This is a genomic window from Chromobacterium haemolyticum DSM 19808, assembly GCF_000711885.1.
Lineage (GTDB): Bacteria > Pseudomonadota > Gammaproteobacteria > Burkholderiales > Chromobacteriaceae > Chromobacterium > Chromobacterium haemolyticum.
In genome coordinates this window covers 56,028-112,283 of the sequence record NZ_JONK01000013.1, presented here as the reverse complement: position 1 = coordinate 112,283, position 56,256 = coordinate 56,028, and the positions used below count along the sequence as shown (strand labels likewise).

The window sequence follows — 56,256 nt, the reverse complement described above, 5'->3', positions numbered from 1 at the left end:
GGCGGGGGTGATTCCGCCGATTTTCGCGTCCAGCATCATCCTGTTCCCGGCCACCGTTCTCGGTTGGTTTGGCCAGGGCGAGCATATGGGCTGGCTGAAGGGCATCGCAGACAAACTGCATCCCGGTCAGCCGATCTACGTGCTGCTGTATGCGGCGGCCATCGTCTTCTTCTGCTATTTCTACACGGCGTTGGTGTTCAACCCGAAGGAAACGGCTGACAACCTGAAGAAGAGCGGTGCCTTCATCCCGGGTATTCGTCCTGGTGAGCAGACTTCCCGATATATCGAGAAGATCATTCTGCGGCTGACGCTGATTGGTGCGATCTACATCACACTGGTCTGCTTGTTGCCGGAATTCCTGATCTTGAAGTGGAACGTGCCGTTCTACTTCGGCGGCACATCGCTGCTGATCATTGTGGTGGTAACCATGGACTTCATGGCGCAGGTACAGTCTTACGTGCTGTCGCATCAGTACGAGAGCTTGCTTAAGAAGGCCAACTTCAAAGGCAACGCGCTCACGCGCTGACAACTTGAGCTTGCGCTGGGTTATTGGCTAAGGAAGACACCATCCAGATGCAGTGCGAAATTCCGGAGTCCGCTTCGGAGTTTTGCTTGTGAATGGACACGTGGTAGCCGGGCACTTCAGACGGGGTGCGATTGCATAGGCATTCGCATCCAATCTGACTGCGGTTTGGGGCGAGGGGTTTCTCCTCGGTCCTGCCAGTCCCGGATAGTGTTCCGTGCGAAATAACGCACTTGCTCTTTTAGAGGATTGAAAGGAACTGACATGCGAGTACAGCCTTCGGTAAAGAAGATTTGCCGCAACTGCAAAATCATTCGTCGCAATCGCGTAGTTCGCGTGATTTGCACGGATCCGCGTCACAAGCAAAAACAAGGCTAACATTTGTTAGACCTGGATTTGCGTGTTACAATCGCAAACTTTTCAAGGTCTTAAGGCTTAAGGAAAGAGTATGGCCCGTATTGCAGGGGTAAATATCCCCAATCATGCGCATGCCGTTATCGGCCTGCAGGCAATTTTCGGCATCGGTCAGACTCGCGCCCAGCAGATTTGTGCTGCTGCCAGCGTGAACCCTTCCACGAAAGTGAAGGATCTGACTGACGCTGAAATGGAAGCTCTGCGTGACGAAGTCGCCAAGTTCACCGTTGAAGGTGATCTGCGTCGCGAAGTCACCATGAGCATCAAGCGTCTGATGGACATGGGCTGCTATCGCGGCTTCCGCCATCGTCGTGGCCTGCCGTGCCGCGGTCAGCGCACTCGCACTAACGCTCGCACCCGCAAGGGGCCGCGTAAGGCGATCGCCGGCAAGAAGTAATTAATAGGAACAACAGATAATGGCTAAAGCAAACACAGCAGTTCGTGTACGCAAGAAAGTGCGCAAGTCTGTTAGCGAAGGCATCGTGCACGTGCACGCTTCGTTCAACAACACCATCATCACGATCACCGACCGTCAAGGCAATGCATTGTCTTGGGCTACCTCTGGCGGCGCTGGTTTCAAGGGCTCGCGCAAGAGTACACCCTTTGCTGCTCAGGTAGCAGCAGAGCACGCTGGTAAAGTTGCCCAAGAATACGGTGTGAAGAACCTCGAAGTTCGTATCAAGGGCCCGGGTCCGGGTCGTGAATCCGCTGTTCGCGCACTCAACGCGCTGGGTTTCAAGATCACCAGCATCTCCGACGTGACGCCGGTACCGCACAACGGTTGCCGTCCGCCCAAAAAACGTCGTATCTAATTCGGAGAGTGTGAGAACATGGCACGTTATATCGGCCCTAAGTGTAAGCTCGCTCGTCGTGAAGGCACCGACCTTTTCCTGAAGAGCGCGCGTCGTGCACTGGATTCCAAGTGCAAACTGGATAGCCCTCCGGGCCAGCATGGCGCTCGTAAGAGCCGCCTGTCTGACTACGGTGTGCAACTGCGTGAAAAGCAGAAAATCCGTCGTATTTACGGTGTACTCGAGCGTCAGTTCCGCAATTACTTTGCGGAAGCTGTGCGTCGCAAAGGCTCCACGGGTGAAAACCTGCTGAAGCTGCTCGAGGCCCGCCTGGATAACGTTGTATATCGCATGGGCTTTGGCTCCACTCGCGCCGAAGCGCGCCAGCTGGTTAGCCACAAGGCTATCGTTGTGAACGGCCAGGTTGTGAACATTCCGTCCTACCAGGTTAAAGCCGGTGACGTAGTGTCCGTCCGTGAAAAAGCCAAGAAACAGGCCCGTATCGTAGAAGGTCTGGCTCTGGCCGAGCAGGGTGGCTTCCCGTCTTGGGTTCTGGTTGACTCCAAGAAAATGGAAGGCACTTTCAAATCCGCTCCGGAACGTTCCGAACTGTCTAGCGATATCAACGAACAACTCGTTGTGGAATTCTACTCCAAGTAATCGCTAGCTCTTAGGGAATGACTATGCAAAACAGCGCTTCGGAATTTCTGAAACCTCGTCTTATCGACGTTCAGCCGGTTTCCGCCACTCACGCTCGTGTGTCGATGGAGCCGTTCGAGCGCGGCTACGCTCATACTCTGGGTAATTCGCTGCGCCGGATTCTGCTGTCGTCGATGCCGGGCTATGCTCCGACCGAAGTGACTATCGCTGGCGTTTTGCATGAGTATTCCGCACTTGATGGCGTGCGCGAGGATGTCGTAGACATCCTCCTCAACCTCAAGGGCGTAGTGCTTAAGCTGCATGGTCGTGACAGTGTTGTGTTGTCCTTGAAAAAGGATGGCGAAGGCGCTGTCTTGGCTGGCGATATCGAACTGCCGCACGATGTGGAAGTGATCAATCCGGACCACGTGATTTGTCACATCTCTTCTGGCGGTAAGATCGACATGGAGATCAAGATCGAAAAAGGCCGCGGCTATCAGCCGGTGTCGGTTCGGTCCAATCATGAAGACAACCGTTCCATCGGTACCATTCAACTGGATGCTTCCTTCTCGCCGGTTCGCCGCGTGAGCTTCGCTGTGGAAAGCGCCCGTGTTGAGCAGCGTACCGACCTCGACCGCCTGGTTCTCGATATCGAGACCAACGGCGTGATCGAGCCGGAACAGGCAGTGCGCAACGCTGCCCGTATTCTGATGGATCAGCTGTCGATCTTTGCCGATCTCCAAGGCACAGCGGTTGAAGAAGTCGTTGAAAAGGCGCCGCCGATCGATCCGATCCTGCTGCGTCCGGTAGACGATCTTGAACTGACGGTTCGTTCGGCCAACTGCCTGAAAGCTGAGAACATTTATTACATCGGCGATCTGATCCAGCGTACTGAAACCGAGCTTCTGAAGACTCCGAACCTCGGCCGCAAGTCGCTGAACGAGATCAAGGAAGTTCTCGCTTCCAAAGGCCTGACTCTCGGGATGAAACTCGAGAACTGGCCGCCTGCTGGCCTCGAAAAGCCGTAAGGTTTGAGATAAAAGGACATTAACAATGCGTCATCGTTACAGTAATCGTAAACTGAACCGCACGACCAGCCATCGTCTGGCGATGCTGCGCAACATGGCGAATTCGCTGCTGAAGCACGAAGTTATCGTGACCACGCTGCCGAAAGCCAAGGAACTGCGTCGTGTGGCCGAGCCGTTGATTACGCTCGGCAAAAAGCCGTCTCTCGCCAACCGTCGTCTGGCGTTTGACCGCACTCGTGACCGCGATATCGTGGTTAAACTCTTCGACGTTCTCGGCCCGCGCTTCTCCGCCCGCAATGGTGGTTATGTGCGTATCCTGAAGTACGGTTTCCGCAAGGGCGACAACGCCCCGATGGCTCTGGTAGAGCTGGTGGACCGTGCGGAAGATGCCGTAGCGGTTGAAGACAACTCCGCCGAGTAATCGACGAAGTTGAGAAAGAAGCCAGGCGCAAGCCTGGCTTTTTTCATTGCCGGAAAAAAACCCGCCTTTGAGCGGGTTTTTTCTTATCCGGCGCCAGCTGGCGGGATGGCTTAAAAAATCGAGAGGCCTGTGCGTGTGGTGAAGCGATCCAACGCTTCCAGGCCCAGCACCGAATTGCCCTTGCTATCCAGTTCCGGGCTCCACACGGCGATGCTCATTTTGCCGGGTATGATGGCCAGCATGCCGCCGCCAACGCCGCTTTTCACTGGCAGGCCGACGCGGTAGGCGAATTCGCCGGCGGCATCGTAAGTGCCGCAGGTCAGCATCACCGCGTTGATTTGCTTGGCCTGGCTGCGGCTTAGCGACTGCAAGCCGTCTCGGGTGATGCCGTGGTTGGCGAGGAATAAGCCTGCATTGGCCAGCTCCACGCAGTTCATCGTGATGCTGCAGCTGTTGAAATACTGCTGCAGTACGGTTTCCACCTCGTTGTCGAGGTTGTCGTAGCTTTTCATGAAGTGCGCCAGCGCTGCGTTCCGATGACCGTGGGCGCGCTCGGATTCGGCGACGCGGGCATTGCCGCATAGCGTGGCGTTGCCGGACTCTTGGCGCAAGCGGGTCAGCAAGGCGCCGTGGGCGTCTTCAAAATGGCTGATGGCGCGGTCGGTGACCACCAGCGCGCCTGCGTTGATGAAGGGGTTGCGAGGAACGCCGTCCTCGTATTCCAGCTGCACCAGTGAATTGAACGGGTTGCCGGACGGTTCTTTGCCTACATGGCTCCATAAGGAGTCGCCGTCGGCCTCCAGCGTGAGCGCCAGCATGAAGGCTTTGGAAATGCTTTGGATGGAGAAGGGGACGGCGGCGTCGCCGCAGCGGTAATGGCGGCCGTCCAAGGTGGTGATGGCCATGCCGAATTGGCGTGGCGGCACTTCGGCCAGCGCCGGGATGTAGTCTGCGACGCGGCCTTGGCCGTAGTAGGCGACAACTTCGTCGTGGATTTGATCGAGTAAGTCTTGCAGATTCATTAATCTATTCAGCATAAATCAGTCAAAACGCCGGTGGCCGGCGTTGGAAAATCAAAACTCGTAGCGGGTTTCCAGCACGCTGAATTCAGCGCCCAATTCCAGCAGGCCTTCATTGCGAGGCACCAAGTTGAGGCCGAAGCAGACGCCTTCCGGCAAGGTGCGGATGCTGACCAGCGTGCGCAAAGGCTGCTGCTCCGGCGACTTGATGCCGGTATCCGGGTCTACGGTGGTCAGCACGCAGCGAGTGCAGGGCTTGGCGACATCGAACACCACATCGCCGATCTGCACGACTTTCCAATCGTCCTCTTCCCAGGCGTAATCGCCATTGACCACCAGATTGGGGCGGAAATGCCGCAGAGTAACCGGCTGATCCAGCTCATCGTTCAGCGCATCCAGCGATGCCTGATTCACTAGTAAATAAGGATAGCCGTCGGCGAAGGACATCGCGTGTTCGCTGTCCTTCAGCCGGCGATTGGAATGCATGCCTAGCCATAGCAGCCGGCAGGGTTCGTCCAGTACCTCGCTGAACCAACGATCGACCGCGGCGTCGCCGTGATAGGCGGCGAAGTTGTCCTTCCATACTGTGGCCGGCGCTTCTTGCTGGTATTGAGTGCTCATTGCCAGCACCGGCGCCTTGCCTGGAAATTTGAACAGCGCGCCGCCGGGAATCAGGTCCACCTCCACGCGCACTAGCTGCGGGTGGGAGCGGGCGGTGAAGAAACGGCCGTTCTCGCCCGCCAGCAGCCACTCGCGGTCATGCAGCAGGCCCTGCTTGCCGGCGAAGGCGCGGCTGTAGGAAAGGCCGCGACAGGATTTCAACGGATGGACGAACATTTCGACAAGTTGCATGAAGGGCTCCGCTAGGCTGTGGTTACCGCATGTTATCACTGTGGCGGGCAACTCAGAAAATCCCACAGCCGACGGTCCTGGCTGAAGGCGACATTGAAGCGCAGCCAGTCGGAGGGCATGCCGTAGGCGCGGAATAGATGGCCGGGCGCGAGGAGGATCTTGTGTTGCTGCGCCTGTTCGGCCAGCTGTCTAGCGTCCAGCTCACCAGGTGGCCGCGCCAGCAGGAACAGGCCGTTGGACGGCCGCGCGAACAACTGCCAGCCGTGTTCGAGAAACAGTTGCTGGCATTGCGCTTGGGCTTCGGCCAAGCGTGCGCGCAGCCGCTCCAGCTGACGGCGGTAGCGGCCCTCTGACACCAGTTCCAGCGCCAGCCTTTCGTTCAGCTCCGGCGAGGTCAGCCCGGACATCATCTTGTAATGGACGATGCGTTCTAGCAGTTCGGTCGGGCCGCATAGATAGCCCACGCGCAGGCCCGGCGACAGCGACTTGGAGAAACTATCGATGTAGAGCACGCGCTTGAGGCCGTCCAGCGCCGCCAGAGCGGGTTGGCGGTCGCCGGCGAAGTCCGCGGAAACATTGTCTTCCACGATGAGGAAGTCGTACTCCTCTGCCAGCCGCAGCACCTGGTGAGCGACGGACGGCGAATAGCTGGCGCCGGTGGGGTTTTGCAGCCAGGGGTTGGTGAAGAAGGCCCGCGGCCGATGCTGGAGCAGCAGCGCGCGCAACTGCTCGAGATCGGGGCCATGTTCGGTCCAAGGCACGGGCACCAGTTTGAACTCGCGAAACGCCAGGCAGGACAGCAGGTTGCAATAGCCGGGATCGTCCACCAGCACGGTGTCTCCGGCTTGCAGCAGCGCGCAGGCCGCCATGTCCAGCGCACGGCTGGCGCCCTGAGTCAGCGCGATGTCGTCGGCGCGAGCCTGGATGCCCCGTTCGGCCAAGCGGTCGGCCAAATGCTCGCGCAGGGGTAGAAAGCCTTTTGGGTCGCCATAGCCGGGAGCGGCGACGGCGTCGCGAGCCAGCTGCCGCAGCGCTTTTTGCTGAGCTTCGGCGTCATACCAGTGGGTAGGCAGCCAGCCGCAGCCGGCGAACAGGGTATTGGCGTCCTGCTGGTAAATCTTGCGCAGCAGCCAGTATTCGTCCACCGGCCAGACGCGAGGGGCTGCCGGCAGATCGGGCGGCCGGCTTTCCCGTCTAGCCTCCACGTAAAAGCCCGAGCCTGGCCGCGCGGCCAGGTAGCCCAGAGTCACCAGCCTATCGTAGGCCTCAACCACGGTGAAAGGACTGACGCCCAGCTCCCCGGCCATTCTACGAATAGATGGGATTTTTGCGCCTTTGCGCCACTGGCCGCATTGGATGGCTGAAATAGCTGAATTGACAATGTTTTCAACCAATGTAATGCCATCCATAGGCATAAGATTCAGGCTAGTCATTGCGCATTATTTGAGCATCGTTGATATTGGGCCTGTCCGTTGAGAACAGCTTGTGATAAATATCTCGTCATAAGCCGGATGGCATGTCGCAGCCGTCAATCTGTATGTTTTTTTGTTGAGCTTTGCGGACGGAGCGGCTAAGACAAAAACAGAGCCTACCGGCATTGAGAATGATCATAACAGTGCTTTGTCGTGGATTGACAAGCAATCGCGGCAGGCTAAGTCGAATTGGGGATGGAGGACGGAAATGCGCTCTTTGCGTGTAAAGTTGATTGTATTCATTGCGGTGTTGCTGGTTTTGCTGGGCGCCATTATTACGACCCTGGTGTATACCCAGATGCGCAACGAGATTGTCCAGGGAGTGGACAATGAGCTGTCCAGCACCTCGCGCGGTTACGCCAATCTGGTCAAGGACTGGTATGGCAGCAAGGTCAAGGTGGTGATTGCCGGCAATCCGGTGGTGGGAACGCCAGAGCCTATGCCGATGCTGGCGCGCTTGAGTCAGGCCGGCGGCTACGACATGACCTATATCGGCACCGCCGACCACAAAATGATCCGTTCCGACTTCAAGCCGCAGCCGGCGGGTTACGATCCGGTGGCGCGTCCTTGGTATCAGCAGGCTCAGGCCAGCGGCAAGCCGGGTGTATCCGATCCCTACGTCGATTTCGACACCAAGAAACTGGTAGTGACTTTCGTGTCCCCGGTGTTCGACGGCTCCACGCTGAAAGCAGTGGTGGGCGGCGACATCTTCATCGACGATCTGGTCAAAACCGTGCTGTCCGCCAAGCTGCGCGGCAACGGCTACGCTTTCCTGGTGGATAAGGCCGGCAAGGTGATCGCGCACCCGGACACCACGCTGACACTGAAGCCGCTGGCGGAAAAAGTGCCGGCGCTGACCGGCGAGAAGCTGGTGCAGCTGTCCACCAGCAGCGCGATGGAGGAAATCGAAGTCAACGGCGAGAGCAAGCTGGTGCAAGTCGACCCGGTGGAGGGCACTAACTGGCTGCTGGGCGTGATGATAGACAAGTCCGTGGTCAGCGAGCCGCTGGAAAAACTGCTGCTGACCGTGGTGGGCCTGGGCGCGCTGTGCGTGATAGTGCTGATCCCGGTGGCCAGCGTGATGCTGAGCAAGATGCTGGCCGGCTTGGGCCGCTTGCGCAATGCGATGCTGGAAATCTCCAAAGGCGAAGGCGATTTGACCCGCCGCATCGAAGTGCAGGGCCAGGATGAGATTGCCGAGACCGCTACCGCGTTCAACAGCTTCATCCATCGCTTGCAAAGCATGTTCGTGGCGGTGCGAACCGAGGCGGAAAACGTCACCAACGGCGTGCAGAGCGTGGCCAGCACCGTGGATCAGGTGGCGCGCGACTCTCGGCAGATTTCCGATGTGTCCAGCTCCAACGCCGCGACGCTGGAGGAAATCACCGTCAGCATTTCCCATATCGCCGACGCCGCGCGCGAGGCGGATTCTCTGGTCAACCACACCGGTACCGTATCCAGCGAAAGCGCGGACGAAATGCAGCGCATCTCCCGCGAGATGAACAGCACGGTAGAGGCGGTGAAGGGCTTGTCCGGCATGTTGGTGTCGCTGGATCAGCGCTCGCAGCAGATCAGCGGCATCACCAATGTGATCAAGGATATCGCGGATCAAACCAACCTTTTGGCCTTGAATGCGGCGATTGAAGCGGCGCGCGCAGGGGAAATGGGCCGCGGCTTTGCGGTGGTGGCGGATGAAGTGCGCAAACTGGCCGAGCGCACCGGCCAGGCCACGGTGGAGATTTCCAGCATGGTCAGCACCATCCGCGAGGAAACCAGCCAGGCGGTAACCAATATGCAGCGCACCGTCAACTCGGTGGACGACGGCGTGGAACTGACCGACAGCGCGGTGCAGCGCATCGAGCAGATCCAGCAGGCGATGCAAGAGGTGATGGCCAAGATGAACGAGATCACCCTGTCCACCAGCGAGCAGCATAAGGCCACCACTTTGATTGCGCAGAGCACCGAACAGATCAACGGCCGCATCGTCGACAGCGACGGCGCCCTGCAGACCGTGCACGACACCTTGAACGATTTGTCGCAGGCGGCCAAGGACATGCGGCAGCTGTTCTCCAGCTTCCGCGTCTGAGAACCGTTTACGATCTGCTGCGCGTCATGGCTGTTGCATGGTGAGTACGAGTTCAAAATGCTCATGTACCGCGTGTACATTCTGCTTTTTCGCTCGTTTTCGTCTTGCCTTGGCTCGCGAGATCGTGAACAGGCTCTGAGTTGATTGGCGCGACACAGGAAACCCGGCTACGGCCGGGTTTTTTCTTGGTTTTGGACTGTACTGGCGATTTTGCCGATACGGGGCTGTGCAAATTCGCGCCAACTGTACCTGTAATTGTATTGGTGCCGCGGCTAGATTAGTTGTCATCATTCGGCCAAGAGCCAGGGGAGACAACGATGAATCAGCCGCAGATGGACGCGTTCTGGATGCCGTTCACCGCCAACCGCCAGTTCAAGAGCGCGCCGCGCATGCTGGTGAGCGCCGACGGCATGTATTACACCGACGATCAGGGCCGAAAGATCCTGGACGGCAGCGCCGGCCTGTGGTGCGTGACCGCCGGCCACAACCGCAAGCCCATCGTCGAGGCAGTGCAGCGGCAGGTGGCGACGCTGGACTATGCGCCGCCGTTCCAGATGGCGCATCCCAAGGCTTTCGAGGCCGCCGACAAGCTGGTGGCGATGGCGCCCAAGGGCTTGAGCAAGGCGTTCTTCGTGGGTTCCGGCTCGGAGGCGGCGGACACCGCGCTCAAGATGGCGGTGGCGTATCACCGCGTGCGCGGCGACGCCGCCCGCGTCAAACTGATTGGCCGCGAGCGGGGTTATCACGGTGTCAACTTCGGCGGCATCTCGGTGGGCGGCATGGCCGGCAACCGCAAGCATTTCCCGGTGTCCTTGCCGGCGGTGGATCATCTGCGCAGCACTCACGACCTTGCCCGCAACGCTTTCAGCCGCGGCGAGCCCGAGCACGGCGCAGAATTCGCGGATGAATTGGAAGCGCGGATACTGACCCTGCACGATCCGTCCACCATCGCCGCCGTCATTGTCGAGCCGATGGCCGGTTCCACTGGCGTTCTGATTCCTCCCAAGGGCTATTTGCGGCGTTTGCGCGAAATCTGCGACCGCTACGGCATCCTGCTGATTTTCGACGAAGTGATCACCGGTTTCGGCCGTTTGGGCGCGGATTGGGCCGCCAACAAGTTCGGCGTGCTGCCGGACATCATCACCTGCGCCAAGGGCCTGACCAACGGCGTGGTGCCGATGGGCGCCTTGCTGGTGAAGCCGGAGATCCACGATGCCTTCATGGCCGCCGCCGGCGAGCGCATGATCGAGTTCCCGCACGGCTACACCTATTCCGCCCACCCGCTGGCTTGCGCCGCGGCGATCGCCTCGCTGGACCTGTACCGCGACGAGCAATTGTTCGAGCGCGCCGCCGGCCTGTCCGCTTATTTCGAGGAGCGCGCGCACGCTTTGCGCGGCCAGCCCTACGTCAAGGACATCCGCAATTTGGGCCTGGTGGCCGGCATTGAACTGGACAGCCGGGCGGGCGCGGCTGGACAGCGCGGTTTCGATGTTTTCCTCAAGTGCTGGGAACAAGGCGTGCTGGTGCGCTTCACCGGCGACATCCTGGCGGTTTCGCCGCCGCTGATCATTGAGAAGCACGAGATCGACCGGCTGTTCGAGACCATTGCCTCCGCCTTGCGCGCCTGCGAATGAGCGCGGCGCCGAATACCCAACCCATACCCATCGGAACGAATATGCAGACCATTCCTCATTACATTGGCGGCGAACGCTGCGAAGGCCGCAGCGGCCGCTTTGGCGATGTCTACAACCCGGCGCTGGGCAGCGTCGCCGCCCGCGTGCCGTTGGCGAGCCAGGACGAGGTCCAGGCCGCGGTGGCGGCGGCGCGCAAGGCCTTCCCGGCCTGGGCGGAAACCTCGCCGCTGAAGCGGGCGCGGGTGATGTTCAAGTTCAAGGAGTTGCTGGAGCAAAACCAGCAGCGGCTGGCGGCGCTGATTTCCAGCGAGCACGGCAAAGTGGTGTCCGACGCCATCGGCGAGGTTACCCGCGGCCTGGAGGTGGTGGAGTTCGCCTGCGGTATTCCGCAGCTGCTGAAAGGCGAGTTCACCGAGCAGGTGGGCGGCGGCATCGATAGCCATTCCATGCGTCAGCCGCTGGGCGTGGTGGCCGGCATCACCCCGTTCAACTTTCCGGCGATGGTGCCGTTGTGGATGTTCCCGGTGGCGCTGGCCTGCGGCAACTGTTTCATTCTCAAGCCGTCCGAGCGCGACCCATCCGCCGCCTTGCTATTGGCCGAACTGCTGCAGCAGGCCGGCTTGCCGGCCGGAGTATTCAACGTGGTGCACGGCGACAAGCAGGCGGTGGACGCCTTGCTTGTCCATCCTGACATCGCCGCGCTCAGCTTCGTCGGCTCTACGCCCATTGCCCAGTACATCTACGAAACCGGCGCGCGCCATGGCAAGCGGGTGCAGGCGCTGGGCGGCGCCAAGAACCACCTGGTGGTGATGCCGGACGCGGATCTGGACGGCGCGGTGGAGGCGCTGATCGGCGCCGCCTACGGTTCGGCCGGCGAGCGTTGCATGGCGATCTCAGTGGTGCTGGCGGTGGGCGATATCGGCGACGCGCTTGTGGAACGGCTGGCCGAGCGCGCGCGCAATCTGAAGATAGGCGTGGGCGACGACGCGGCGGCGGAAATGGGGCCGTTGGTGACGCGCCAGCATTTGGACAAGGTGACCGGCTATGTCGATCAGGGTGTGGCCGAAGGCGCGCAACTGGTGGTGGACGGCCGCGGCTACCGCCATCCCGGTCACGAGGACGGATTTTTCCTCGGCGGCTGCCTGTTCGACCATGTGACGCCGGAGATGACCATTTACAAGGAGGAAATCTTCGGGCCGGTGCTGGCTGTGGTGAGAGTGCCGGACTTCGACAGCGCGGTCAGCCTGATCAACGCCCATCCCTTCGCCAACGGCACCAGCATCTTCACCCGCTCCGGCGGCGCCGCGCGCGAGTTCAGCCACCGCATTCAGGTGGGCATGGTGGGCATCAATGTGCCGATTCCGGTGCCGATGGCTTTCCACAGCTTTGGCGGCTGGAAAGCCTCGTTGTTCGGCGACCATCATATGCACGGTCCGGAAGGCGTGCGTTTTTACACTCGGATGAAGACGGTGACCAGCCGCTGGCCGGCCAAGATGACCGCCGAATTTGTGATGCCGACGATGAAGTGAGCGTTGGCGAACTAAAGGCAGAGGAATGACGACTCTGGATGCGGGCATGCATGCTCGCGTCCAGTTTAACCCGGAGCGATCCGGGTTTTTTTATGCTATTGATGTTTTTCATCGAAATGTCTCAAACTGGGATTGTTCGCATCAAAAGAGCGATGAGCACTGTCTAGAATAAGTTAACAAGGTGTGGGGAGATGGAGATGAATAAAACAACAATGAGCCTGCGCGGCCGGCTGCTCTTGCTATTGGTGGCGATGGCGCTGCTGGTGACGGCGATAGGCGTGCTCTCTGTGATGCGCGAGCGGGACGCCATGTTGCAGGACCGCAAGGACAAGACGCGCAATCTGGTGGAGTCCGCGGCGGCACTGGTGACGTCTTACGAGAAAATGGCGGCGGACGGCAAGATGAGCGAGCCGCAGGCCAAGCACCTGGCGGCGGCGGCCTTGAGCAGCATGCGCTACGACGAGCGCGAGTATTTCTTCGCCTTCGACAAAGGGCTGACCTACGTCGCCCACGGCGTGAAGCCTGCCTTGATCGGCAAAAATCTGCACGGGGTCAAGGAGGGGAGCGGCCGGGACATGGGCCAGCTGTTCGATCAAGCCTTGAGCGCCGGCGGCGGCAAGGGCTACGCCAGCTATGTCTGGGACAAACCGGGTTTTGACGCGCCGCAGCCCAAAATTTCCTATTTGATGACCTCTCCCGGCTGGGGCTGGGTGCTGGGCACCGGCATTTATCTGGACGACGTGGCGGCCGCTTATCACAAATCGCTGTTCAATCTGGCGCTGGAGGTGGGCGTGATCCTGTTGCTGCTGGCGGGCTTGGGCGCTTACATCATGCGCAGCGTGTTGGGCCAGTTGGGCGGCGAGCCGGCGGTCACGGTGGATATCGTCAAGCGCATTGCCGCCGGCCAGCTGGATATGGCGGTGCCGGTGAAGGCTGGCGACCACGACAGCCTGCTGGCCAATGTCGCCAGCATGCAGGGAGAGTTGCGGCAGTTGGTGGGCGAAATCGCCGCCGCGGCCAATCGGGTGTCGGAGATGAGCGCGGATGTCAGCAGCCATGCCAGCGAAGTGGCGAACGGCTCGGAACGGCAGAGCGAGGCGGCCACCTCGATGGCGGCGTCGATAGAAGAACTCACCGTCAGCATCAACCATATTTCCGACCGCGCCCAGGACGCCAGAAGCCTGTCTGAACAGTCCGGCGAATCATCGCAGCAGGGCAGCGAGGTGATTTCGCGCGCAGTGGCGGAAATGCGCCGCATCAATGAGTCGGTGGAGCTGGCCGCCGGCACCATCAACGAGCTGGTGGATAAGGCGCAGGTGATTTCCGGCATCATGCAAGTGATCAAGGATATTGCCGATCAGACCAATCTCCTGGCCCTGAACGCGGCGATCGAGGCCGCGCGCGCCGGCGAGCAGGGCCGCGGCTTCGCGGTGGTGGCGGACGAGGTGCGCAAGTTGTCCGAGCGCACCGCTCAGGCTACCGAGGAGATTGCCGGCATGATCGCCGAGATCCAGCAAAGCTCGACCCAATCGCACGGTTCGATGGAAGAGGCGGTGCGGCGCGCCAAGAACGGCCTGGAGCTGGCCGAGCAGGGCGGCGAGGCGGTGGGAGAGATCAGCCGGAGCGCTGGCGGGGTGCTGGGCGTGGTCAACGATATTTCACACGCGCTGAAGGAGCAGGGCACCGCCAGTCAGGATATCGCTCAATACGTCGAGCAGATTGCGATGAGCTCCAGCAAGAACGCGCAGGCGGCGTCCACCGCCTCGGCGGCGCTGGCGGACATGAGCCAGCTGGCCGGCAGTCTGCGCGGGCTGGTGTCGCGCTTCCGCTGTTGAGAGGCGACGCGGCGGCCCGGGCCGCCGCCGTTTTCCCCGCCGCGTCAGCGGCCGATTTCGGTGCGCACGTCCAGCAACTCCGGGAAAAAGGTCAGCTCCAGCGCCTGCTTGAGGAAGCGCACGCCGCTGGAGCCGCCGGTGCCCTGTTTGAAGCCGATGACCCGTTCCACCGTCTTCATATGCCGGAAGCGCCACAGGTGGAAGTATTCCTCCACGTCCACCAGCTTTTCCGCCATCTCATAGGCTTCCCAGTGCTGCTGGGGGTGATCGTAAATACTCTTGAACAGCGGGATCAGCTCCGGGTTGCGCTGATAGGGCTGCGACCAGTCGCGTTCCAGGCTGGAAGCCGGCACCGGCAGGCCGCGGCGCGCCAGATGGCGCAGGAATTCGTCGTACAGGCTGGGCGCTTCCAGGATGGCTTTTAGCGCGGCATGTTTGTCCGGCTCGTGGGCGAACACGTTGAGCATTGCCTGGTTCTTGTTGCCCAGCAGGAATTCGATGGAGCGGTATTGGTGGGACTGGAAACCGGAGGAGTTGCCCAGCACGTCGCGGAACTCCATGTATTCGGACGGCGTCAGCGTTTCCAGCACCGCCCATTGTTCGAACAACAGACGTTGGATCTGCTTGACCCGCGCCAGGCATTTGAAGCTGGGGCCCAGCGTGTCCTGCTGGACGAAGCGCACCGCGGCCTGCAATTCGTGCAGCATCAATTTCATCCACAATTCCGACGTCTGGTGCTGGATCACGAACAGCAGCTCGTCATGGTGCGGCGGGTTGGACAGCGGTTTTTGGCAGGCCAGCAGTTCATCCAGGCACAGATAACCGCCGTAGCTCATGCGCTCGGAAAAGTTGGTGACGATCCCGGCTTCCAGTTTTCTCTCGTTCATGGTTTTTCCCTTGTAGAGGCGGCGCGGTGTTTCTTGGTGTGGTTCCGGCACGGGCCGGTTCGCGCCGCCGGCGAATGATGATCGGGAATCCGGGGCTGAATGTCAAAACGCGCGATGTTCCGGTGAGGAAACATCGCGCGCGCTCAAGGGGACGGCGGCAACGCTCAAGGGCGGTGTTTGCGGCCCAGCAAGATGGCCAACAGCAGCAGCGCCGCGCAGCCTATCAAGACTGGGGCGTTGCCGTGGCGCATATAAGGGGTGAGCCCCTGGCGGCCCTGGGCGAAACCTTGCAACACCTGGCGGGTGTAGGGCGCCGCCACCGCGGCGATTTCGCCGTCCGGGCGGATGATGGCGGTCATGCCGTTATTGGTGGCGCGCAGCATGTAGCGGCCGTTTTCCAGCGCGCGCGCCTGGGATAACTGCAGGTGCTGGCTCATCGCCACGCTCTTGCCGAACCAGGCCAGGTTGCTGACGTTGGCCATGATGCTGGCTTGGGAGGCGGGGCCTATCAGCTCCTCGCCGAAGCTGTCTTCATAGCAAACGTTGAAGGCGATTTTCTCGCCGGCCAGCGCCAGTGGCGGTTGATTGGCGCCGCCGCTGCTGAAGCCCGACATCGGCATGTTCATGAACTGGTAGATCCAGCCTATCAGGCTGGGAACCGGGATAAATTCGCCAAACGGCACCAGATGATCCTTGGCGAAATACGGCTGGCCCGGCGTGGTCAGCGCCACCACCGCGTTCAAATAACCGCGGCCGTCGTTGGTGCGGCGGGGCACGCCGGTGGCCAGCGCCATGCCGGCGCGCTGGGCCTGGCCTTCCATCATGCTCAGGTAGCCGGACGGCAGGTCGTCGAGGAACAGCGGCAGTGCGGTTTCCGGCAGCAGCATCAGGTCGGCGCGGGCGGTGGCCACTTGCTGGTAATACACGCGCAGGGATTCTTCCAGGTTTTCCGGCGACCATTTCAGTTCCTGGGCGATATTGCCTTGGGCCAGCGCCACGCTGATGGGTTTGCCCTGAGGCAAGGTCCATTCAATGCTTTTCAGCCAGAAGCCGTTGCCCCATACCGCCAGCGCGGCGATCAGCAGGCCGGCGCGCATTTTCCAGCCGCTGTGCACCATCAGCGCCAGCGCGCCTGCGGACAACGCCACCAGGTAGGTGACCAAGTGGGAACCGCCCAGCGGCGTGTAGCCGGCCAGCGGGCTCTCCGTGATCTGGGAGTAGCCGGCGGCGGCCCAGGGGAAACCGGTCAGCACCCAGCCGCGCAGCCATTCCCCCAGTTCCCACAGGGCCGGAAAGGCCAGCAGCCAGCGTTGCCAAGGCTTGGCGGTGACCCGGGCGCTCAGCCACATCGCGAGGCCCGGGTAGAGCGCCAGATAGGCCGGCAGCAACAGCACCAGCGGCAAGGCGATCCAGACCGGCAAGCCGGCCACGTCGTGCAGGCTGTTGTAGATCCAGTTGAAGTTGCTGGTGTAGGCGGCCAGGCCCCAGACATAGCCGATCCAGAACGCGCGTTGCGGGTGGCGCTGGGTCAGGTCCGCCAGCGCCGCAAGCGATAGCGGCATGATCCAGAACAAGCGGTAGGGGGCGAAGGCGAACAGTGTGAGGCTGCCAGCCAAGGCGGCTGCCAGCAGGACCAGTAAAGTGCGCATGGTAGGCATCAGGCGAAGCCGGCTGGCAAAAGCCGGCCGACGGATTGTCAAATAGCTGATATTCATCTTAGGAGCGGGAGGCGCGGGCACCAAGCCCAATCCGGCCTCCCGCGTCTGGAGATGGTTTTTAGAGCCTGTTCACGATCTCGCGAGCAAGAGCGAGACAAGGCGAAAACGAGCGAAAAAGCGGAATGTACACGTGGTACATGAGCATTTTGAGCTTGTTTTTAACGCCGTATCGCCACAGCGCAGCAGATCGTGAACAGGTTCTTAGAGCCTGCTTTCGATCTGGCGAGCGGGAGCGAACAAGGCGAAAGCGGCTGAGAAAGCGGAGTGTACACGGAGTTCAGGCGCATTCCCAAAGCGTCCATGCCGTGTAACACCCCTCGACGCGCAGCCGATTATAAACAGGGTCTCAGACTTCGCTGGTCTCGCCGGCCTGAATCCGCTCCACCAGCAGGGTGTCTACGCGGCGGTTGTCGGCGCGCAGCACGGTGAAGCGCAGGCCGGCGGCTTCCACCGCTTCGCCGCGCTTGGGCAGGTGGCCGGTCAGGGAGATCACCAGGCCGCCGACGGTGTCGACGTCGTCGTCTTCGAAATCGGTTTCAAAGTAATGGTTGAAGTCCTCGATCTCGGTCAGCGCCTTGACCCGGTAGCGCTGATGGCCGCGCACCGGCAGGATATCTTCCTCGTCGTCCTCGGTGTCGTATTCGTCCTCGATGTCGCCGACGATCTGCTCGATCACGTCTTCAATGGTCACCAGGCCGGACACGCCGCCGTATTCGTCCACCACTACCGCCATGTGATTGTGGGTGGCGCGGAAATCCCGCAGCAGCACGTTCAGCGGCTTGGATTCCGGCACAAACACCGCCGGGCGCAGCACCGCTTTCAAATCGAAGCTGGCCGGCGCGTGGAAGTAGCGCAACAGTTCCTTGGCCAACAGAATGCCCAGCACGTCGTCCTTGCTGTCGCCTATCACCGGAAAGCGCGAGTGTCCGGAGTCGATCACCATCGGCAGGAAGCGGGTGATCGGGTCGTCGCAGCTGATCACGTTCATCTGGCTGCGCGGGATCATGACGTCGCGCACGGTCAGCTCGCTGACTTCCAGCACGCCTTCGATCATGCCGAGCGCTTCCGCGTCCAGCAGGTTGCGCTCGAAGGCGTTGTGCAAGAGTTCGATCAACTCTTCGCGATCTTCCGGCTCGCGCAGCAACATGGTGGACAGGCGTTCCAGCCAAGTCGGCCGCGGTTTACTGGGGTCTTCCATTTCTTAGAACTGCTCCTCTCGATAGGGGTCGGGATATCCTAGCCTCTGCATGATGACGGTTTCAAGCGTTTCCATGGTTTCGGCTTCGTCGTCTTGCTCGTGGTCAAAGCCCTGCAGATGCAGCATGCCGTGCACCAGCAGGTGGGCGTAATGGGCTTGCAGCGGCTTGTTTTGCTCGGCGGCCTCTTTTTCCACCACCGGCGCGCACAGCACCAGATCGCCGATCAGCGGCAGGCCCGGCACCGGGTCGCCCTCGTTGAGGGCGAAGCTCAGCACATTGGTGGCGTAGTCCTTGCCGCGGTAGTCGCGGTTCATTTGACGGCCTTCGTCCGCGTCCACGATCAGGATGCTGACCTGGGCCTGCTTGACGCCGGCTTGCAGCGCAGCCTGGCTCCAGCGGCGCAAATCTGCGGGCCGCGGCAGGGCGGCGGTCTGGCTGCGCACCTCCAGGCTCAGTTCCAGGCGCGCGGCCAGGCGCGCCAGCAGCGGGTTACGCTTGGCTCTTTTCATCTTGCTTGCTTTGGTATTGGTCGTAGGCGTCGACGATTTTCTGCACCAGCGGGTGGCGCACCACGTCGTCGCTCTGGAAATGATGGAAATGGATGCCGCGCACCTTGTCCAGAATGCGCTCCACTTCGACCAGGCCGCTTTTCTGATGGCGGGCCAGGTCAATCTGGGTCACGTCGCCGGTGATCACCGCCTTGGAGCCGAAGCCGATGCGGGTCAGGAACATCTTCATCTGTTCCGGCGTGGTGTTCTGCGCCTCGTCCAGGATAATGAAGGCGTTGTTCAGCGTGCGGCCGCGCATATAGGCCAGCGGCGCGATCTCGATCAGGTTCTTTTCGAACAGCCGGGTCACGCGATCAAAGCCCATCAGATCGTACAGCGCGTCGTACAGCGGCCGTAGATACGGGTCCACCTTCTGCGCCAGGTCGCCGGGCAGGAAGCCCAGCTTCTCGCCGGCCTCCACCGCCGGGCGCACCAGCACGATGCGTTTGACCGTGTCGCGCTCCATCGCGTCCACCGCGCAGCCCACCGCCAGATAGGTTTTGCCGGTGCCGGCGGGGCCAATGCCGAAGGTGATGTCGTGTTGCTGAATGGCTTTGATGTAGCGGCTCTGGCGCGGCGTGCGGCCGCGCAAATCGCCGCGACGGGTCACGAGCACGGGGGCGTCTTCGTCTTCGGCGGCGGCCGTTGCGCCGTTGGGCGCGTGACGGCGCAGTTCCACCAGGCACAGTTGCACGTCGTCTATCGACAGCTCCTGTTTTTCCGCCAGCAGATAGAGCCGGGTCAGCGCTTCCACCGCGGTCTTGGCCTGTTCGCCTTGCACGCGGAAGCTTTCTCCGCGGCGCTGCACGGTCACGTCCAGGCCGGTTTCTATCTGTTTCAGGTTTTCGTCCAGCGGGCCGCACAGGCGGGCCAGCCGTTCGTTGTCGACGGGATTGAAGCTGAGGGGTTCGGCGTGCGATGTAGTCATGCGGCTCGTAGTCTGGGTCGTTCTGCGCGGCCCGCGGCGGGGCGGGATGGCGGATGGGCAAGGGTTAAGGCTGCGGCGCTCATCAAATGTTCCGCAGACAATCCAGTTCCGGCGCGCTCATGCTGGCGTGGAACTCAGTGATTTCATAGCGGGCGAGGCCGGCGACGGCGAACGGGTCGCGCGCCAGCAGGGCCTCGAGCTCGGCGCGGTCTCCGCGCGCCAGGATCACGCCGCCGGTGCGCGGCGTTTTGCGGCCGGAGGCCAGCAGCAAACCGGAAGCGTAGCCCTGCCGCAGCCAGGCGACATGCTGTTCCAGCAACGCGTCGATATCGGACAGCGGGGCGATGTAGCTTAGCGAAACGATGAACATGGCGGCGTCAGCTCGGATGGAAAGCGCCAAGCATACGCCCGCCCGCGGCGGCCGGCGTAAAAAAATGGCGGGCGGACATCATGCTCAGACGGTTTCCGCGATCAGCGCCTCGCCTACCAGCGAGTGCGGACGCGCTTCGGTGATGCGCACGTCTATCATCTGATTGAGCAGGCGCGGGTGGCCGACGAAGTTGACCACGCGGTTGTTGGCGGTGCGTGCCGCCAGCATGGTGGCGTCTTTCTTGGACACGCTTTCCACCAGCACGCGTTGTACGGTGCCCACCATGGATTGATTGATGGCGAAGCCCTTGGCCTCAATCACCTCGTTCAGGGCTTCCAGGCGACGCACTTTTTCCGCGTGAGGGGTATCGTCCGGCAGATTGGACGCCGGCGTGCCCGGACGCGGGCTATAGATGAACACGTAGCTGAAGTCGACTTCCATGTCTTTGACCAGCTTCAGCGTTTGTTCGAAGTCGGCCTCGGTTTCGCCGGGGAAGCCGACGATGAAGTCGGAGGACAGGCACAGGTCCGGCCGCAGCGCGCGCAGCTTGCGGATGATGGATTTGTACTCCAGGCCGGTATAGCCGCGCTTCATCGCCGCCAGTACGCGGTCGGCGCCGCTTTGCACCGGCAGGTGCAGATGAGACACCAGCTTGGGCAGCTTGCCGTAGCAATCGATGATGCGCTGGCTGAATTCGCGCGGGTGGCTGGTGGTGAAACGGATGCGCTCCACGCCCGGCACCTCGTGCACGTATTCCAGCAGCAGCGCGAAGTCGGCGATTTCGCCATCGGACATCGCGCCGCGATAGGCGTTGACGTTTTGCCCCAGCAAGGTGATTTCCTTGACGCCCTGCGCGGCCAGGCCGGCGATTTCGGTCAGCACGTCGTCAAAGGGGCGGCTGACTTCCTCGCCGCGGGTGTAAGGCACCACGCAGAAGGAGCAATACTTGGAACAGCCTTCCATGATGGACACGTAAGCCGCGCCGCCTTCCACCTTGGCGGGCGGGATATGGTCGAATTTCTCGATTTCCGGGAAGGAGATGTCCACCTGGGAGCTGCCGCTGGATTGGCGCGACTTGATCAGATCCGGCAGGCGGTGCAGGGTTTGCGGGCCGAACACCACGTCGACGTAGGGCGCGCGTTTGACGATGGTCTCGCCCTCCTGCGACGCCACGCAGCCGCCGACGCCGATGATCAGATCGGGTTTGGCTTCTTTCAGCGGGCGGATGCGGCCCAGGTCCGAAAACACTTTTTCCTGCGCCTTTTCGCGCACGCTACAGGTGTTGAACAGGATGATGTCGGCTTCTTCCGGATTGTCCGTTTTGACCATGCCTTCGGAGTCGGACAGCACATCCGCCATTTTGTCCGAGTCGTACTCGTTCATTTGGCAGCCAAACGTCTTGATGTATACCTTTTTCATTGCAGCTAGATTCCAGCGTGTTTCTGTCAATTCGCCGCGAGCCAGGCCCGACAGGCGCCGCCACGGGCGGCTGAGCTTATTGGGACGGTTGGGCGGCTGCTTCGGCTTCCCTTTGCTTCAGCATCTCCACTTCCTCGGGGCGCAGCACCCAGATCTGGTTGATCTGACCTTGCATATTGAAGGTGACGCCCACCGGGCGGCCTTCCAGGCTTTCCAGTTGGCCGCGCAGCAGGAAGCGGTTGTGCTCGTCGAAGATGCGCAGGCCGGGCGCCAATGGGAACTGGCGTTCGGAGCGGATGAAAATGCCGAGCAGGCTTTCCAGCAACGAGCGGTCTTTCTTGACGAACTCGATGGTGGCGTCATCCGCGGCGCGGACGGTGCCGGCCTTCAGTTCCATCGGCAGCAAACGGCCGGCCAGGGCCGGGGCGGCGAGCCATGCCGCACACAGGGCGACTATGAGTATTTTCATAAGGAATTGAATACGTTGCGCGCGATTCTATCATAGCTTGGCCAAGGGGCTGGCCAAATCTTCCTTGCAGCATAGGCGTTTTGGCGCGCCGGTGCGGCCGGCGTTCACAAGGCGCGTTGCATGCCGACCGCGCCTTCGCCATAGGCCTGGCGGGTGTAATCGTCGCGCGCGCAGGGCTGGTAGCCAAAGCGCTTCCAGTAGCGCGCGGCGCCCTGAACCGCCACCAACCGCGCCTGGCGCAGTCCGCGCCGCCGGCCCTGGCCAAGCACGGTTTGCACCAGGCGCGGTCCCAGACCATGGCCGCGCGCATCCGGGTGCAACGCCAGATCGTGTATGAACAGGGTGTCGACTGCTTCCGGCAACTGCTCCAGCGGGCGGTTCAGGCTGGGCGGACGGCCGCCGGCCCAGGGGTGGGCGAACACATAGCCCAGTACCTGTCCGGGGCGCTCCGCCACCCAGCAGGTGTCCGGGGAGAGCCGGTGGCGCGAGGCCAGCGCGTCGCGGCTTTCTATCAGCGACGGTGGATAGCAGTGTTGCTGAACTTGCAGCACGGCGGGAAAATCTTGAACTTGCATCGGGCGCAGGACAATGGCGTCCTGCCGGCGACAGACTGCGGACATCGGGTGCGGGCCAATCCATGGAAGACAAAAAGCAAAGCGCGCGGCCAGAGCCGCGCAGCGTCGAAGGCGGCGATTATAGCCTCCGAGAGAGCGGGGGGCCAGCCGGCCCAGGAGAGGATTGCATGGGGGCGGTTCAGGCGCCTATACCACAGCAAGACGCGATATCAGACGCGTGTGGGCGGGAGCATGATGCGATGACGATACCTGCGCCGGTACGGCCGCTGGAGCAAGACTTCGACGCTTATCTGATCGACGCTTTTCAATGGCGCAGCCTGGGGTTCCAGGGGGTTGGAGTGTTGGGCGCGCTGGGCTTTCTGCTGGTGCGCCGCCTGTACGGCGGCATGGTGCCAGGGTGGCTGTTCCTGGCGGTGGGCCTGGGTTTGGGCGGATTGATCCTGTTGCAGATTGCGGCGCGGCGCGGCCGTCTCTTGCTCTTATGGCAGGTGTTGTTCGCCATTGGGTATTGCCTGGCGATGAAGCGCGCGCTGGATGCCGGAGGATACGGCGAGTATCTGTTGTTGCCGACGCTGGGCGTGTCGGCGCTGGTGATGTCGATCAGCATGTCCAATATATGGCACACCCTGAGTTTTTGGGGGCTGTTGTTATTGGTGTTCGATCCCGTGCGCGTGTTTCTGCGCTGGGGCGGCGAGGAGATGATTTACGGCTTCGGTTTTCTGGCCATCATCATCGGCGGCATGGTGTTGGTCCATCTGCAGGTGGTGCAAACCCTGCGCAGCAACCATCTGTTGTTGAACAAGCTGAAGCGGCAGGCTTTTTACGACTCGCTGAGCAGCCTGCCCAACCGGCGCTCCTTTCTACAGCAGGCCGAGTACGCGCTTGGGCATGAGGACATCGCGTTCTATCTGGCCATCATCGATATCGATCTATTCAAGCGCATCAATGACACCCACGGGCACGCGGTGGGAGATCAGACGATACGCGAAGTCAGCGCCTTGTTGGCCGAAACCTTTCACGATCAGATTTACGGGCGCATTGGCGGCGAGGAGTTCGGCGTGTTGCTGGCGGCGCGCAGCGACGCGGCGGGCCAGGCGCGGTTGGAGTGTTTCCGCCAACAGGTGCGCGCCGCCCCTTTCCCCCATGGGCAGGTGACGGTCAGCGCCGGTGTTTGCCTGGTGGGAAACGGCGGCTTGCAGCAGGCTTTCCACCGGGCGGACCAGGCGTTGTATCAGGCTAAGTCCAGCGGCCGCGATCGGGTGATCGCCTGGCAAGCGGCTTGAGAGGCCGTTCACGGCCCACAGGGCCTTGCCTTGCACAAGCCCGCTAGGGTCTGAACAGGCTTTCGCCGGGGCCGGCTTTCCGGCGCGGCCGGCCGCCCCATCACCGGGCGGCATTGAATTTCTGGCGGAAAAATGGTCTATTCCTCATCCGCCTTTTCATCGAGTCGTCCGCTATGTCGCATTGGTTGTCCCAGATCGACCCCGATTCCGTTCGCCGCACCCCGCTGGGCGCGCGCGGCCATAATCTGCTGCTGACGCCGCTGGCCGCGCCGCGGCCCTTGCCGCTGAGCGCGGACGAGCAGGACATGGTGCGCGGTTGGCTCAAGACGCGGCGCGACCGCGCGCGCTGGAGCACATTGCTGGCGCCGGCGGACAGCCCGGCTCTGGCGGAGAACCTGCTGCGCCGCTTGCTGGAGGCCGGCTGGTGCGAGGTAGAGCTGCACGCCGAAACCGGGCTGCGCTTCCAGCCTTTGCATCCGTTCTGGGTGCAGTGGCTGGATATGTACGGCCTGCGTCACTTATTGGGCATGGCCGACGCGCAGCCTCAGGCCGAAGTGGTGGAGCTGTGGCGCGGCTGGCAGCCGCGCCATCCGTGGCTGCTGGGTCTGGCGGAAAGCCTGAGTCCGCATTTGCAATCCTCTACGCTGGAGCGCCGTCTGAAACTGGCCCAGGCGCTGGACCAATGGCTGCTGGACGGTTGTTGGGGCACTGAGCGTCAGTTCTCGCAGCGCGCGCTGGGGCGCAGCAAGGCTTTCGGCGCCGCGGACCGGCAGTGGCTGGCGGAGTTCGGCGTGGATCTGGAAGCTTGCGGCATCGCCGCCCACACTCCGCACGTTTTCTTGTCCGGGCCGCTGGGTTTGTGGGCCGGGCAGCAATGCCTGTTGTCCGCCGCCTTGCTTCAGCAAGGCGTGGCCTTGGGGCCGGAGGCGTTGATGAGCGTGAGCGCGGTGGAGGGCGCGATCCGCAGCGTGCGCATCGTGGAGAACCTCAGCGTATTCCAGACGCTCAGCCAGCAGGCGCTGCCGGTGTTGACCCTCTGGGTGCCGGGCCAGCCGCACCAGCGCTGGCGCGAGGCGGTTCGTCACTTATTGTCCCTGCTGCGGGTGCCGGTGCAGATTGCCTGCGATTTGGCTCCGTCCGGCATCGCCGTCGCCATGGCCGCCGGCCAAGTGGCGGAGCAGGCCGGGCGGCCGTGGTCGCCGTGGCGGATGCAGCCGGAGCAACTGACGCTGGCCAATGGCGCCCAGCCCTTGAGCGAAGCAGACCAAGCGCAGTTGGCGCGTTTGATGGGCGGCGGCTTGCCCCCCTTGCTGCATGGCCTAGCGATGGAGATGCAGGAGAAACAGTGCAAAGTGGAGCAAGAGGCGCTGTTCATCGAGGACTGGGGAGACTGAGCGGCCGTCCGCTGAAAACAGCCGCGCGAATCCGGCTCCGACGACGGGGGCAAGCGGAAAAGACAGACCGGCGGCAACGCGCCGGCAATGACATTCGGGCAAATTGGGGCGGGTGTGAAAAAACTGCCCGGCAATGGGTACACAGCGAGAAAAAGCTGCGTTATCATCGCCCCCCAAACCCTTGATGGCAAAGGCAAGATATCAAGGTTTTCAGGAATTGAGAGAGGCTGGCGGGGTGTCAGGTGCCCCCGCCGGCCTCTTGCTTTTGGGCCGCCGTTTGGGCGCGTGCGCGCGCCGCCTGAAGAGGAACATCATTCCCATGCTGATTGGCTTCGTCGTTGTTTATTTGTTGTTGTCCGTGGGCATCGGCCTGTATGCCGCCACCCGCGTGCGCAATGCCCGCGATTTCGCCGTGGCCGGCCGCAGCCTGCCGTTTCCCATCGTCACCGCCATGGTGTTCGCCACCTGGTTCGGTTCAGAAGCGGTGCTGGGCATTCCGGCCACCTTTATCGACAAGGGCTTCGCCGGCATCGTCGAAGACCCGTTCGGCTCGTCGATGTGCCTGGTGCTGGTGGGGCTGCTGTTCGCGCGGCCGTTGTACCGGCTCAATCTGCTGACCATAGGCGACTTCTACAAACAGCGCTTCGGCCGCAATGTGGAGCTGTTTGTGTCGCTGTGCATCATCGCCTCCTACCTGGGGTGGGTGGCGGCGCAGTTGACCGCGCTGGGCGTGGTGTTCAACGTGCTGTCCCAAGGCGCGATCAGTGCCAACGCCGGCATGCTGCTGGGCGCCGGCATCGTGCTGGTGTACACGCTGTTTGGCGGCATGTGGTCGGTGGCCTTGACCGATTTCTTCCAGATGACGGTGATTGTCGCTGGCTTGCTGTATCTGACCTGGTTGATTGGTGACATGGCCGGCGGCCCGGTCAAGGTGCTGCAGCACGCGGCGGCGCAGGACAAGTTCACCATGATTCCCAGCCTGTCGCCCAAGGATGTTGTCGGCTTTGTCGGCGCCTTGCTGACCATGATGCTGGGTTCGATTCCGCAGCAGGATATTTTCCAGCGGGTGATGTCGGCCAAGAACGAGAACGTCGCGGCGCGCGCGTCCATGGTTGGCGGCGGCCTGTACCTGACTTTCTGCATGCTGCCCATTTTTATCGGCTTTGCCGCCACTCTGATCGATCCAACCATGGTCAGCCGCTGGATGCAGCAGGACGCGCAGATGATTCTGCCCAGCCTGATCCTGGAGCGCACGCCGCTGTTCGCGCAGGTGATGTTCTTCGGCGCGCTGTTGTCCGCCATCATGTCCACCGCGTCCGGCACTTTGCTGGCGCCGTCGGTGACCTTCACCGAGAACGTGCTCAGCCGTTTCATCCCGGTGATGTCGGACCGGCAGTTCCTGTTGGCGATGCGGCTGACCGTGGTGGGCCTGGCCATTGTCACCACGGTGTTCGCGCTGTTGTCCGACGCCACCATCTACGAGATGGTGGGCAATGCCTACAAGGTGACGCTGGTGTCGGCGGTGGCGCCGTTGTTCGCCGGCTTGTTCTGGAAGCGTTCGACGCCGCAGGGCGCCTTGCTGGCCATCGTGCTGGGCTTGAGCAGCTGGCTGGCGCTGGATTGGTTCGGCCCGGCGGACCCGTTCTGGCCGCCGCAACTGGCGGGCCTGGGCTTCAGCATTGTCGGCATGGTGGCCGGCAGCCTGCTGCCGCAGCGCTTGGGGCGCGGGGCGTTGGCTGCAGTGGGGCGCTTCTGACCTGACCTTAGAGCCTGTTCAAAGTGTCGCGAGCCAGGGCGAGACAAGGCGAAAACCGCTGAGAAAGCGGAGTGTACGAGGGGTACATGAGCATTTCGAAGCGATTTTCAACGCCGTATCGCCAACGCGCGGCAGATCGTGAACAGGTTCTCAGAAGTTGGCAGGGGTGTTGGCGCTGATGATCTCCGCCTCGTCCGGCCCGACATTGCGGAATTTGTGCGGCAGGGTGCTGGGAAAGTAATAGCCGTCGCCGGCAGAGAGGATGCTGATGTGGCCGTCCACGGTCAGCTCCACCGTGCCGCGCACCACCACGCCGCACTCCTCGCCCTCCGGATGGGTGATCATTTCTTTGCCGGTGTCCGCGCCCGGCGAATACAGCTCGCGCAGCATGCGCATCTGGCGGTTGGGGTTGGAGGCGCCGATGATCAGCAGCTTCAGGCCGTCGCGGCCCAAATCCGGCTGTTGGTCGCGGCGGAAGGTGTAGGGGTCGCTGGGCGGCGGTTCGCCAAAGGTCAGGAACTCGGTCAGCGTCATCGGAAAGCCCTGGATCAGCTTCAATAGCGAGCTGATGGACGGGCTGACCCGGTTTTGTTCTATCAGCGAGATGGTGGCGTTGGCCATGCCGGCCCGTTTCGCCAGCTCGCGCTGCGACAGCGCGAAGTGCTCACGCACTTGTTTGACGCGTAATCCAATATCCATGCCTGTAACCTCGGTGGCGTGCCCTTGTCGGCCTCTGCTTAGTATTTTCGACAATTTTTCGAATAGCGTCACAGTATACTGATGTCGCCGCCGGCCATGCAGCGCAATTCGCGCTTTCTGGCCCGCCGCGGCGCATTTTCCAAGCCAGGCCCCATTTTGCTGCGTCCATCGGCCTTTCTCTCTCCCTGCAGCCCGTCCGCCAGGCCCGTCGCCTGCGCCTCTTGCCACAAGCTCTCCCGCTTTGCGTTTGATTTTTTAGACAGTGCCGCCGCGCTGTCACAGTATGGAGTCATGCGCGCCCTCCGGCGCGCCGGAGGGACGCATTGAAAGCCTTATTGTGGATGGCGGGGTTGGCGGCGCTGTGGCTGGCGTCGCCCAGTTGGGCGCTGAGCCTGTCGGCGGCGGAGCGGGACTGGCTGAGCCGGCATCCTGTGTTGCGGGTGGGGGTGGTGCCGCAAGCGCCCTACGCGGTGCTGGACCCGCGCCGGCAAGCGATTAGCGGCGCGCATGTGGAGCTGATGAATCGGCTGGCTGCCGAGCTGGGCCTCAAGCTGGCCTGGACGGCCTATCCGAACAAGACGCAATTGAGCGCGGCGGCGCGGGCGGGTAGCGTGGATATCGCGCCGGGCCTGGAGCAAACGCCGGCAGGCTTGCGTTACTGGCTGTTTTCCGGCCCCTTCCTGCGCATACCCTACAAACTGGTTGGGCGGGGCGAACCGGCGGCGGCGCTGGAGCTGGAGCAATTGCCGGGCAACGTAAGGGTGGCGGTGGTTGAACCGGGCGCGGCGGCGGCCTTCCTGGCCGCCAACTATCCGGCGTTGCGGCGTTGGCCGGCCGGCTCGGACCGTTCCGCGTTGCAGCAAGTGCTGCAGCAGCGGGCGGATTACGCGGTGGTGGACGAGGCGCAACTGAACCAGCTGCTGCGGGAGCCCGAGTTCTCGCCCTTGCGCGCGGTGGGCGACAGCGGCGCCACCCGGCTGCTGCGGGTGGCGTCGCGACAGGATTGGCCGCAATTGGCTACGTTGCTGGACCGGGCCCTGAGCGCGTTGCCGGCGTCGCAGCGCGGTCATCTTTACACACGCTGGGTGCAGGCCGAGCCGACGCCCTTGGGCGACAGTCTGCCGTTTTGGCGGTGGCTGAGTCAGGTTTCGGGCGTGCTCATTCTGGCTTTGGCGGGCGCATTATTGTGGCGGGGCAGGCAACAGCGGCAGATGCGGCAGGCGCTGGCGGCTGCGCGTCAGGCGCTGGCGCAGCGGGAGGCCAGCGCCGAGGCCTTGCGGCTGACGCAGTTTTCGGTGGATCACAGCACGGTGGGCATTCTGTGGCTGAACTGGGACAGCCGGCTGCGTTACGCCAATCAGGCCGCGCTGGCGATGCTGGCGTGCGAAGAGGCGCAGGCGGTGGGGCAGCCTCTGTCGCGTTTTCAGCCGGGCTTGGACATGGACGGCTGGCTGGATTTGTGGAGCCGGGCGCGCAGCCGGGATCTGTTGCAGTTCGAAATCGATTGTCTGCGCGCCGACGGCGGCAGCTTGCCGGTGGATGTCTCGCTCAGTTTTCTGCGCTTCGGCGGCGCCGACTATCTGGTGGCCTTTATGCATGATGTCACCGAGAAGCGACAGGCGCGCGCCGCCTTGCGGGAAAGCGAGGCGCGCTTCAAGGGCATCGCTGAAAATGTGCCGGGCCTGGTGTTCCGGCTGGAGTGCGGCGACGCGGCGGAAGATCCGCGGCTGGCCTTTGTCAGCGAGGCCAGCCTGGCGCTGACCGGCTACCCGGCCGCGGACTTGCTGGCGCGGCCGGAGGGCTTGCTGGCCTTGGCGCATCCGGAAGACGCCGCCGGCCTGCGCGAGAGTTGGCGGGCGGCCTGGCGAGAGCAGAGCGACTGGAGCTGGCAAGGCCGGATTCTGACCCGCGACGGCGCGGAGCGCTGGGCCGATCTGCGCGCCCGCGCCCGCCGCCACGGCGCGGCGGGCATGGTGTGGGACGGCATCCTGTGGGATATCAGCGCCGGCAAGCGCAATGAACTGGAACTGAGCGCGTCGCGCGCCATGTTGAGAGACTTGGCCGCTCACCTCGAAACGGTGCGCGAGGAGGAGAAAGCGCATATCGCGCGCGAGGTGCACGACGAACTGGGCCAGGTGCTGACCGTGCTCAAGCTGGAAACCTCGATGCTGGAACTCAGCCTGGGGCGGCCGGAGGGCGCGGCGGCGGAGCGGCTGGCCAGCATCAAGAAGCTGATCGCCCAGACTTTCGCCCTGGTCCGCGACGTGGCCACCGCGCTGCGGCCGCCCATTCTGGACGCGGGCCTGGCCTCGGCCGTGGAATGGCAGGCGCGCCGTTTTGAAGCCCGCAGCGGCATACCCTGCCTGGTGCTGGTGCCGGAAACGCCGTTGCGGCTGGACGACGCCAAGGCGGTGGGCCTGTTTAGGGTATTGCAGGAGGCGCTGACCAATGTGATGCGCCACGCCGAGGCTCATACGGTGACGCTGCATTTGCAGGCGCAGCCGGGCGAATTGACGCTAAGCATTGTCGACGACGGCAAAGGCTTTGAGCGGCGGCCGGGGGAGGCGGGCAGCTCCTATGGCCTGGTGGGCATGCGCGAGCGCCTGCTGATGTTCGGCGGGGAGCTGGAGATCGCCAGCGCGCCGGGGCAGGGCTGCAGTTTGACGGCCCGGCTGCCTTTGCGGCCGGATGAAGGAGAGGAGGAGACATGATTCGAGTGATTGTGGCGGAAGACCACACCATCGTGCGCGAAGGCATCAAGCAGTTGATCGGCCTGGCCGACGATTTGCAAGTCGTCGGCGAAGCCGCCAACGGCGGCGCGGTGTTCGACGCCTTGCGCGCCGCCGTCTGCGATGTGTTGCTGCTGGATATTTCGATGCCGGGCCTGAGCGGGCTGGATGTGATCCCGCGCTTGCGGGCGCTGGCGCAGCCGCCGGCGATCCTGGTGCTGTCCATGCACGACGAGGTGCAGATGGCGGCGCGCGCGCTCAAGGCCGGCGCCGCCGGCTACGCCACCAAGGACAGCGACCCGGCGCTGCTGCTGACCGCGATCCGCAAAGTAGCCGGCGGTGGCCGCTACATCGACCCGCAGCTGGCGGACCGGCTGGTGTTCGAAGTCAACCTCAGCGACGAGCGGCCGCCGCATGCTCAGCTGTCCGAGCGCGAGTTCCAGGTGTTTCAGCGCCTGGCGCAGGGCGCCAATGTCAACGAGGTGGCGCAGTTGCTGGCCATCAGCGCCAAGACCGTCAGCACCCACAAGGTCAGGCTGATGCAGAAGCTGCGCGCGCAATCGCTGGCGGATCTGGTGCGTTACGCGATCGAGCACCAGTTGTTTTAACGCTTGGCCTGCTGCGGCGCACTAAGGATTTCCCTATAGCGAGCGCCGTTTATCCCGACGGCAAAATCCGCCGCCCGCTGATGGCGGGCGCGCGCCGCTCTCCCTAGCATGGTTGGCGTACGCATTCACTTCCAGGTGCCGCCGCCATGTCCGCAGCCAACGATGTGCTGGTCCGCTTCCTCGACATCCAGAAAAGCTATGACGGCGAGAACCTCATCGTCAAAAACCTGAATCTGGATATCCGCCAAGGCGAATTCCTCACCCTGCTGGGGCCGTCCGGCTCCGGCAAGACCACCAGCCTGATGATGCTGGCTGGTTTCGAAACCCCTACCGGCGGCGAGATTCAGCTGGCCGGCCGCTCCATCAACCGCGTGCCGCCGCACAAGCGCAACATCGGCATGGTGTTCCAGAACTACGCCTTGTTTCCCCACATGACGGTGGCAGAAAACCTGGCCTTCCCGCTGTCGGTCCGCGGCGTGTCCAAGGCGGACATTCAGGACAAGGTGAAGCGGGCGTTGGCCATGGTGCAGCTGGACGCCTTCGCCGGCCGCTATCCGGGCCAGATGTCGGGCGGCCAGCAGCAGCGGGTGGCGCTGGCGCGGGCCTTGGTGTTCGAGCCGCAACTGGTGCTGATGGACGAACCGCTGGGCGCGCTGGACAAGCAATTGCGCGAACACATGCAGATGGAGATCAAGCATCTGCACCAGCGGTTGGGCGTGACCGTGGTCTACGTCACCCATGACCAGGGCGAGGCCCTGACCATGTCGGACCGGGTGGCGGTGTTCCATCAGGGCGAAATCCAGCAGGTCGACGCGCCGGCCCAGCTCTATGAGCGGCCGGGCAACGCCTTCGTCGCCAACTTCATCGGCGAGAACAACCGGCTGCAAGGCACTTTGCTGAGCCAGGACGGCGAGCGCTGCCTGGTGGAGCTGGAGCGCGGCGAGCGCGTGGCGGCGCTGGCGGTGAAGGTGGGCGAGGCCGGCAGCAGGGTGTCGCTATCCATTCGCCCCGAGCGCGTTTTGCTCAACGGCCACAGCGAGCATTGCGACAACCGGTTCTCCGGGAGGGTGGCCGAATTCATCTATCTGGGCGACCACGTGCGCGTGCGCATGGAGGTGTGCGGCAAGCCCAATTTCTTCGTCAAACAAGCCATCGCCGACCTGGACGCCACGCTCGCCGTCGGCGATGTAGTGTCGCTGGGCTGGCAGGTGGAGCATGTACGCGCGCTCGATCCGCTGGCTCACGAATAGCAAGGCGTGTTTTGCAAGGGAGGATCTGGGAATGTCTACAAGCATCAAGCTGGCGGCTGTGGCCTTGGGATGGGCTCTTGTGGGCGAAGCCATGGCTGCCGAGCTGACCGTGATCTCGTTTGGCGGAGCGGGGAAGTCCGCGCAGGACAAGGCGTATTACGGCCCGTTCCAGCGGGCGACCGGCATCACGGTGATCGGGGCGGAATACAACGGCGAGATGGCGAAGATCAAGGCCATGGTGGATAGCCGCAGCGTGTCGTGGGATGTGGTTGAAGTCGAGCCGGCGGCGCTGGCGCGCGGCTGCGACGAAGGTCTGTTCGAAAAGCTCGATTACAGCAAGATCGGCAACACGGCCGATTTTCTCGACGGCGCTGTACAGCGCTGCGGTATAGGCATGAACGTCTGGTCCATCGTCCTGGCCTACAACGCCGACAAATTGAAGACGGCTCCGGCGAGTTGGAAGGATTTCTGGGACGTGAAGACCTTTCCAGGCAAGCGTGGTTTGCGCAAGGGCGCGCAGGACAACCTGGAGTTCGCGCTGATGGCGGACGGCGTGGCACCCAAGGACGTCTACAAAGTACTGGCCACGCCCGCGGGCGTTAACCGGGCTTTCCGCAAACTGGACCAGCTCAAGCCCAATGTCCAGTGGTGGGAGGCCGGCTCCCAACCGCCGCAGTTTCTGGTCTCGGGCGATGTCGTGATGAGCTCGGCCTACAACGGCCGCATTTCCGAAGCGAGGAAAGAAGGCAAGAACCTGAAGGTGGTATGGAATGGTTCGGTTTACAACTACGACTACTGGGCGATTCCCAAGGGCAGCCCACGCAAGCACGATGCGCTGAAATTCATCCGTTTCGCCATGCAGCCGGTCAACCAGAAAGCCTATGCGGACACCATCGATTATGGAGTGACCCACCGTAAGGCGCTCCAGATGCTGGATACGAAAACGAGCAGCCGGGATTTGCCGACCTCGCCGCGGAATCTCGCGGTGGCGCTGAGCGAGGACACGGCGTTCTGGGTGGATAGGAGCGAGGAGCTCGAGCAGCGCTTCAACGCCTGGGTGGCTAAGCCCAAGTAAGAGCCTGTTCAAAGTCTGCCGCGCTTCAGCGATACGGCGTTAACAACAAACTCAAAATGCCCATGTACCCCCCGTGCATTCCGTTTGTTCGCTTGTTTTCGCCTGGTCTCGCGCTTGCTCGCGATGCTTTGGAAGAGGTTCTAAGCGCGATGGTCGCGGCGCCGGTCCGCGCCGCCAGTTAGCCCCGATGGGGGCGGATGCACACTCCGAGGTCATGATGGAACTCTCAGTAAAACTCAGCCGTACCCTGCAGCAGGCCGCCCTGCCGGTGGAGTCACAAGGGGAGCGGCAACTACGTCAAGAACTGGCGGCCTGTTATCGGCTGATCGCTCACTTTCGTATGAGCGATCTGATCTCGACACACATCTCGGTGCGCTTGCCAGGGCCGGAACACCACTTCCTGATCAACCCCTACGGGCTGATGTTCGACGAAATCACCGCGTCCAGCCTGGTCAAGATCGGTCTTGATGGCCAGGCGCTGGATGAGAACGACGCCCTGGTCAATCCGGCCGGTTTCATCATCCATAGCGCCATCCACTCGGCAAGGCCGGATGCGCAGTGCGTGCTGCACACCCATACCCGAGCCGGATGCGCGGTGGCTGCCTTGGCGGATGGCTTATTGCCGGTGAACCAGATGTCGATGGAGTTCTACGGGAAGGTGGCGTACCACGATTACGAAGGCATTGCCCTGGACCTCAACGAGCAGGCGCGCCTGGTCCGGGATCTGGGCGACAAGCCGGTGCTGATTCTGCGCAACCACGGTTTGCTGACCGTGGGAGAAACGGTCAAGCAGGCTTTCTTGCGCATGTACTACCTGGAGAAAGCCTGCGACATCCAACTGGCCGCGCAGGCGGCCGGAGCGTTGCGCCTGCCGTCTGTGGAAGTGTGCCGACGGACCGAGCAGCAGTTCAACGAGCCGGAGCGAGAGTTGGGCGAGCGGGAACTGAAGGACGATATGTTCATTGATCTGGCCTGGGCGGCGCTGCTGCGTCTGCTGGACCGGCTCGATCCCGGCTACAAGCTTTGACGGCTTCGGTTCTGCCGTGTGTTGTCGATTGGCTAAGAACCTGTTTAAGCGCTGTTGCGCTTCGCGAGACGCCCACGGGTGAGCGCGGCTTCGAAATGCTGATGTACCAAGCGCACATTCCGCTTTCTCAGTCATTTTCGCCTTGTCTCGCTTTCGCTCGCCAGCTCGTAAACGCGCTCTAAGACGGGTTCAAACCGGGAACCGGCGGGCTTGAAATATAAGGAGGTACGGTTCATGAGGCTCCACCGCAAATTCTTATTCCCCTATTGCGCCGCGCTGGCGGCCTGTCAGGCGCAGGCGCTGACCGTTGTGTCGTTTGGCGGCGCCAACCAGGCCGCTCAGGCCCAGGCCTATTACCAGCCTTTCCAGCGCGCTACCGGCACCAGGGTGCTGGCTGGCGAATACAACGGCGAAATGGCCAAGGTCAAGGCGATGGTGGAGGCCCGGCGCGTGTCCTGGGACGTGTTGGAGGTTGAGGCGCCGGAGCTGGCAAGGGGCTGTGACGAAGGTTTGTTCGAAAGGCTGGACCCGGCGCTGGCCGGCGGGCGCGCAGAGGTGGTCGATGGCGCGCTGCAGCCATGCGGCATCGGCATCTTCGTCTGGTCCAATGTGCTGGCCTACAACGCGGACAAGCTCAAGACCGCGCCGCGCGGCTGGGCCGATTTCTGGGACGTAAAGCGTTATCCCGGCAAGCGCGGCATGCGCAGGGGCGCCAAATACACCTTGGAAATCGCGCTGTTGGCCGACGGGGCCGCCGCCAAGGATATCTACCGAATACTAGCCACGCCGGCTGGCGTGGAGCGCGCCTTCAAGAAGCTGGCGCAGCTCAAACCCCATATCCAGTGGTGGGAAGCCGGCGCTCAAGCGCCGCAATACCTGGCCTCCGGCGATGTGGTGATGAGTTCGGCCTACAACGGGCGTATTGCCTCGGCCCAGCAAGAGGGCCGGAATTTGAAGATCGTGTGGGACGGCAGCCTGTATGACTTTGTCTACTGGGCCGTTCCCAAGGGGGCGCAAGAGGGCGTTGCGGCAAGGCGTTTCATCGCTTTCGCCAGCCGGCCGGAGACCCAGGCGGCGTATTCACGACAGATGGCCTATGGGCCGATCAACCGCAAGGCGATGACGTTGCTGGCGCCGGGACGGCAGCTCGAACTGCCCACCGCGCCGCAGAACATGAAAAACGCTGTGAAGGTGGATCTGGAGTTCTGGGCCGATCACGGTGAAAGCCTGGAGCAGCGTTTCAACGCCTGGGCCCTGCGCTGAGCGCCCGTATTGAAAGCCGCGCCGGCCGGACCGGCGTCATGATGCAGTCAACAAGGAGAATGAGGATGGCAGTCAAACAAGGATTCATCCTGCTGAGCGCCGCGCTGGCTTTGGCCGGCACGGCCTCGGCCAAGGATTTAACGGTGATTTCCTACGGAGGCGCCAATAAGGACGCCCAGGCCAAGGCCTATTACGCGCCGTTCCAGAAGAGCGCCGGGCTCAAGCTGGTCAGCGGCGAGTACAACGGCGAAATGGCCAAGCTCAAGGCGATGGTGGACACCAAGAGCGTGTCTTGGGACGTTCTGGAGGTGGAGTCGCCGGAACTGGTGCGCGGCTGCGACGAGGGGCTGCTGGAACGGCTGGACTACGCGCGTATCGGCAATAAGGCGGACTTCGTGCCCGGCGCGGTTCAGCCCTGCGGCATCGGCATCTTCGTCTGGTCCACCGCGCTGGCCTACAACGCCGACAAGCTGAAGACCGCGCCGGCCGGCTGGAAGGACTTTTGGGATGTGAAGAAATTCCCGGGCAAACGCGGCCTGCGCAAGGGGGCCAAGGGAACCTTGGAAATCGCGCTGCTGGCCGATGGCGTGGCGGCCAAGGATGTTTATCCGGCGCTGGGCACGCAGGCCGGCGTGGACCGCGCCTTCAAGAAGCTGGATCAGCTCAAACCTCATATCCAGTGGTGGGAGGCCGGCGCCCAGCCACCGCAATACCTGGCCTCAGGCGATGTGGTGATGAGCTCCGCCTTCAACGGCCGCATCGCGGTGGCGCGCAAGGACGGCAAGAATCTGAAAGTGGTGTGGAACGGCAATCTCTACGACTTCGACTACTGGTCGATCCCCAAGGGCACGCCCAAGCGCGATCAGGCCTATCAGTTCATCGCCTTCGCCAGCAAGCCGGAAAACCAGAAGGTGTATTCGCAGAACATCGCCTACGGCCCCAGCAACAAGCGGGCGATTCCGCTGCTGGACAAGAGCGAGCTGCCGGATCTGCCCACCGCGCCGCAAAACATCAAGGACGCGCTGAAGATCAATCTGGTGTTCTGGGCCGATCACGCCGAGAGCCTGGAACAGCGTTTCAACGCCTGGGCGGCTAAATAAGCGCTCGTCCTTAATTTAGCGGAGGCCGCCTTCCGGCGGCCGTTTTGACGGAGTCCAAGCCATGACCGCTTCCTCGGTATCTCATTCCCGCGCGTCCGCGCCGGCCCCGCTGCCCCTGAAGGCGCGGCTGGCCCGGGCGGAGCGGCTGGGCAAGCTCAAGTCGCTGGCGTTGGTGGCGCCGCTGCTGTTGTTCCTGCTGCTGACCTTCATCGTGCCCATCGGCGCGCTGCTGCTGCGCAGCGTCGACAATCCGGAAGTGGCGGGCACGCTGCCGCGAACGGTACGGGCGCTGGCGGCTTGGGACGGCAAGTCGCTGCCGCCGGAAACGGCCTACCGCGCGCTCGTCGACGATGTGCGGCTGGCCAGCGAACAACAGACGTTGGGCGACTTGGGCAAGCGGCTGAACATGGAGGTGCCCGGTTATCGCAGCCTGTTGGGCAAAACCGCGCGCGCCTTGCCGCTGGAGCCGGCGCCGTCTTCGTTCAAGCAGGCGTTGACCGAGCTGGACGAGCGCTGGGGCGATCCGGCCTATTGGCTGGCGATACGCCGCAACCAGTCCGTCTACACCCCTTACTATCTGCTGGCGGCGCTGGACCACCGCATCGACGATCTGGGCGAAATCAGCCGCGCGATGCCGGACCAGGGCATCTATCTGAGCGTGTTCGCCCGCACCTTCTGGATGAGCCTGGTGGTGACCTCGCTGTGCCTGTTGCTGGCCTATCCCTTGGCCTATCTGCTGGCCAGCCTGCCCACCCGCCGCAGTAATCTGCTGATGATCATGGTGCTGCTGCCGTTCTGGACCTCGGTGCTGGTGCGGGTGGCCGCCTGGATCGTGCTGCTGCAGTCCGGTGGCCTGATCAACGCCGCCTTGTTGAGCCTGGGCCTGATCGAACAGCCGCTGCAGCTGGTGTTCAACCGCGTCGGCGTTTACATCGCCATGGTGCATATACTGCTGCCCTTCATGATTCTGCCGATTTACAGCGTGATGAAGGGCATCTCTCCCAGCTATCTGCGCGCGGCGGTCTCGCTGGGCTGCCATCCCTTCGCCAGCTTCTGGCGGGTGTACGCGCCGCAGACCGTGGCCGGCGTGGGCGCCGGCTGCCTGCTGGTGTTCATCCTGTCCATCGGCTACTACATCACCCCGGCCTTGCTGGGCAGCCCCAACGACCAGATGGTCAGCTATTTCGTCGCCTTCTACACCAACACCACCATCAACTGGGGCATGGCCACCGCGCTGGGCGGCCTGTTGCTGGCGGCCACCTTGTTGCTGTACGCGGTCTACCACCGGCTGGTGGGCAGCGAACGGTTGCGGCTGGGCTAAACCGCTTCCTGGCATTGCTTGAATCAAACCCAAATCGTGGAGAGCTAAACCCATGCCAAGCCATCACACTTTGCCGGAAGAGCGGCTGTGGTTTTACCTGCATCGCTTGCTGGGCGGCCTGACGCTGCTGTTCCTGGTGCTGCCGGTGCTGGTGATCATCCCCTTGTCCTTCAACGGCAGCGCTTTTCTGGTTTATCCGCTCAACGGGTTCTCCCTGCGCTGGTATCAGGAGTTCTTCTCCTCGGCGGAATGGATGCGGGCCTTGCAGAACAGTCTGATCGTCGCGCCGTTGGCCACCGTGCTGGCGATGACCCTGGGCACGCTGGCCGCCATCGGGCTGACCCGCGCCGAGTTTCCCGGCAAGGGCCTGCTGATGGCGGTATTGATCTCGCCCATGGTGGTGCCGGTGGTGATCGTCGGTGTGGCCGGCTATTTGTTTTTCGCGCCCTTGGGCATGGACAACAGCTATCTGACGCTGGTGCTGCTGCACGCGGCGCTGGGCGTGCCCTTCGTGGTGATCACCGTCAGCGCCACGCTGCAGGGCTTTAACCGCAATCTGGTGCGCGCCGCCGCCAGCCTGGGCGCGTCGCCGCTGCGGGTCTTCTTCAAGGTGACTTTGCCGCTGATTGCGCCGGGTGTGATTTCGGGCGCGCTGTTCGCCTTCGGCACCTCCTTCGACGAGGTGGTGGTGACGTTGTTTGTCGCCGGGCCGGGGCAGGCGACACTGCCGCGGGCGATGTTTGGCGGCATCCGCGAAAACCTCAGCCCCGCCATCGCCGCGGCGGCCACGCTCTTGATCGGCTTTTCAGTGCTGATGCTGCTGACGCTGGAGCGGCTGCGCAGCCGGCCGGCGGGCTAACGGGGGCTTGGCCCTACTTTTGGAGGGGTTGAAATTCGGCCAGTGTGCCGCACACTAGCGGAGTCACTCACCCTGAACCCAAATAAGGAATTCCCACATGGCTACCGTTACTTTGCGCGGCAATCCCGTTGAAGTGGCCGGCGCGCTGCCGGCCAAGGGCCAGCAAGCCCCGGCGCTGACCCTGACCTCCGCCGACCTGGCCGAAGTCAAACTGGACAACTATGCCGGCAAGAACAAGGTGCTGAACATTTTCCCCAGCGTGGACACCCCCACCTGCGCGATGTCGGTGCGTAAGTTCAACGAGCGCGCCGCCAAGCTGGCCGACACCGTGGTGCTGTGTGTTTCCGCCGACCTGCCGTTCGCTCAGAAGCGCTTCTGCGGCGCAGAAGGCATCGAAAATGTGGTCACCCTGTCCACTTTCCGCAACCCGCAGTTTGCCGCCGACTACGGCGTCAAGCTGGCTTCCGGCCCGCTGGCCGGCCTGACCGCCCGCGCGGTGGTGGTGCTGGACAAGGACAATAAGGTGTTGCACAGCGAGCTGGTGGCCGAGATCGGCGAAGAGCCGAACTACGACGCCGCGCTGGCCGTGCTGTAAGCTGCGCCGCCGCAGACAAAACCCGCCGACATCGCGTCGGCGGGTTTTTTTGCGCCCAGCCATGGGGGGCAGTATCCATGTCCTCGTGCAATGCTTCACGAAGCGCAGCAGACTTTGATCAGGTTCTTAGTAGGGTTTATTGGGCAGGAACTTGCCATCCAGAGTAATCACCGCACGCTCGCCGCCGTCCGGGTCTTCCACTTTGCGGATGTCCAGCTTGAAGTTGATGGCGCTGATGATGCCGTCGCCAAATTTCTCGTGCACCAGCGCCTTCAGCGTGGTGCCGTAGATCTGGATCATTTCATAGAAGCGGTAAATGGTGGGATCGGTGGGAATGCCGCCGGGAATGCTGCCGCGCAAGGGAATGGTTTGCAGCTGCAAGGCGTCGGCCGCGTTCAGGCCCAGCCGTTGGCAGACCAGCTCCGCGGCGGGCTTGGGCAGCGCATGCTGGCCCAGCACGGCGGCGGTGACATAGGCCAGGCTGAGGCCGGTGTCGGCGGCCACTTGTTCCCAGCTCAGGTCTTTCAAGGCCTTGGCGGCGAGGGCGCGTGCAGTCAGTTCTACACGGAGGTCCTGATGGATATTGGAGTGTTGCATGGGATGGTCCTTTCTTTGGGTTTGCGGGAGACGCGCCGCTTTCAGGCGGCGTGGGTGAGCGGAAAATCCTCCAGGGAAACGAAGCGCTGGCTGGCATGGTCCAGGGCCAGGACGGCGCCGGTTTCGATGTTGTAGACCCAGCCGTGCAGGGTCAGCCGGCCCTGGCGCGTCGCCAGCGCCACCGAAGGATGGGTTTTGAGGTTGGCCAGTTGGGCGATGACGTTTTCTTTCACCATGTCGTCCAGCCGCTGGCGGGCGTTGTCGTGCCGGCGTGCCGCGTTCATCACTTTGGCGGAGTCGGCGTGGCGCAGCCAGCCGGCCACCGCTGGCAGATGGTCCAGGCAATGACCGTTGGCGATCGCCGTCATCGCGCCGCAGTCGGAGTGGCCGCAGACCACGATGTCGGCGACGCCCAGCGCGGCCACCGCGTATTCCACCGAGGCGGTGACGCCGCCCGGTTCCGGCCCGTAGCAGGGAACGATGTTGCCGGCGTTGCGGATCACGAACAGTTCGCCGGGTTCTTGTTGCGTCAGCAGTTCCGGCACCACGCGGCTGTCCGAGCAGGTGATGAACAGCGCGCCGGGGGCCTGGCTGTCCGCCAGTTGGCGGAACAGCGCCGAACGCTGGGGATAGGCTTCCTGTTGGAATTTCAGAAAGCCGTCGATGAGGGCTTGCATGGCTTGCTCCTTGGCGGGGAAGGGATGCGCCAAGGATGAGGCTTTTTTTCTATAGGGTCCAAGACCGATATAAAATGATTTCCATAATTATTTCCTATAGTTTGGGCGCATGATTCTTCGACATATCCGTTACCTGCAGGCCGTCGTCGAGCACGGCAACTTCACCTGGGCAGCCGAAGCGCTGCATGTCTCGCAGCCCACGCTGTCGCAGCAGATCAAGCAATTGGAAGAGACGGTGGGCGCGCAGTTGCTGGACCGCGGCGGGCGGACGGTGCGGCCAACCGACGCCGGCGCCGCTTATTTGGAATACGCGCGCCGCGCGTTGCGCGAGCTGGAGGCGGCGCGACGAGCCACCCGGGATGTCGGCGATTTGTCGCGCGGCAGCTTGCGGCTGGCGATGACGCCGACTTTTGCCAGCTACCTGCTGGGGCCGTTGGCGGCGCGGCTGCGCAGCCTCTACCCCGGCATTGAACTATGCGTGCGCGAGGCGACGCTGGATGCCATCGAGCTGGCTTTGCTGGAGGACGAGATCGACGCGGGTATCGCGTTCGATCAGGCGCGTTCGGCGGAGATAGACGCGCGGCCGCTGTTCAGCGAAACCCTGGCCGTGGTGGTGGGCGACGGCCACCCATGGCGACGACAGGCGGAAGCGGTGGACGCCGAGGCTTTGGCGCAGACGCCCTGGGCGCTGTTGAGCGCGGATTTCGCCACCCGCGGCCATATCGATCGCTATTTCCGGGAATTGGGCCTGAAGCCGCGGATCGCGGCGCAGGCCAACAGCATCGGCGCGGTGATGGAAATCGTCCGCCACAGCGATTGCGCCACCATCCTGCCGCGGGCGATCCCGCGGCGGCATCCGGAGCTGGGGGCGGTGGGATTGCAAACGCCGTTGCCGGCGCGCACGGCGGCGGTTCTGACGCGCAAGGCCGCGTACCGCAGCGCCGCTTTGCGGGCGTTTCTGCCGGTGCTGGATGCTTTGGGAGAGGAGTTGGAAGCCGAGGGCGGCGCGAGGCCGCCCGCGGCGGGAGCCGGCTGAGCGGCTCCCTAGAGGGGTTTAGGCTTGCTGGCCCACCAGCTTGCCGCGCGGAGCGCTCTCGGCGGCTTCCATATTGGCCACCGCGTGGGCGTCATGCTCGGCGTCCAGATAACGCGTGCGCCAGCCGCTGTTGACGCCCCAGTAGTAAAAGGCCAGAGATACCACCGCCACCACCGCCATGTCGGGGCCGTAGGGCAACAGGCCGATGCCGCCGAAGTCCTGGCTGCCGATGTAGGACAGCAGCGCCATCGTCGGCAGGTAGAGCACCATCCACAGCGCGCCTTTCAGTTCGCGGCCAAACTCCGGCCAGCCGGCGCGGGCTTGATACCAGAAGTACACCGGCAAGGCGGCCACGATCAGGAAGATGATCTCGCCGGTCAGCGGCCAGCGCGCCCAGTACAGTACCAGGGACGCGCAGACGAAGGCGAAGGGCGCGATCACGCTCAGGCCGGCCAGACGCAGCGGGCGCGGCAGGTCTGAGGCGCAGCGGCGCAGAGAGGCCACGCTGATCGGGCCGGTCAGGTAGGAAATCACGGTAGCCACCGAGATCACCGCCGCCAGCGTGCCCCAGCCGCGGAAGAAGAACAGGAACACGAAGGAGATGGCCAGGTTGAACCACATCGCCGGGCGCGGGATCTGGTACAGCGGATGAATGCGGCCGAAGATCTCCGGCATGGTGCCGTTGCGCTGCATGCCGTAAATCATGCGCGAGGTGGTGGCCATATAGGTGGCGCCGGTGCCGCTGGGGCTGACGAAGGCGTCGAAGTACAGCAGCAGCATCAGCCAGTTCAGGCCCAGCGCCATCGCCAGTTGGGCGAAGGGGGAGCTGAAGTTGAGTCCTTGCCAGCCGTGGGCCAGGTCCGCCGGCGACAGCGCGCCGATGAAGGCCACTTGCAGCGCCACGTAAATCACCGCGGCCAGCAGGATGGAACCCACCACGCCGAAGGGTACGCTCTTGCCCGGATTGCGGGCTTCGCCGGCCAGGTTGATCGGGCTTTGGAAGCCGTTGAAGCTGAACACGATGCCGCTGGTGGCCACCGCCGTCATGACGCTGGCCCAGCCAAACGGGGCAAAGCCGCCGGGGGTGTCGCCGCCCAGATTGCCGGGATGGAAGCCGCTGTAGATCAGTGCGCCCACGGTCAGCGCCGGCACGATCACTTTGAAGATGGTGATGGCGCTGTTGGCCTTGGCGAACAGGCGCACGCCCCAGTAGTTGAGCATGAAGTAGACGATGACCAGCAGCGCGGAAAGCATCAAGCCGGGCGGGGTCAACTCGCCGTTGGAAAACAGATGTTGGGCCCAGGCGTAAGGCCAGGAGCTCATGTATTGCACCGAGGCTTCGGCCTCGATCGGGATCACCGAGACAATGGCGATCCAGTTGGCCCAGCCGGCGATGAAGCCTAGCAGGGAACCATGGGAGTAGCGGGCGTAGCGCACCATGCCGCCGCTTTCCGGGAACATGGCGCCCAGTTCCGCGTAGCTGAGGGCGATGGAGAGGATGATCACCATGCCGACTATCCAGGCGACGATGGCGGCGGGGCCGGCGATCTGGGCGGCGTGCGCGGCGCCGAACAGCCAGCCGGAGCCGATGATGGAGCCCAGGCCGGTCAGCATCAGGGCGATGGGGCCGATATGGCGGGAGTGTTGCTGTGTCAAAGGTATCTCCTGTCTGAAAACCCGACGGCCCGGTAGAGTCAGTCCCGGACGCGGCGGGCAAGCGATGGGGACAAGTTCCGGCCACGACGCGCTCGCCCGGCCGTCCGGGGCGGAGGGCATGGCATGGAGAATGACGGCGTGCTGGATGCGCCGGCGCGGAGGGCGCCGGCGAGCTTGTCCCGGATGCCGGGTGGACCCGGTCTAATGTGCTCTTTTATAAGAGGGGGCTAATCTACCTTTGCTTTTCATTACGGTATGTAACGAAATGTACTCGCTAGCTTATTTCAAACATGACAAAAGATTGAAAGTGGCGAGGAAATGGGTGATCTATTGCGTGTTTAGGCGAATGGCAAGGGTTTAAATGGAATAAATGCTCTAGGCGTGATCCGGTGGCAATTTTCTGCCTAATTGACGCCGGAGAGGCGGCTAAGCCGGTTGTTGCAGCAGCCGCCAATCGGTTGCCGCAGCGGAAGGCGCTGGCTCGGCGTCCGGCGCGTCGATGCGGAACCAGCTCAGGGTCTGATTCAGATCCTGCGCCGCGGCGGCCAGGTGCTGCATCACCGGCGTGGCTTGCTGCATGTGCTGGTCGATGGCGGCGGCGAGGTGGGCCACCTCGTGACCGTGTTGGCGAATATCGCCGCCGGCGCGAGCCTGGGCGGCGCTGTGCTCGCGGATCTCAGCCATCAAGCGATTCAAGCGCTCCAGCCCCGTGTCCACTTGCAGCAGCGCCTGATCCAGCGCCTGTTGCGAGTCCAGCTTGTCGGCGCAGGCGTGGCCGGCTTGCTCCAGCGCGGCGTGCAGCGAGCCAGTGGCGCCCTCCACGCGGCCCAGCGCGTCGAAGATGCTGCCGGTGGCGGCGCGGGTGCGTTCCGACAGTTTGCGCACTTCGTCGGCCACCACGGCGAAGCCGCGGCCGCTTTCGCCGGCGCGCGCGGCCTCGATGGCGGCATTGAGCGCCAGCAGATTGGTTTGCTCGGCCACGTCGCGGATCAGCCCGCTGACGCCGGCGATGTCGTCCAGGCTGAGTTGAAGCTGACGCATTTCCATTTGCGCGCATCCCATATTGTCGACAAGCGCCCGCATCGCTTCGGCGTTGAGCCGGCCCAGTTCGCGCGCGCGGCCGGTATCGTCCGCCGCTTGCCGGGTGTGGGCGTCCGCCTGTTGCAGATGGCCTGCCACGGTTTGGGCGCTGTCGGCCACCGCGTGGGCCGCCTCGTTGCTCAGCTTGGCCTTGGCGCTTTGCTGGCGGCTGGCATCGGCCACTTGCAAAGTCAGCAATTGCAGGCGCTGGCAGTCCCCGCCGCTGCGGCGGGCGTCGGCTTCCACCCGACGCAGCAAGTCGCTCAGTTTGTTCAGAAACTGATTCAGGCGGCCGGCGGTGGCGGCCAGTTCGTCGCGGCCCTGGGCCGGCAGCCGCATCGCCAGGTTGCCTTCTCCCAGCGCGTCGGCTGAAGCGGCCATTGCCTGCAACTGCCGCTTCAGCCGTCGCGCCAGCGCTAGCTGCATCGCCGCCACCACCAGGCTAGCCAGCGCCAACGGGCCAAGCGTCAGCCAGGCCAGGCTTTGCAAGGTATCTTGCAGTTGCGCCGTTTCCTGGGCCAGCCGTCCTTGTTCCTGCGCCTGTTGGCGGTCCAGCAAGGCCGCCAGCGGCTGCAAGCTTTGCTGCCAGGCTTGCTCCGGAATGGACAGCGCATCCTGGGGCGCGGTCTCGGCGATGGCCAGCGCGCTGCTCAGGTTGCGCTCGTAGTCCTGCCATAGCCGGCTCACGGCCTGACGAAAGGGAGCGGCTTCACTGGCGGGCAGGCCGGCGGCGATGTCGCCGGTCAGGCGGGCCACGGCCAGGCTGGTGTCCCTCAGCCGAGCCGGGCTATCCGGCAGCAGAGGGTCCAGCCGCGACAGCTGCAACACGCCGGCCTTGAGCTGGTAGAGGCTGGCGCTCAATTGCTGACGCGCGCTGTGACGGTCCACCGCGCGGGTCAGGCCGCTCAGCTGCTGTCCGGTGAGGATGAGGGCCAGCGCCAGGCTGGCGAGGGTAAAGAAGATGGTCAGCCACAGGCGTTTGGCCAAAGTCATGATGATGTCGTGCGTTGCGATGCGAGAGAGCCGCAGTCTAGGCGCGCAGGATGACGCCAGAATGACATGGGGATCAATTGTCCTGTTGAGAACCCTATTGTCGCGACCATTCTTTGCCGACGCTGCAAGGCGTTGCGGCTAAAATAGCCGGATTTGTCATTTAACTTGATTGTTGGCTTATGACTTTGCTATCCCCGGACCAGTTGGAACACGAGCTGTGGGCGTCCACGGAACTGCTGCGCGAGCAAGTGGACCTGTACGACTACAAGAACCACGTGTTCGGCCTGTTTGTGCTCAAGCGCCTGCACGATGTGTTCGTGGAGCGGGTTCAGGCGCGAATGGCGTCCGAGGGCATGAGCCGCAAGCGCGCCGACGGCGTGGTGCAGGAACAATACGGCGTCTACCCGCAGCACGCGCGCTGGCCTGGCCTGCAAGAGCGCAAGAAAGGCATAGGCGAGGCGTTGGACAAAGCGGTGGCCGCCATCGAGGAGCATCATCCGGCGCTGGCCGGGGTGCTCAGCGTTGCGCAATATCAGGGCCACAAGCGCTTGAGCGACGAGGTGCTGCACCCCTTGATGAACCATATCGGCGCGCTGAAGCTGGGCGACGCCGATCTGGAGGACCCGTCCCGCCTGGGCGAGGTCTGCGAAGGGCTGGTGCGCCGCTACGCGGCGGAGTCCGGCAAGCGCGGCGGCGCCTTTTCCACGCCGGCGCCGGTCAGTCAGTTGCTGCTGCGTTTGGCGGAGCTTCAGCCGGGCCTGAGCCTGTACGACCCCAGCTGCGGCGCGGCCGGCACCTTGCTCGACGCTTGGCGCATGATGAGCGCGCGGCCCGGTGGCCGCTTGCCGGACGGCCGGGTTGCGCTGGAGTTGTTCGGCCAGGAAAAACTGCCGGCCACCTGGGCGATGGCCAAGCTATGCGCTTATTTCCACGGTGTGGAGATGAGCCTGGAATTGGGGGATACCCTGGTGGCGCCCAAGCACCTGACCCCGGAAGGCTGGCTGCCTCGCTTCGACCGTATCGTCGCGCAACTGCCGTTCACGGTGAAAAACTGGTGGACGCCGCTGGAGGACGAGGCGGTGGAGCCGCCGCCCGCCGACGGCAAGAAGCGTCGCCGCAAGCGTCCGGCCGAGCCCAATTACAAGAAGCTGACGGACGAGCATAAGCGCTTTGGCTATGGCATTCCGCCGCGGAGCTTTGGCGATTACGCCTTCGTTCAGCACGTATTGGCCACCTTGAAAGAGGATGGCCGCGCCGCGCTGGTGATGCCGCACGACGTGCTGTTCCGCGACGGCGACGAGGGCCGTATCCGCAACGGCCTGCTGTTTGGCAGCCAAGGCCAGTCCGGCGACCGCATCGAGGGGGTGATCGCCTTGCCGCCGGCCTTGTTCTACGGCTCCGGCATGCCCACCTGCGTGGTGGTGTTGAACAAGAATAAACCGGCGGGCCTGCGCAATAAGGTGATCATCGTAGACGCCAGCAAGGAGTTCGGCCGCGGCCGGGTGCAGAACACGCTGCGGCAAGAGGACATCGAGCATATTCTGCGCGCCTACCGCGCCGCGGTGGAGCAGGAGACGGAGGAGCCGGACTATCTGCGCCTGGTGGGGCTGCGCGAGATCAAGCAAGGCCACCGGGGCAATCTGAACGTACAGCGCTACTTCGCCCAGGATGAGGCGGCCGAGGTTGTGGACCCCGAGGCCTTGGCCACTGAGCTGGCCGCCTTGCAAGAGCAGGAACAGGCGCTGGACGCGCGGCTGGCGGCCTTCTTCACGGAAGAGCAGGGCTGGCGGGTGGAGGAGGGCGAGCTTGAGGGGTGCCTGGCTTTGACGGACGAAAAGCTGGAGTTGCTGTCTTGCCAGTACGCCGCCAAGCGCAAGCTGCGTCCTAGCGGTATCCAGGCCTTGCTCAACCGTGGCTACGGCACCCGACGCATGGGCAAGTGGAGCCCACATCAATCGTTCAAACCCAGTCCGTTGGGCGTGATTCCCGGCAACTGGGAAGTGTGCAAATTGGGCGAACTGGCCGCGCCGCTGGAGGCCACCGCCGAAGGCGAACTATTGGAGGTCACCGAGGACGGCGGCTGGCGTCGGGCCGGAGAGGGCTTGGGCACGGAGCTGCCGCCCAACGCTTTCGCCTTCGATCCGGCGCGTTTGTATCAGGGCGCGCTGGCGCGCAACGCCGATGATGCCCCGGCGCTGGCCGCGGCGGACCAGAGGGCCTTCGCGCTGGACGAAGCCCGGATCTCGCCGGCTTTTCTGGAGTGCTACCGGCAGTCGGAAGGATGGCGCTTTTGTCTGGAGCGGCTGGGCGCGGCGGTGGAGGGGGCCGAGTTCGGTTTCGAGGCGCTGGCGGAAATCCCGCTGCCCGTGCCGCCGTTGAGCGAGCAACGCAAGCTGGTGGAGGAATGGGCGCGCCAGGACGAAGCCTTGCTCGCCCTGCAGCAGCGCCTGCTGCAATGGCAGGCGCGACGCGACGCGCTGTTGGCGCGCTTCCCGTCTGAAGACTGAGGGCCCTCCGGCCGCCGTTGCGACGGCGGCTTATTTCTGCCAGTAGGTTTTGACGTTGACGAACTCGTACAGGCCGAACTCGGACAGCTCGCGGCCATAGCCGGAGGATTTGACGCCGCCGAAAGGCAGGCGCAGGTCGGAGCTGGTATGGCGGTTGATGAACACGCTGCCGGCTTCGATCTGGCGCGCCAGCGCCCAGGCGCGTTCCTTGTCCGCGCTGTAGATGCTGGCCCCCAGGCCGAACGGGGTGTCGTTGGCCAGCCGCAGCGCGTCGGCTTCGTCGCGCGCGCGTAAAATGCCGGCCACCGGGCCGAACACTTCTTCGTGGTAAACGCGGCAATCCGGGTTGACCCGGTCCAGCACCGTGGCCGGGTAGAAGAAGCCGGGGCTGGCCGGCATCTGCCCGCCCAGCCGCAGCTCGGCGCCGTGTGCAACGGCGTCCAGTACCTGGGCGTGCAGCGCTTCGCGCAGATCGGCGCGGGTCAGCGGCGACAAGGTGGTGGCGGGGTGGCGCGGGTCGCCGGCGCGCAGTTTGGCGGCTTCGGCGCAGAAGGCGTCAATGAACGCTTCGGCGATTTCCGGCACCACGATCATGCGCTTGGCCGCGTTGCAGCTCTGGCCCGCGTCGCGGAAGCGGGAGTTGGCCGCGTCCTGGGCCGCGGCGGCGACGTCGGCGTCGGCCAGCACGATGAAGGGGTTGCTGCCGCCCAGTTCCAGCACGGTTTTTTTCAGATGGCGGCCGGCCAGCGCCGCGATGGCGCGCCCGGTTTGAGTGGAGCCGGTGAAGGCCACCGCGTCGCACTGGCGGATGGCCTCTTCCACTTGATCATGATCTATCCAGGCCACGTCCAGCACGCTCAGGCCCGAGGCGCGCGCCAACTCCAGCAGACGCTGGGTGGATTGAGGAACCGACGGAGCCGGTTTCACCAGGCAGGCGTTGCCGGCCATCAGCGCCGGCACCGCGAAGCGCAGCACCTGCCAGATCGGATAATTCCACGGCATCACCGCCAGCACCGTGCCCAGCGGCTCGAAGGCCACGCCGCTGCGGCTGGCCTGAGTAGGGATGTCCAGCGAGGCCAGCAGTTCCGGCGCCAATTGAGCGTAGTAGCGGATCAACTGGGCGGATTTGTCGATTTCCGCCAGGCATTCCGCAGTGCGTTTGCCCACCTCCAGCGTGACCAGGCCGGCCAGTTCTTCCCGATGTGCCTGCAGTTTATCGGCCAGGCGCAGCAGCTGCGCGGCCCGTTCTGCCACGCTCAGCTCGCGCCAGTGGCGCTGTGCCTCGCGCAGTTGGGCGAGCGCGATGGACAGTTGGGCTTCCGGCCAGGCGGCGCGGGTGTAGACGACTTCTCCTGTGGCGGGGTTGCAGCTGGTAAAGGCGGTCATGACGTGCTGTATTGGTTTCAAACAAAGACACAATGTAGCAAAAATCCCCAGGCCCGGGGTGGGAGCGGCGTCAATTCCGCGGCGATTGGTCTTCTATATTTCTAATTTGAATAGAGTTTTGAATTTATAGTTCTTTAGGTTTTATGTGGCTTGCTTATAGACTGGTTCGCAATCGCCAAGCAGTGGCGTTGACGGACGGCGGGATTCAGAGGCAAGGCATGATTGAAATAGAAAATTTATACAAACATTACCGGGTGGACGGGCGCGAAGTGCCGGCCCTGGCTGACGTTAGCCTGAAGGTGGCCAAGGGAGAGGTGTTCGGCATCATCGGCCGTTCCGGCGCGGGCAAGAGCACCTTGGTGCGTTGTTTGAACCTGCTGGAGCGGCCAGACCGCGGCGCGGTGCGTTTGGGCGACACGGAACTGACCGCGCTGGACAGCCGGCAATTGCAACTGTGCCGCCAGCGCATCGGCATGGTGTTTCAGCATTTCAATCTGCTGAAATCGCGTACCGTGGCGGGCAATGTGCGCTTTCCGCTGGAATTGGCCGGCGGCGTGTCCGCCCCCGATATGGACGCCCGCGTCGAGGAGCTGCTCGCCTTGGTGGGGCTGTCCGGCCATCGCGACAAATACCCGGCGCAATTGTCCGGCGGCCAGAAGCAGCGCGTCGGCATCGCCCGCGCGCTGGCCAATCACCCGGAACTGTTGCTGTGCGACGAGGCGACCTCGGCGCTGGACCCGGAGACCACGGATTCCATTCTGACCCTGCTGGCCGACATTAATCGCCAGCTTGGCCTGACCATTGTGTTGATCACCCATGAGATGCGCGTGATCCGCCAATTGTGCGATCAGGTGGCGGTGCTGGACCACGGCCGCGTGGTGGAGCAGGGGCCGGTGCTGGACGTGTTCCTGCATCCGCGGCACGAGGTGACCCGCGGGCTATTGGCGGAAACCGGCTTGTATCATGAAGAAGCGCGCCAGACCTGGCAGCAGCGCGTGGGCGCGCCGCTGATCAAGCTGACTTTCGTTGGCGATCCCACCTTGCAGCCGGTGCTGGATGTGGTGGGCAAGGAGGCGGGCGCCCGCTTCAACCTGGTCAGCGGCACGCTGTCCGAGATCAAGGGCACGCCGTTTGGCCAATTGGTGGCCGGCGTGATCGAGTCGGAGGCTCCGCTGGAGAGCCTGCCTGAATTATTCGCCAGCCATGGCGTGCGTTGCGAGGTGTTGTGATGGAAGGTTTCGACTGGACTCAATTATTGAGCATGGACTGGTTGGAAATAGGCCAGGCCACGCTGGACACGCTGACCATGCTGGGCGCCTCGCTGTTGTTCACCGTGCTGTTCGGCCTGCCGCTGGGCGTGGTGCTGTACGTTAGCTCGCCGGGTCAATTGCTGTCGCGGCCGCGCTTGTACGCCACGCTGTCCTTCCTGGTCAATGTGTTCCGCTCCTTGCCCTTCGTGATTTTGCTGATCGTGATGATCCCGCTGACGCTGAAGCTGGTGGGCACTTCGATAGGGGTGGCGGGCGCGATTCCGCCGCTGGTGGCCGGCGCCTCGCCCTTCTTCGCCCGACTGGTGGAAAACGTGCTGCGCGAAGTGGACCGAGGGGTGATCGAGGCCAGCCAGTCCATGGGCGCCAGCCTGGGTCAGATCGTGCGCCATGTACTGCTGCCGGAGGCCTTGCCGGGCCTGGTGGGCGCGGCGACGGTGACCACCGTGGCGTTGGTGTCCTACACCGCGATGTCCGGCGTCATTGGCGGCGGCGGCCTGGGGGATTTGGCGGTGCGCTACGGCTATCAGCGTTTTCAGACCGAGGTGATGGTGGTGACCGTGGTGTTGCTGCTGTTGCTGGTGCAGTTGATACAGAGTTTCGGCGACCGGCTGGTGCTGCGCTGTCAACGCGGCTGAGCGCTCTGCGCTGCGGCCGCATCGAAAACCCAAGAGATTTGAACCCAACACTGTGCTGAATAGAGGAAATCGCATCATGAAAAAGAATATCGCTCGCTTCGCCTTTACCGCCGTAACCGCGCTGTGGGGCGCGCAGGCGCTGGCCGCAGACCTGGTGACCGTCACCGTGGCCGCGTCCCCGGTGCCGCATGCGGAAATCCTGGAAGCGTTGAAGCCTACCCTGGCCAAGCAAGGGGTCAAGCTGGAGGTGAAGGTGTTCAACGACTACGTGCAGCCCAATCTGCAAGTGTCCGAGAAGCGGTTGGACGCCAACTTCTTCCAGCACATTCCCTATCTGGACAAGTTCAACAAGGATCGAGGCACCAAGCTTGTCGTGGCCAGCAAGCCGGTGCATATCGAGCCGTTTGGCGCTTACTCCAGCAAGTTCAAAAAAGTGGCGGACCTGCCCAAGGGCGCGACCGTGGCCATTCCCAACGATCCGACCAACGCCGGCCGCGCTTTGCTGCTGCTGGATCAGGGCGGCGTGATCAAGTTGAAGGACCGCAATAACCTGTACCCGACGGTGAAAGACATCGCGTCCAACGCTAAACAGGTGAAGATCAAGGAACTGGAAGCCGCCACGCTGCCGCGCGTGCTGCCGCAGGTGGACCTGGCGCTGATCAACGCCAACTACGCGCTGGAAGCCAAGCTCAATCCCAAGCGCGACGCTTTGTTCATCGAGACCACTTCGCCGTACGCCAACCTGCTGGTGGCGCGCGCCGACAACAAGGACAGCGTGGGCGTGAAGAAGCTGGCCGCTGCGCTGGCCAGCCCGGAAGCGCGCAAATTCATCGAGAGCAAGTACCAAGGCGCGGTGATCCCAGCGTTCTGAGAACCTGTTTACGATCGGCTGAGCGTCAGCGATACAGCGTTGAAACCGTCCTCAGAATGCTCATGTACCGTATGGACATGCCGCTTCTTTAGCCGTTTTCGCCTTGTCTCGCTCTTGCTCGCGAGATCGTGAATATCTGGTTTTAATCGACAAAGCCCCGCAGAGCGGGGCTTTGTCTTGTTTGCCAACAGGCTTGAAGCTGTTCTCGTCTTGTCTCGCCCTTGCTCGCGAGGCGTTGAACAGGCACTCAGGCGCCTGCGATATCGGCCGGTTTCTCTCCGGTCAGGAAATAGCGGATGGTTTCGCTGACACTGCGCATTGCATCGCCGAAAGGGAGCGGATCGGCGCCTCGGAAAAACAGCCCCTTGCTCACTTCGCCGCGGAAGGCCGCCGCGAGTTTGAGATCGATGCAGAACTGCCCCATCTTGGCCACGCCGTCGCGCAGGCCGCAGGCGCTCAGGCAATTGAGGCTTTGAGTGCAGCGTGCCGGGTCGGCTTTGGCGTTGGCCTGCAAGATGGTCTCGCGCTTCAGATAGCTTTTCAGGAAGGGCGTCAGCACCCCGCGCGCCGGAAGGCCGGCCACGCTCATGAATTCGGCGATGTCTTCCGGCCTGGCCTCCGCCAGCGTGCGCTTGAAGTTGTCGTGCGCGTCGCCTTCGCGGGTGACGGCGAAGGCGGTGCCAATCTGCACCGCGGACGCGCCGAAGTCCTGGATGCAGGCTTTCATCTTCTCAAAGCTGTTGACGCCGCCGGCAACGATCAGCGGGATGTGCTCGCTCTCCAGTTGCAGGCTTTTGAACAGCTGTCGGGTTTCGTCCAGCACTTTCTGGAAGCTGAAGCGTTCGGCGTCCAGTTCGGCAAGGCTGGCCGCGCCCAGGTGGCCGCCGGCGTGTTTGGGATGCTCGATGACGATGGCGTCCGGCAGCCGTCCCTTCTTCATCCAGCGCTTGAGCACGATGCCGATGCCGCGCGCCTCGGACAGGATGGGGATCAAGGCCACCTTGGGAAAGCCCGAGGTCATCTCCGGGAGGTCCAGCGGCAGGCCCGCGCCCATCACCACCGCTTCCGCGCCGGATTCGCAGGCTTGACGCACATAGTCCGGATAAGAGGCCACCGCCTTCATCACATTGACCGCCACCATGCCGCGGCCCTGAGCGTAAGTCAGCGCGCCCTTCACTTCGCGATCCAGCGCAATCAGGTTGAGACGATCAAGTTCGGCCTGGCCGCGCGCGTATTGCGATTGCTCGACCAGATCGGCGTGAAGGTGGCGCAGGTCAACGCTGGCCACAGTGCCCAGCGCGCCCTCTCGGGCGACGTGGCCGGCCAGGCTTTTGGCGGAGACGCCTATGCCCATTCCGCCTTGCACGATGGGAAGCAGAGCGCGTTGCCCTATCTGCAAGGGAGCGTAGAGCGGGGAATTTGTGGTCATTTAGCAACGATGCGGGTACGGGTGAATAACTAGGCAATCGTAGGCGCGGCAGGGTTAAGAGTCTTTGCTCTAGGGCAAAAAAACTAAGGACAGCTCGCTTTTTTACTAAAGAAAAAGGTTGATGCATCAATGGTTTGTGTAGTTGCTCTGACTTGGAGCTGTGTGCAAACTTTTGATTTTAGTGAGGATATTTTTAGTTAAGCCATTATTGTGCAAGATGCAATGCCAATGGTATTTGTGAGATGAGCGAATAAAACTGGGGAGGCTATGTGTCATCCAGGGGAAGAACTCTCTGTTTTTCCTCGCTTTAGCACATTTCAAAAAATCGACTCCTGTCCATTTGGTCAGATTTCCCACTTCAGCCCAGCTCTTACAGTGCCCGTGCCAGTAACGTGATGATTGGAGAAAACAAAATGGCGCATTTCTTTCCACTGGAGTTGGGCGGTTTGCTGATGGAGAAGGTCAATGCAACTTCTCATGAAGTCGATTTGCTAAAGTTTCGCCACCAAATATTTCGTGAGCAACTGAGGTGGGTGCCCATTAGGCCGGACGGCCTGGATCTGGATGATTATGATGCCTTCTCCGACAATCTTGCGGTGATTGCTCAGAATCAAGTGGTGGGATCGGCCCGTTTCACGCCCGGTGATCAGCCTTTCATGATTGAGCGGGAATTTGCCCGTTTGCTGGCGCCGGGAGAACGAATCCGCAAAGGGGAGGGATGCGGGGAAATCACTCGCTTCGCAGTGGGTAAGACGATTTCCAGCCGTGAGACGAAAGCGATTGCGCGCTTGTTGTATCTCAGCTTATGGGAGTGGTCGCGCGCCAATGAAGTGCGTTGGTTGTATTTCGTGGTGGAGCCGTCGTTTTATCGGCACTTGTCCCGGATGGGCTTTCCAATACTGCCGGTGGGTGTCCCGCGGCCGCTAGACGGCGGAGTGATGTCGGTGGCGGGCTGCTTTGACTGGGAGCAGGCTGATCCGGAGTTCGTCAAGTCGCTGCGACGAGAAGTCACGGCACCAAGAGAGTGCGTCCGTTCCTGGGTGGAATACGACCATGCACATGCTCCCGCGTGGGCTTAAGCTGGCCGGCAGCTCTCAGCTAATCGCTGACTTGCAGTCCTGGCGGTGGCAACAAGTGCATGCCTAGCACAATGGCGTGAGTGCGGTTGTTGGCATTCAGCTTGCGGATGACGTTGGCGACGTGGAATTTCACAGTACGTTCGCTGATGTCCAGAATGGTGGCGATTTCCCAATTAGTCTTGCCGCGGCTCATCCAGTGGAAAATATCGTATTCGCGCTGCGATAGCGGCATGGAACTGGGAGTGGCTGGGGCCAGATTGGCAATGCGGACAGCGGCTTGGTGCAAGTGGGGAGTCAGACATTCCAGCATGGCTACCAGATTAGGATCGGAGCTGGCGTCTTTACCGCTGACGGAGAAAATGCAGCCCAGATTATTGCGTTTGGAAGCGGCGCTGAAGGTGACGCCGCTCTCCAGCCCAACGGTGGCGGCCTCGGCAATGAACTTGCGTTCTTCCTTACCCTTGGCGCGGCTAAAGCGTTCTTGCCATTGTACCGGGCCGCTGCCCAGATGGATCTTCAGAATGGGATCGTGCTGGGCGTAGTTTTCCTCCATGTAATGCTTCAGCCATTCCGTGGGATAGCTGACATTCAAGACCCGCTCCAGCCGCTGAATCTGCTGGTGCTGGTTGATGCGACCCAGCGCCAGCACCATGTGTTCGGAGGGCGCCTGGCTGAGCAACATGTCCAGAAACGCCCTGAGCTCGGCTTCGGTTTCGATTTGTCCGGCAAGGTGAATCCATTCCAGCAATGTCCATTGCTGACTCGCGGACAAACCGCTGGGCAGCGGCCGTGCTATCGCGGAATTTGAGATGACCATGAGCAAATCTTTCTTGATCTTGTGGTTTTACGCTGCTGGATAGTAGCCCACATGCAAAAGGCATGGGAAGCGCTAACTCCTTGTTCTGGTGCCAAGAACAGCGACTGTTGCATTCGTCGCCGACATTATAACAAATTGCCTGTCCAAAAATCCGTAAGTAGAAATAATTATATTGATCAATGACTTATTTGGTGCTAATGGACGAGGGGAAAACAGGGGGAAAGTTGGGGCGTCATAAAGGGAGGCGGCTGGACACTCTGGGAAAACTGGACCTTCTGTCAGTGTTCCCGATAACTGAAGCGCTGGAACAAAGGCGCGATCTCTTCTACCAGTTCCGGCGCGGGCCAGCCGGCGGGGGCGGGGGGAAACGCGGCGGATGGGGGCGGGCGAAGGCGCTGCCAGTGATAATGGGCGACGCCCAGCGCCGCCAGCCGCCGTGCCAGCGCCGTCAGTTGGACCTCACTGTGCCAGTGAGGATGTATGCTGCTGCGACATTCAAAATTGATGTTGTTTTGCAACAGACAGAGTAGCGCGGCTTCTGCTTGCTCGCCGCTGCGCGACAGGCTGGTCAGTGCCGGGTAGGCGCCAAAATCGGTCTTGATGTCCAGGCCCACCCAATCGAGAAAGGGCAGAACCCGCTGCAGGCGCTGTGGATAAGCGCCGCCGGTGTGGAGGCCGGTGGCGAAGCCCAGCGCGCGGGTTTGTTCCAGCAGAGCCGGCAACGCCGGCTCCTGCAGCGGTTCGCCGCCGGAGAACACCACGCCGTCTAGCAGGCCGACCCGGCTTTGCAGCCAGCGTAGAATCTCCGGCCAGCGGGTTTCGCCGTTCCGGCGTTGCAGCAGGTGCGGGTTGTGGCAATAGCCGCAGCGCCAGGGGCAGCCGGCGATGAAGACCACCGCGCATAACT

The 56,256-nt window shown here is 62.8% G+C and carries 51 protein-coding genes and 1 pseudogene (2 of these 52 running past the window's edge); 31 read left to right on the top strand and 21 right to left on the bottom strand.

The features are described 5' to 3' along the window. From secY to rplQ, 7 genes are all read left to right on the top strand, one after another. Positions 1 to 526, top strand: partial view of a preprotein translocase subunit SecY gene (gene secY / locus BR71_RS09815; protein WP_039755684.1) — the end only. It extends 794 nt beyond the left edge of the window; only the last 526 of its 1,320 coding nucleotides appear in the window; its start codon lies beyond the left edge, outside the window; it ends in the stop codon at positions 524 to 526. A gap of 261 nt (positions 527 to 787) precedes the next feature. Next, positions 788 to 901, top strand: a complete 114-nt coding sequence (rpmJ, locus tag BR71_RS23500) for a 50S ribosomal protein L36 (RefSeq protein WP_011137711.1) — start codon at positions 788 to 790, stop codon at positions 899 to 901. A 70-nt stretch (positions 902 to 971) separates the two neighbouring features. Continuing rightward, the gene (gene rpsM, locus BR71_RS09810; RefSeq protein ID WP_019102771.1) at positions 972 to 1,334 is read left to right on the top strand and encodes a 30S ribosomal protein S13; all 363 of its coding nucleotides are present in this window, start codon (positions 972 to 974) and stop codon (positions 1,332 to 1,334) included. A gap of 19 nt (positions 1,335 to 1,353) precedes the next feature. Continuing rightward, positions 1,354 to 1,749: a 30S ribosomal protein S11 gene (gene rpsK / locus BR71_RS09805; RefSeq protein ID WP_008955659.1), complete on the top strand. Its 396-nt coding sequence runs from the start codon at positions 1,354 to 1,356 to the stop codon at positions 1,747 to 1,749. A gap of 18 nt (positions 1,750 to 1,767) precedes the next feature. Continuing rightward, positions 1,768 to 2,388, top strand: coding sequence for a 30S ribosomal protein S4 (gene rpsD, locus BR71_RS09800; RefSeq protein ID WP_043594097.1), 621 nt, complete (start codon positions 1,768 to 1,770; stop codon positions 2,386 to 2,388). Positions 2,389 to 2,411: 23 nt separating this feature from the next. After that, positions 2,412 to 3,395, top strand: coding sequence for a DNA-directed RNA polymerase subunit alpha (locus tag BR71_RS09795; RefSeq protein ID WP_039755788.1), 984 nt, complete (start codon positions 2,412 to 2,414; stop codon positions 3,393 to 3,395). A 25-nt stretch (positions 3,396 to 3,420) separates the two neighbouring features. Beyond that, complete coding sequence (gene rplQ / locus BR71_RS09790) at positions 3,421 to 3,816, top strand: 50S ribosomal protein L17 (RefSeq protein ID WP_019102992.1); 396 nt, start codon at positions 3,421 to 3,423, stop codon at positions 3,814 to 3,816. Between the two features lie 110 nt (positions 3,817 to 3,926). Here the strand turns inward: rplQ and BR71_RS09785 are convergent, their stop codons facing one another. The 3 genes from BR71_RS09785 to BR71_RS09775 are packed head-to-tail and all read right to left on the bottom strand — an operon-like array spanning position 3,927 to position 7,096. Then, on the bottom strand, positions 3,927 to 4,838 hold the full coding sequence (locus tag BR71_RS09785) for a glutaminase (RefSeq protein ID WP_043636360.1): 912 nt from the start codon (positions 4,836 to 4,838) through the stop codon (positions 3,927 to 3,929). 51 nt (positions 4,839 to 4,889) lie between these two features. Beyond that, positions 4,890 to 5,687 carry an MOSC domain-containing protein gene (locus BR71_RS09780; RefSeq protein ID WP_043636356.1) on the bottom strand — a complete coding sequence of 266 codons (798 nt, stop codon included), beginning with the start codon at positions 5,685 to 5,687 and terminating at the stop codon, positions 4,890 to 4,892. A gap of 35 nt (positions 5,688 to 5,722) precedes the next feature. Continuing rightward, positions 5,723 to 7,096, bottom strand: coding sequence for an aminotransferase-like domain-containing protein (locus BR71_RS09775; RefSeq protein WP_179140726.1), 1,374 nt, complete (start codon positions 7,094 to 7,096; stop codon positions 5,723 to 5,725). Positions 7,097 to 7,367: 271 nt separating this feature from the next. Here BR71_RS09775 and BR71_RS09770 point away from each other — a divergent pair, with 271 nt between their 5' ends. From BR71_RS09770 to BR71_RS09755, 4 genes are all read left to right on the top strand, one after another. Further along, complete coding sequence (locus tag BR71_RS09770) at positions 7,368 to 9,245, top strand: methyl-accepting chemotaxis protein (protein ID WP_043636349.1); 1,878 nt, start codon at positions 7,368 to 7,370, stop codon at positions 9,243 to 9,245. Between the two features lie 317 nt (positions 9,246 to 9,562). Beyond that, positions 9,563 to 10,879 carry an omega-aminotransferase AptA gene (gene aptA / locus BR71_RS09765; RefSeq protein ID WP_043636346.1) on the top strand — a complete coding sequence of 439 codons (1,317 nt, stop codon included), beginning with the start codon at positions 9,563 to 9,565 and terminating at the stop codon, positions 10,877 to 10,879. 41 nt (positions 10,880 to 10,920) lie between these two features. Continuing rightward, a complete protein-coding gene (locus BR71_RS09760; RefSeq protein ID WP_043636343.1) occupies positions 10,921 to 12,408 on the top strand; it encodes a CoA-acylating methylmalonate-semialdehyde dehydrogenase in 1,488 nt (495 codons plus the stop codon). 197 nt (positions 12,409 to 12,605) lie between these two features. Beyond that, entirely contained in the window at positions 12,606 to 14,243 is a 1,638-nt protein-coding gene (locus BR71_RS09755; RefSeq protein ID WP_156038922.1) for a methyl-accepting chemotaxis protein, read from the top strand. A 44-nt stretch (positions 14,244 to 14,287) separates the two neighbouring features. Here the strand turns inward: BR71_RS09755 and kynA are convergent, their stop codons facing one another. The 9 genes from kynA to BR71_RS09710 all read right to left on the bottom strand — a co-directional run bounded on the left by kynA (position 14,288) and on the right by BR71_RS09710 (position 22,401). Continuing rightward, positions 14,288 to 15,130: a tryptophan 2,3-dioxygenase gene (gene kynA / locus BR71_RS09750; RefSeq protein ID WP_043636336.1), complete on the bottom strand. Its 843-nt coding sequence runs from the start codon at positions 15,128 to 15,130 to the stop codon at positions 14,288 to 14,290. Between the two features lie 164 nt (positions 15,131 to 15,294). Then, on the bottom strand, positions 15,295 to 16,779 hold the full coding sequence (gene lnt, locus BR71_RS09745) for an apolipoprotein N-acyltransferase (protein WP_052370464.1): 1,485 nt from the start codon (positions 16,777 to 16,779) through the stop codon (positions 15,295 to 15,297). A 415-nt stretch (positions 16,780 to 17,194) separates the two neighbouring features. Next, complete coding sequence (locus tag BR71_RS09740; protein WP_019102982.1) at positions 17,195 to 18,046, bottom strand: HlyC/CorC family transporter; 852 nt, start codon at positions 18,044 to 18,046, stop codon at positions 17,195 to 17,197. A 3-nt stretch (positions 18,047 to 18,049) separates the two neighbouring features. Continuing rightward, a complete protein-coding gene (gene ybeY / locus BR71_RS09735) occupies positions 18,050 to 18,556 on the bottom strand; it encodes an rRNA maturation RNase YbeY (RefSeq protein ID WP_043636332.1) in 507 nt (168 codons plus the stop codon). Next, positions 18,537 to 19,523 (bottom strand): PhoH family protein, encoded by a 987-nt coding sequence (locus tag BR71_RS09730; protein ID WP_043636328.1) that lies wholly within the window; start codon positions 19,521 to 19,523, stop codon positions 18,537 to 18,539. Before BR71_RS09730 ends, ybeY begins: the two co-directional genes overlap by 20 nt. An 82-nt stretch (positions 19,524 to 19,605) precedes the next feature. Beyond that, positions 19,606 to 19,893: a YciI family protein gene (locus tag BR71_RS09725; protein WP_043636324.1), complete on the bottom strand. Its 288-nt coding sequence runs from the start codon at positions 19,891 to 19,893 to the stop codon at positions 19,606 to 19,608. 84 nt (positions 19,894 to 19,977) lie between these two features. Next, positions 19,978 to 21,312 carry a tRNA (N6-isopentenyl adenosine(37)-C2)-methylthiotransferase MiaB gene (miaB, locus tag BR71_RS09720; RefSeq protein ID WP_019102978.1) on the bottom strand — a complete coding sequence of 445 codons (1,335 nt, stop codon included), beginning with the start codon at positions 21,310 to 21,312 and terminating at the stop codon, positions 19,978 to 19,980. A 76-nt stretch (positions 21,313 to 21,388) separates the two neighbouring features. Further along, entirely contained in the window at positions 21,389 to 21,781 is a 393-nt protein-coding gene (locus BR71_RS09715; RefSeq protein WP_052370460.1) for a hypothetical protein, read from the bottom strand. Positions 21,782 to 21,885: 104 nt separating this feature from the next. After that, positions 21,886 to 22,401, bottom strand: a complete 516-nt coding sequence (locus tag BR71_RS09710; RefSeq protein WP_052370459.1) for a GNAT family N-acetyltransferase — start codon at positions 22,399 to 22,401, stop codon at positions 21,886 to 21,888. A gap of 194 nt (positions 22,402 to 22,595) precedes the next feature. On the opposite strand from BR71_RS09710, the gene BR71_RS22895 reads away from it, so the two are divergent. From BR71_RS22895 to BR71_RS09695, 3 genes are all read left to right on the top strand, one after another. Further along, a complete protein-coding gene (locus BR71_RS22895) occupies positions 22,596 to 23,639 on the top strand; it encodes a GGDEF domain-containing protein (RefSeq protein WP_052370458.1) in 1,044 nt (347 codons plus the stop codon). A 173-nt stretch (positions 23,640 to 23,812) separates the two neighbouring features. Then, entirely contained in the window at positions 23,813 to 25,033 is a 1,221-nt protein-coding gene (locus tag BR71_RS09700) for a DUF2399 domain-containing protein (RefSeq protein WP_043636322.1), read from the top strand. Between the two features lie 319 nt (positions 25,034 to 25,352). Beyond that, positions 25,353 to 26,789 carry a high affinity choline transporter 1 gene (locus BR71_RS09695; protein WP_043636318.1) on the top strand — a complete coding sequence of 479 codons (1,437 nt, stop codon included), beginning with the start codon at positions 25,353 to 25,355 and terminating at the stop codon, positions 26,787 to 26,789. Positions 26,790 to 26,939: 150 nt separating this feature from the next. Here BR71_RS09695 and BR71_RS09690 read toward each other — a convergent pair whose 3' ends face one another. After that, positions 26,940 to 27,488 (bottom strand): cupin domain-containing protein, encoded by a 549-nt coding sequence (locus BR71_RS09690; protein WP_043636315.1) that lies wholly within the window; start codon positions 27,486 to 27,488, stop codon positions 26,940 to 26,942. Between the two features lie 323 nt (positions 27,489 to 27,811). Between BR71_RS09690 and BR71_RS09680 the strand changes: the two genes are divergently transcribed. From BR71_RS09680 to tpx, 10 genes are all read left to right on the top strand, one after another. Then, positions 27,812 to 30,199 (top strand): PAS domain-containing sensor histidine kinase, encoded by a 2,388-nt coding sequence (locus tag BR71_RS09680; protein ID WP_208854857.1) that lies wholly within the window; start codon positions 27,812 to 27,814, stop codon positions 30,197 to 30,199. Then, positions 30,196 to 30,825, top strand: a complete 630-nt coding sequence (locus tag BR71_RS09675) for a response regulator (RefSeq protein ID WP_043636303.1) — start codon at positions 30,196 to 30,198, stop codon at positions 30,823 to 30,825. Before BR71_RS09680 ends, BR71_RS09675 begins: the two co-directional genes overlap by 4 nt. 146 nt (positions 30,826 to 30,971) lie before the next feature. Continuing rightward, positions 30,972 to 32,075 (top strand): ABC transporter ATP-binding protein, encoded by a 1,104-nt coding sequence (locus BR71_RS09670; RefSeq protein WP_043636300.1) that lies wholly within the window; start codon positions 30,972 to 30,974, stop codon positions 32,073 to 32,075. A 31-nt stretch (positions 32,076 to 32,106) separates the two neighbouring features. Further along, positions 32,107 to 33,150, top strand: coding sequence for an ABC transporter substrate-binding protein (locus BR71_RS09665; protein ID WP_043636296.1), 1,044 nt, complete (start codon positions 32,107 to 32,109; stop codon positions 33,148 to 33,150). A 217-nt stretch (positions 33,151 to 33,367) separates the two neighbouring features. Then, the gene (locus tag BR71_RS09660) at positions 33,368 to 34,177 is read left to right on the top strand and encodes a class II aldolase/adducin family protein (RefSeq protein ID WP_081862613.1); all 810 of its coding nucleotides are present in this window, start codon (positions 33,368 to 33,370) and stop codon (positions 34,175 to 34,177) included. Between the two features lie 234 nt (positions 34,178 to 34,411). Beyond that, the gene (locus BR71_RS09655) at positions 34,412 to 35,440 is read left to right on the top strand and encodes an ABC transporter substrate-binding protein (protein ID WP_043636293.1); all 1,029 of its coding nucleotides are present in this window, start codon (positions 34,412 to 34,414) and stop codon (positions 35,438 to 35,440) included. Between the two features lie 65 nt (positions 35,441 to 35,505). After that, positions 35,506 to 36,540 carry an ABC transporter substrate-binding protein gene (locus tag BR71_RS09650; protein ID WP_043636290.1) on the top strand — a complete coding sequence of 345 codons (1,035 nt, stop codon included), beginning with the start codon at positions 35,506 to 35,508 and terminating at the stop codon, positions 36,538 to 36,540. A gap of 61 nt (positions 36,541 to 36,601) precedes the next feature. Next, positions 36,602 to 37,861, top strand: coding sequence for an ABC transporter permease (locus BR71_RS09645; RefSeq protein ID WP_043636286.1), 1,260 nt, complete (start codon positions 36,602 to 36,604; stop codon positions 37,859 to 37,861). Between the two features lie 52 nt (positions 37,862 to 37,913). After that, positions 37,914 to 38,720 (top strand): ABC transporter permease, encoded by an 807-nt coding sequence (locus BR71_RS09640; RefSeq protein ID WP_043636282.1) that lies wholly within the window; start codon positions 37,914 to 37,916, stop codon positions 38,718 to 38,720. Positions 38,721 to 38,817: 97 nt separating this feature from the next. Then, positions 38,818 to 39,315: a thiol peroxidase gene (gene tpx, locus BR71_RS09635; RefSeq protein WP_043636279.1), complete on the top strand. Its 498-nt coding sequence runs from the start codon at positions 38,818 to 38,820 to the stop codon at positions 39,313 to 39,315. A gap of 126 nt (positions 39,316 to 39,441) precedes the next feature. Here tpx and cynS read toward each other — a convergent pair whose 3' ends face one another. Together cynS and BR71_RS09625 are read right to left on the bottom strand one after the other, a co-directional pair. Next, positions 39,442 to 39,912, bottom strand: coding sequence for a cyanase (gene cynS / locus BR71_RS09630; protein WP_043636276.1), 471 nt, complete (start codon positions 39,910 to 39,912; stop codon positions 39,442 to 39,444). A gap of 41 nt (positions 39,913 to 39,953) precedes the next feature. Next, complete coding sequence (locus BR71_RS09625; RefSeq protein WP_043636273.1) at positions 39,954 to 40,589, bottom strand: carbonic anhydrase; 636 nt, start codon at positions 40,587 to 40,589, stop codon at positions 39,954 to 39,956. Between the two features lie 109 nt (positions 40,590 to 40,698). On the opposite strand from BR71_RS09625, the gene cynR reads away from it, so the two are divergent. Further along, the gene (gene cynR / locus BR71_RS09620; RefSeq protein WP_043636270.1) at positions 40,699 to 41,625 is read left to right on the top strand and encodes a transcriptional regulator CynR; all 927 of its coding nucleotides are present in this window, start codon (positions 40,699 to 40,701) and stop codon (positions 41,623 to 41,625) included. An 18-nt stretch (positions 41,626 to 41,643) separates the two neighbouring features. Here the strand turns inward: cynR and BR71_RS09615 are convergent, their stop codons facing one another. Then, entirely contained in the window at positions 41,644 to 43,281 is a 1,638-nt protein-coding gene (locus BR71_RS09615) for an APC family permease (protein WP_043636267.1), read from the bottom strand. 426 nt (positions 43,282 to 43,707) lie between these two features. Next, positions 43,708 to 45,354 (bottom strand): methyl-accepting chemotaxis protein, encoded by a 1,647-nt coding sequence (locus BR71_RS09610; protein ID WP_043636264.1) that lies wholly within the window; start codon positions 45,352 to 45,354, stop codon positions 43,708 to 43,710. 179 nt (positions 45,355 to 45,533) lie between these two features. Here BR71_RS09610 and BR71_RS09605 point away from each other — a divergent pair, with 179 nt between their 5' ends. Further along, positions 45,534 to 47,861, top strand: a complete 2,328-nt coding sequence (locus BR71_RS09605; RefSeq protein ID WP_052370457.1) for a type I restriction-modification system subunit M — start codon at positions 45,534 to 45,536, stop codon at positions 47,859 to 47,861. A gap of 30 nt (positions 47,862 to 47,891) precedes the next feature. Here the strand turns inward: BR71_RS09605 and BR71_RS09600 are convergent, their stop codons facing one another. Beyond that, positions 47,892 to 49,247, bottom strand: a complete 1,356-nt coding sequence (locus BR71_RS09600) for an aldehyde dehydrogenase family protein (protein ID WP_043636261.1) — start codon at positions 49,245 to 49,247, stop codon at positions 47,892 to 47,894. Positions 49,248 to 49,465: 218 nt separating this feature from the next. Here BR71_RS09600 and BR71_RS09595 point away from each other — a divergent pair. The 4 genes and pseudogenes from BR71_RS09595 to BR71_RS09585 form a co-directional block, all read left to right on the top strand. Further along, positions 49,466 to 50,197, top strand: a pseudogene (locus BR71_RS09595) (methionine ABC transporter ATP-binding protein); the annotation flags it as partial. Continuing rightward, the gene (locus BR71_RS25135) at positions 50,174 to 50,476 is read left to right on the top strand and encodes an NIL domain-containing protein (RefSeq protein ID WP_304489306.1); all 303 of its coding nucleotides are present in this window, start codon (positions 50,174 to 50,176) and stop codon (positions 50,474 to 50,476) included. The pseudogene BR71_RS09595 and the gene BR71_RS25135, both read left to right, overlap by 24 nt. Then, positions 50,476 to 51,153 carry a methionine ABC transporter permease gene (locus tag BR71_RS09590; RefSeq protein WP_019104597.1) on the top strand — a complete coding sequence of 226 codons (678 nt, stop codon included), beginning with the start codon at positions 50,476 to 50,478 and terminating at the stop codon, positions 51,151 to 51,153. Before BR71_RS25135 ends, BR71_RS09590 begins: the two co-directional genes overlap by 1 nt. A gap of 76 nt (positions 51,154 to 51,229) precedes the next feature. Then, complete coding sequence (locus BR71_RS09585) at positions 51,230 to 52,024, top strand: MetQ/NlpA family ABC transporter substrate-binding protein (protein ID WP_043636254.1); 795 nt, start codon at positions 51,230 to 51,232, stop codon at positions 52,022 to 52,024. A 247-nt stretch (positions 52,025 to 52,271) separates the two neighbouring features. On the opposite strand, the gene BR71_RS09580 is transcribed toward BR71_RS09585, so the two are convergent. After that, complete coding sequence (locus tag BR71_RS09580; protein WP_043636250.1) at positions 52,272 to 53,453, bottom strand: NAD(P)H-dependent flavin oxidoreductase; 1,182 nt, start codon at positions 53,451 to 53,453, stop codon at positions 52,272 to 52,274. A gap of 413 nt (positions 53,454 to 53,866) precedes the next feature. Between BR71_RS09580 and BR71_RS09575 the strand changes: the two genes are divergently transcribed. Beyond that, on the top strand, positions 53,867 to 54,532 hold the full coding sequence (locus tag BR71_RS09575; RefSeq protein WP_043636246.1) for an acyl-homoserine-lactone synthase: 666 nt from the start codon (positions 53,867 to 53,869) through the stop codon (positions 54,530 to 54,532). 19 nt (positions 54,533 to 54,551) lie between these two features. Here BR71_RS09575 and BR71_RS09570 read toward each other — a convergent pair whose 3' ends face one another. Continuing rightward, positions 54,552 to 55,349, bottom strand: coding sequence for a LuxR family transcriptional regulator (locus BR71_RS09570; protein WP_081862609.1), 798 nt, complete (start codon positions 55,347 to 55,349; stop codon positions 54,552 to 54,554). 278 nt (positions 55,350 to 55,627) lie between these two features. Further along, on the bottom strand, positions 55,628 to 56,256 hold the 3' portion of the coding sequence (locus BR71_RS09565) for an anaerobic ribonucleoside-triphosphate reductase activating protein (protein ID WP_244269608.1). The gene runs 73 nt beyond the window's last position; 629 of the gene's 702 nt are visible here — the last part of the coding sequence; its start codon lies off the right edge, out of view; the stop codon is at positions 55,628 to 55,630.

Coding starts and splice junctions, on each gene's coding strand:
- BR71_RS09610 (WP_043636264.1), bottom strand. CDS start 45,354: ATGACTTTGGCCAAACGCCTGTGGCTGACCATCTTCTTTACCCTCGCC.
- BR71_RS09605 (WP_052370457.1), top strand. CDS start 45,534: ATGACTTTGCTATCCCCGGACCAGTTGGAACACGAGCTGTGGGCGTCC.
- BR71_RS09660 (WP_081862613.1), top strand. CDS start 33,368: ATGGAACTCTCAGTAAAACTCAGCCGTACCCTGCAGCAGGCCGCCCTG.
- BR71_RS09695 (WP_043636318.1), top strand. CDS start 25,353: ATGCTGATTGGCTTCGTCGTTGTTTATTTGTTGTTGTCCGTGGGCATC.
- ybeY (WP_043636332.1), bottom strand. CDS start 18,556: ATGAAAAGAGCCAAGCGTAACCCGCTGCTGGCGCGCCTGGCCGCGCGC.
- aptA (WP_043636346.1), top strand. CDS start 9,563: ATGAATCAGCCGCAGATGGACGCGTTCTGGATGCCGTTCACCGCCAAC.
- BR71_RS09755 (WP_156038922.1), top strand. CDS start 12,606: ATGAATAAAACAACAATGAGCCTGCGCGGCCGGCTGCTCTTGCTATTG.
- BR71_RS09570 (WP_081862609.1), bottom strand. CDS start 55,349: ATGGTCATCTCAAATTCCGCGATAGCACGGCCGCTGCCCAGCGGTTTG.
- BR71_RS09795 (WP_039755788.1), top strand. CDS start 2,412: ATGCAAAACAGCGCTTCGGAATTTCTGAAACCTCGTCTTATCGACGTT.
- BR71_RS09600 (WP_043636261.1), bottom strand. CDS start 49,247: ATGACCGCCTTTACCAGCTGCAACCCCGCCACAGGAGAAGTCGTCTAC.
- BR71_RS09740 (WP_019102982.1), bottom strand. CDS start 18,046: ATGGAAGACCCCAGTAAACCGCGGCCGACTTGGCTGGAACGCCTGTCC.
- BR71_RS09725 (WP_043636324.1), bottom strand. CDS start 19,893: ATGTTCATCGTTTCGCTAAGCTACATCGCCCCGCTGTCCGATATCGAC.
- BR71_RS22895 (WP_052370458.1), top strand. CDS start 22,596: ATGACGATACCTGCGCCGGTACGGCCGCTGGAGCAAGACTTCGACGCT.
- BR71_RS09700 (WP_043636322.1), top strand. CDS start 23,813: ATGTCGCATTGGTTGTCCCAGATCGACCCCGATTCCGTTCGCCGCACC.
- rpsD (WP_043594097.1), top strand. CDS start 1,768: ATGGCACGTTATATCGGCCCTAAGTGTAAGCTCGCTCGTCGTGAAGGC.
- BR71_RS09760 (WP_043636343.1), top strand. CDS start 10,921: ATGCAGACCATTCCTCATTACATTGGCGGCGAACGCTGCGAAGGCCGC.
- rpsM (WP_019102771.1), top strand. CDS start 972: ATGGCCCGTATTGCAGGGGTAAATATCCCCAATCATGCGCATGCCGTT.
- BR71_RS09775 (WP_179140726.1), bottom strand. CDS start 7,096: ATGGATGGCATTACATTGGTTGAAAACATTGTCAATTCAGCTATTTCA.
- BR71_RS09785 (WP_043636360.1), bottom strand. CDS start 4,838: ATGAATCTGCAAGACTTACTCGATCAAATCCACGACGAAGTTGTCGCC.
- lnt (WP_052370464.1), bottom strand. CDS start 16,779: ATGCGCACTTTACTGGTCCTGCTGGCAGCCGCCTTGGCTGGCAGCCTC.
- BR71_RS09580 (WP_043636250.1), bottom strand. CDS start 53,453: ATGACCACAAATTCCCCGCTCTACGCTCCCTTGCAGATAGGGCAACGC.
- BR71_RS09670 (WP_043636300.1), top strand. CDS start 30,972: ATGTCCGCAGCCAACGATGTGCTGGTCCGCTTCCTCGACATCCAGAAA.
- BR71_RS09730 (WP_043636328.1), bottom strand. CDS start 19,523: ATGACTACATCGCACGCCGAACCCCTCAGCTTCAATCCCGTCGACAAC.
- rpmJ (WP_011137711.1), top strand. CDS start 788: ATGCGAGTACAGCCTTCGGTAAAGAAGATTTGCCGCAACTGCAAAATC.
- BR71_RS09710 (WP_052370459.1), bottom strand. CDS start 22,401: ATGTCCGCAGTCTGTCGCCGGCAGGACGCCATTGTCCTGCGCCCGATG.
- BR71_RS09655 (WP_043636293.1), top strand. CDS start 34,412: ATGAGGCTCCACCGCAAATTCTTATTCCCCTATTGCGCCGCGCTGGCG.
- BR71_RS09645 (WP_043636286.1), top strand. CDS start 36,602: ATGACCGCTTCCTCGGTATCTCATTCCCGCGCGTCCGCGCCGGCCCCG.
- rplQ (WP_019102992.1), top strand. CDS start 3,421: ATGCGTCATCGTTACAGTAATCGTAAACTGAACCGCACGACCAGCCAT.
- BR71_RS09715 (WP_052370460.1), bottom strand. CDS start 21,781: ATGAAAATACTCATAGTCGCCCTGTGTGCGGCATGGCTCGCCGCCCCG.
- BR71_RS09625 (WP_043636273.1), bottom strand. CDS start 40,589: ATGCAAGCCCTCATCGACGGCTTTCTGAAATTCCAACAGGAAGCCTAT.
- miaB (WP_019102978.1), bottom strand. CDS start 21,312: ATGAAAAAGGTATACATCAAGACGTTTGGCTGCCAAATGAACGAGTAC.
- BR71_RS09770 (WP_043636349.1), top strand. CDS start 7,368: ATGCGCTCTTTGCGTGTAAAGTTGATTGTATTCATTGCGGTGTTGCTG.
- BR71_RS09780 (WP_043636356.1), bottom strand. CDS start 5,687: ATGCAACTTGTCGAAATGTTCGTCCATCCGTTGAAATCCTGTCGCGGC.
- cynR (WP_043636270.1), top strand. CDS start 40,699: ATGATTCTTCGACATATCCGTTACCTGCAGGCCGTCGTCGAGCACGGC.
- BR71_RS09640 (WP_043636282.1), top strand. CDS start 37,914: ATGCCAAGCCATCACACTTTGCCGGAAGAGCGGCTGTGGTTTTACCTG.
- tpx (WP_043636279.1), top strand. CDS start 38,818: ATGGCTACCGTTACTTTGCGCGGCAATCCCGTTGAAGTGGCCGGCGCG.
- kynA (WP_043636336.1), bottom strand. CDS start 15,130: ATGAACGAGAGAAAACTGGAAGCCGGGATCGTCACCAACTTTTCCGAG.
- BR71_RS09575 (WP_043636246.1), top strand. CDS start 53,867: ATGGCGCATTTCTTTCCACTGGAGTTGGGCGGTTTGCTGATGGAGAAG.
- BR71_RS09650 (WP_043636290.1), top strand. CDS start 35,506: ATGGCAGTCAAACAAGGATTCATCCTGCTGAGCGCCGCGCTGGCTTTG.
- BR71_RS09590 (WP_019104597.1), top strand. CDS start 50,476: ATGGAAGGTTTCGACTGGACTCAATTATTGAGCATGGACTGGTTGGAA.
- rpsK (WP_008955659.1), top strand. CDS start 1,354: ATGGCTAAAGCAAACACAGCAGTTCGTGTACGCAAGAAAGTGCGCAAG.
- BR71_RS09585 (WP_043636254.1), top strand. CDS start 51,230: ATGAAAAAGAATATCGCTCGCTTCGCCTTTACCGCCGTAACCGCGCTG.
- cynS (WP_043636276.1), bottom strand. CDS start 39,912: ATGCAACACTCCAATATCCATCAGGACCTCCGTGTAGAACTGACTGCA.
- BR71_RS09690 (WP_043636315.1), bottom strand. CDS start 27,488: ATGGATATTGGATTACGCGTCAAACAAGTGCGTGAGCACTTCGCGCTG.
- BR71_RS09665 (WP_043636296.1), top strand. CDS start 32,107: ATGTCTACAAGCATCAAGCTGGCGGCTGTGGCCTTGGGATGGGCTCTT.
- BR71_RS09675 (WP_043636303.1), top strand. CDS start 30,196: ATGATTCGAGTGATTGTGGCGGAAGACCACACCATCGTGCGCGAAGGC.